The sequence below is a fragment of the Enterococcus thailandicus genome (assembly GCF_001886265.1).
Lineage (GTDB): Bacteria > Bacillota > Bacilli > Lactobacillales > Enterococcaceae > Enterococcus_B > Enterococcus_B thailandicus.
Window position 1 is genome coordinate 115,343 of sequence record NZ_JXLE01000002.1, and the last position, 57,671, is coordinate 173,013.

Annotated in this window: 50 protein-coding genes and 1 pseudogene (2 of these 51 running past the window's edge); 18 read left to right on the plus strand and 33 right to left on the minus strand. The window is 36.5% G+C overall.

The genetic code is table 11. From position 1 onward, the window contains the following. The 3 genes from RV17_RS02050 to RV17_RS02060 form a co-directional block, all read left to right on the plus strand. Positions 1–789, plus strand: partial view of a SpaH/EbpB family LPXTG-anchored major pilin gene (locus RV17_RS02050; RefSeq protein ID WP_071868376.1) — the end only. Its footprint begins 816 nt before the window's first position; only the last 789 of its 1,605 coding nucleotides appear in the window; its start codon lies off the left edge, out of view; it ends in the stop codon at positions 787–789. After that, on the plus strand, positions 782–2,641 hold the full coding sequence (locus RV17_RS02055) for a SpaH/EbpB family LPXTG-anchored major pilin (protein WP_067482031.1): 1,860 nt from the start codon (positions 782–784) through the stop codon (positions 2,639–2,641). The genes RV17_RS02050 and RV17_RS02055 overlap by 8 nt, the downstream gene beginning before the upstream one ends. 133 nt (positions 2,642–2,774) lie before the next feature. Next, entirely contained in the window at positions 2,775–3,632 is an 858-nt protein-coding gene (locus tag RV17_RS02060; protein ID WP_071868377.1) for a class C sortase, read from the plus strand. Between the two features lie 63 nt (positions 3,633–3,695). Here the strand turns inward: RV17_RS02060 and RV17_RS02065 are convergent, their stop codons facing one another. Next, the gene (locus RV17_RS02065; protein ID WP_071868378.1) at positions 3,696–4,124 is read right to left on the minus strand and encodes an Rrf2 family transcriptional regulator; all 429 of its coding nucleotides are present in this window, start codon (positions 4,122–4,124) and stop codon (positions 3,696–3,698) included. Positions 4,125–4,230: 106 nt separating this feature from the next. Between RV17_RS02065 and RV17_RS02070 the strand changes: the two genes are divergently transcribed. Next, entirely contained in the window at positions 4,231–5,175 is a 945-nt protein-coding gene (locus tag RV17_RS02070; protein WP_071868379.1) for an MBL fold metallo-hydrolase, read from the plus strand. A gap of 400 nt (positions 5,176–5,575) precedes the next feature. On the opposite strand, the gene RV17_RS02075 is transcribed toward RV17_RS02070, so the two are convergent. Then, the gene (locus RV17_RS02075; protein WP_067482039.1) at positions 5,576–6,625 is read right to left on the minus strand and encodes an AI-2E family transporter; all 1,050 of its coding nucleotides are present in this window, start codon (positions 6,623–6,625) and stop codon (positions 5,576–5,578) included. Positions 6,626–6,827: 202 nt separating this feature from the next. Here RV17_RS02075 and RV17_RS02080 point away from each other — a divergent pair, with 202 nt between their 5' ends. Together RV17_RS02080 and RV17_RS02085 are read left to right on the plus strand one after the other, a co-directional pair. Further along, positions 6,828–7,880, plus strand: coding sequence for a family 20 glycosylhydrolase (locus RV17_RS02080; RefSeq protein WP_071868380.1), 1,053 nt, complete (start codon positions 6,828–6,830; stop codon positions 7,878–7,880). A gap of 130 nt (positions 7,881–8,010) precedes the next feature. After that, on the plus strand, positions 8,011–8,955 hold the full coding sequence (locus RV17_RS02085) for an L-lactate dehydrogenase (protein ID WP_071868381.1): 945 nt from the start codon (positions 8,011–8,013) through the stop codon (positions 8,953–8,955). A gap of 39 nt (positions 8,956–8,994) precedes the next feature. Here RV17_RS02085 and RV17_RS02090 read toward each other — a convergent pair whose 3' ends face one another. After that, entirely contained in the window at positions 8,995–9,867 is an 873-nt protein-coding gene (locus RV17_RS02090; RefSeq protein ID WP_071868382.1) for a MurR/RpiR family transcriptional regulator, read from the minus strand. Between the two features lie 201 nt (positions 9,868–10,068). Between RV17_RS02090 and RV17_RS02095 the strand changes: the two genes are divergently transcribed. Further along, complete coding sequence (locus tag RV17_RS02095; protein WP_071868383.1) at positions 10,069–11,100, plus strand: Gfo/Idh/MocA family oxidoreductase; 1,032 nt, start codon at positions 10,069–10,071, stop codon at positions 11,098–11,100. Between the two features lie 105 nt (positions 11,101–11,205). Continuing rightward, positions 11,206–11,487 (plus strand): rRNA processing protein, encoded by a 282-nt coding sequence (locus RV17_RS02100; RefSeq protein ID WP_071868384.1) that lies wholly within the window; start codon positions 11,206–11,208, stop codon positions 11,485–11,487. 204 nt (positions 11,488–11,691) lie between these two features. Here RV17_RS02100 and RV17_RS02105 read toward each other — a convergent pair whose 3' ends face one another. From RV17_RS02105 to RV17_RS02125, 5 genes are all read right to left on the minus strand, one after another. Beyond that, on the minus strand, positions 11,692–13,119 hold the full coding sequence (locus RV17_RS02105; protein WP_071868385.1) for an amino acid permease: 1,428 nt from the start codon (positions 13,117–13,119) through the stop codon (positions 11,692–11,694). A 1,011-nt stretch (positions 13,120–14,130) separates the two neighbouring features. After that, positions 14,131–14,424 carry a hypothetical protein gene (locus tag RV17_RS02110; RefSeq protein ID WP_186807802.1) on the minus strand — a complete coding sequence of 98 codons (294 nt, stop codon included), beginning with the start codon at positions 14,422–14,424 and terminating at the stop codon, positions 14,131–14,133. 122 nt (positions 14,425–14,546) lie between these two features. Next, positions 14,547–16,742 (minus strand): type IA DNA topoisomerase, encoded by a 2,196-nt coding sequence (locus RV17_RS02115; protein WP_071868386.1) that lies wholly within the window; start codon positions 16,740–16,742, stop codon positions 14,547–14,549. A gap of 17 nt (positions 16,743–16,759) precedes the next feature. Continuing rightward, the gene (locus RV17_RS02120; protein WP_071868387.1) at positions 16,760–17,326 is read right to left on the minus strand and encodes an isochorismatase family protein; all 567 of its coding nucleotides are present in this window, start codon (positions 17,324–17,326) and stop codon (positions 16,760–16,762) included. 27 nt (positions 17,327–17,353) lie between these two features. Further along, positions 17,354–17,770 carry a hypothetical protein gene (locus RV17_RS02125; RefSeq protein WP_071868388.1) on the minus strand — a complete coding sequence of 139 codons (417 nt, stop codon included), beginning with the start codon at positions 17,768–17,770 and terminating at the stop codon, positions 17,354–17,356. 196 nt (positions 17,771–17,966) lie between these two features. On the opposite strand from RV17_RS02125, the gene RV17_RS02130 reads away from it, so the two are divergent. From RV17_RS02130 to RV17_RS02160, 7 genes and pseudogenes are all read left to right on the plus strand, one after another. After that, positions 17,967–18,641, plus strand: a complete 675-nt coding sequence (locus RV17_RS02130) for a response regulator transcription factor (RefSeq protein ID WP_067482061.1) — start codon at positions 17,967–17,969, stop codon at positions 18,639–18,641. Between the two features lie 13 nt (positions 18,642–18,654). Next, the gene (locus RV17_RS02135; RefSeq protein WP_373270177.1) at positions 18,655–19,965 is read left to right on the plus strand and encodes a sensor histidine kinase; all 1,311 of its coding nucleotides are present in this window, start codon (positions 18,655–18,657) and stop codon (positions 19,963–19,965) included. 210 nt (positions 19,966–20,175) lie between these two features. After that, positions 20,176–21,180, plus strand: coding sequence for a tyrosine-type recombinase/integrase (locus RV17_RS02140; RefSeq protein ID WP_067482065.1), 1,005 nt, complete (start codon positions 20,176–20,178; stop codon positions 21,178–21,180). A gap of 188 nt (positions 21,181–21,368) precedes the next feature. Beyond that, positions 21,369–22,892 carry an AMP-binding protein gene (locus RV17_RS02145; protein ID WP_067482067.1) on the plus strand — a complete coding sequence of 508 codons (1,524 nt, stop codon included), beginning with the start codon at positions 21,369–21,371 and terminating at the stop codon, positions 22,890–22,892. 166 nt (positions 22,893–23,058) lie between these two features. Next, positions 23,059–23,873, plus strand: a pseudogene (locus RV17_RS02150) (bifunctional hydroxymethylpyrimidine kinase/phosphomethylpyrimidine kinase). Continuing rightward, positions 23,863–24,348: an ECF transporter S component gene (locus tag RV17_RS02155; RefSeq protein ID WP_067482070.1), complete on the plus strand. Its 486-nt coding sequence runs from the start codon at positions 23,863–23,865 to the stop codon at positions 24,346–24,348. The pseudogene RV17_RS02150 and the gene RV17_RS02155 overlap by 11 nt, the downstream one beginning before the upstream one ends. A gap of 25 nt (positions 24,349–24,373) precedes the next feature. Then, complete coding sequence (locus RV17_RS02160; RefSeq protein ID WP_071868390.1) at positions 24,374–24,934, plus strand: TIGR01440 family protein; 561 nt, start codon at positions 24,374–24,376, stop codon at positions 24,932–24,934. A 185-nt stretch (positions 24,935–25,119) separates the two neighbouring features. Here the strand turns inward: RV17_RS02160 and RV17_RS02165 are convergent, their stop codons facing one another. The 16 genes from RV17_RS02165 to RV17_RS02240 form a co-directional block, all read right to left on the minus strand. Beyond that, positions 25,120–26,769 (minus strand): alpha-glucosidase, encoded by a 1,650-nt coding sequence (locus RV17_RS02165; RefSeq protein ID WP_071868391.1) that lies wholly within the window; start codon positions 26,767–26,769, stop codon positions 25,120–25,122. A gap of 161 nt (positions 26,770–26,930) precedes the next feature. Further along, positions 26,931–29,168 carry an AAA family ATPase gene (locus tag RV17_RS02170; protein WP_071868392.1) on the minus strand — a complete coding sequence of 746 codons (2,238 nt, stop codon included), beginning with the start codon at positions 29,166–29,168 and terminating at the stop codon, positions 26,931–26,933. Positions 29,169–29,198: 30 nt separating this feature from the next. After that, on the minus strand, positions 29,199–29,678 hold the full coding sequence (locus RV17_RS02175) for a DUF6530 family protein (protein ID WP_067482078.1): 480 nt from the start codon (positions 29,676–29,678) through the stop codon (positions 29,199–29,201). 145 nt (positions 29,679–29,823) lie between these two features. After that, the gene (locus RV17_RS02180) at positions 29,824–30,672 is read right to left on the minus strand and encodes a DegV family protein (protein WP_071868393.1); all 849 of its coding nucleotides are present in this window, start codon (positions 30,670–30,672) and stop codon (positions 29,824–29,826) included. Positions 30,673–30,830: 158 nt separating this feature from the next. Continuing rightward, a complete protein-coding gene (locus RV17_RS02185) occupies positions 30,831–32,426 on the minus strand; it encodes a putative polysaccharide biosynthesis protein (RefSeq protein WP_067482082.1) in 1,596 nt (531 codons plus the stop codon). Between the two features lie 714 nt (positions 32,427–33,140). Continuing rightward, positions 33,141–34,565, minus strand: coding sequence for a glycoside hydrolase family 1 protein (locus tag RV17_RS02190; RefSeq protein ID WP_071868394.1), 1,425 nt, complete (start codon positions 34,563–34,565; stop codon positions 33,141–33,143). A gap of 24 nt (positions 34,566–34,589) precedes the next feature. Further along, on the minus strand, positions 34,590–36,488 hold the full coding sequence (locus tag RV17_RS02195; RefSeq protein ID WP_067482085.1) for a beta-glucoside-specific PTS transporter subunit IIABC: 1,899 nt from the start codon (positions 36,486–36,488) through the stop codon (positions 34,590–34,592). Positions 36,489–36,616: 128 nt separating this feature from the next. Then, entirely contained in the window at positions 36,617–37,465 is an 849-nt protein-coding gene (gene licT, locus RV17_RS02200) for a BglG family transcription antiterminator LicT (RefSeq protein ID WP_071868395.1), read from the minus strand. 301 nt (positions 37,466–37,766) lie between these two features. Next, positions 37,767–38,084, minus strand: coding sequence for an AzlD domain-containing protein (locus tag RV17_RS02205; protein ID WP_067482089.1), 318 nt, complete (start codon positions 38,082–38,084; stop codon positions 37,767–37,769). After that, positions 38,077–38,856, minus strand: a complete 780-nt coding sequence (locus RV17_RS02210) for an AzlC family ABC transporter permease (protein ID WP_067482090.1) — start codon at positions 38,854–38,856, stop codon at positions 38,077–38,079. The genes RV17_RS02205 and RV17_RS02210 overlap by 8 nt, the downstream gene beginning before the upstream one ends. 140 nt (positions 38,857–38,996) lie before the next feature. Beyond that, positions 38,997–39,932 carry a cation diffusion facilitator family transporter gene (locus RV17_RS02215; RefSeq protein ID WP_067482092.1) on the minus strand — a complete coding sequence of 312 codons (936 nt, stop codon included), beginning with the start codon at positions 39,930–39,932 and terminating at the stop codon, positions 38,997–38,999. A 44-nt stretch (positions 39,933–39,976) separates the two neighbouring features. Beyond that, the gene (locus RV17_RS02220; RefSeq protein ID WP_067482094.1) at positions 39,977–40,369 is read right to left on the minus strand and encodes a DUF4430 domain-containing protein; all 393 of its coding nucleotides are present in this window, start codon (positions 40,367–40,369) and stop codon (positions 39,977–39,979) included. Continuing rightward, positions 40,350–40,868 (minus strand): hypothetical protein, encoded by a 519-nt coding sequence (locus RV17_RS02225; RefSeq protein WP_071868396.1) that lies wholly within the window; start codon positions 40,866–40,868, stop codon positions 40,350–40,352. The genes RV17_RS02220 and RV17_RS02225 overlap by 20 nt, the downstream gene beginning before the upstream one ends. A gap of 100 nt (positions 40,869–40,968) precedes the next feature. Further along, the gene (locus RV17_RS02230; RefSeq protein ID WP_067482098.1) at positions 40,969–42,075 is read right to left on the minus strand and encodes a hypothetical protein; all 1,107 of its coding nucleotides are present in this window, start codon (positions 42,073–42,075) and stop codon (positions 40,969–40,971) included. Further along, the gene (locus RV17_RS02235) at positions 42,072–42,974 is read right to left on the minus strand and encodes a viral A-type inclusion protein (RefSeq protein ID WP_067482099.1); all 903 of its coding nucleotides are present in this window, start codon (positions 42,972–42,974) and stop codon (positions 42,072–42,074) included. The genes RV17_RS02230 and RV17_RS02235 overlap by 4 nt, the downstream gene beginning before the upstream one ends. A gap of 232 nt (positions 42,975–43,206) precedes the next feature. Beyond that, positions 43,207–43,398 carry a hypothetical protein gene (locus RV17_RS02240; protein WP_067482101.1) on the minus strand — a complete coding sequence of 64 codons (192 nt, stop codon included), beginning with the start codon at positions 43,396–43,398 and terminating at the stop codon, positions 43,207–43,209. 228 nt (positions 43,399–43,626) lie between these two features. Here RV17_RS02240 and RV17_RS02245 point away from each other — a divergent pair, with 228 nt between their 5' ends. The 3 genes from RV17_RS02245 to RV17_RS02255 all read left to right on the plus strand — a co-directional run bounded on the left by RV17_RS02245 (position 43,627) and on the right by RV17_RS02255 (position 47,250). After that, positions 43,627–45,129, plus strand: a complete 1,503-nt coding sequence (locus RV17_RS02245; protein WP_067482103.1) for a DUF1846 domain-containing protein — start codon at positions 43,627–43,629, stop codon at positions 45,127–45,129. A 223-nt stretch (positions 45,130–45,352) separates the two neighbouring features. Further along, positions 45,353–46,534 carry a NupC/NupG family nucleoside CNT transporter gene (locus tag RV17_RS02250; protein WP_067482105.1) on the plus strand — a complete coding sequence of 394 codons (1,182 nt, stop codon included), beginning with the start codon at positions 45,353–45,355 and terminating at the stop codon, positions 46,532–46,534. Positions 46,535–46,689: 155 nt separating this feature from the next. After that, a complete protein-coding gene (locus tag RV17_RS02255; protein WP_067482107.1) occupies positions 46,690–47,250 on the plus strand; it encodes a guanylate kinase in 561 nt (186 codons plus the stop codon). 123 nt (positions 47,251–47,373) lie between these two features. On the opposite strand, the gene RV17_RS02260 is transcribed toward RV17_RS02255, so the two are convergent. The 9 genes from RV17_RS02260 to RV17_RS02300 form a co-directional block, all read right to left on the minus strand. Next, entirely contained in the window at positions 47,374–47,883 is a 510-nt protein-coding gene (locus RV17_RS02260) for a GNAT family N-acetyltransferase (RefSeq protein WP_071868397.1), read from the minus strand. 26 nt (positions 47,884–47,909) lie between these two features. After that, positions 47,910–48,866, minus strand: a complete 957-nt coding sequence (locus RV17_RS02265; protein ID WP_071868398.1) for a sce7725 family protein — start codon at positions 48,864–48,866, stop codon at positions 47,910–47,912. A 4-nt stretch (positions 48,867–48,870) separates the two neighbouring features. Then, a complete protein-coding gene (locus RV17_RS02270) occupies positions 48,871–49,560 on the minus strand; it encodes a hypothetical protein (protein ID WP_067482114.1) in 690 nt (229 codons plus the stop codon). A gap of 159 nt (positions 49,561–49,719) precedes the next feature. Then, positions 49,720–50,778: a C39 family peptidase gene (locus tag RV17_RS02275; RefSeq protein ID WP_231885381.1), complete on the minus strand. Its 1,059-nt coding sequence runs from the start codon at positions 50,776–50,778 to the stop codon at positions 49,720–49,722. A 232-nt stretch (positions 50,779–51,010) separates the two neighbouring features. After that, the gene (locus tag RV17_RS02280) at positions 51,011–51,673 is read right to left on the minus strand and encodes an amino acid ABC transporter permease (protein WP_067482116.1); all 663 of its coding nucleotides are present in this window, start codon (positions 51,671–51,673) and stop codon (positions 51,011–51,013) included. Further along, positions 51,673–52,512: a transporter substrate-binding domain-containing protein gene (locus RV17_RS02285; RefSeq protein WP_067482118.1), complete on the minus strand. Its 840-nt coding sequence runs from the start codon at positions 52,510–52,512 to the stop codon at positions 51,673–51,675. The genes RV17_RS02280 and RV17_RS02285 overlap by 1 nt, the downstream gene beginning before the upstream one ends. A 29-nt stretch (positions 52,513–52,541) precedes the next feature. Next, positions 52,542–53,975 (minus strand): amidase, encoded by a 1,434-nt coding sequence (locus RV17_RS02290; RefSeq protein ID WP_067482120.1) that lies wholly within the window; start codon positions 53,973–53,975, stop codon positions 52,542–52,544. Between the two features lie 159 nt (positions 53,976–54,134). Then, on the minus strand, positions 54,135–55,901 hold the full coding sequence (locus RV17_RS02295; RefSeq protein ID WP_071868399.1) for a glycoside hydrolase family 2 protein: 1,767 nt from the start codon (positions 55,899–55,901) through the stop codon (positions 54,135–54,137). Further along, positions 55,894–57,671 carry the 3' portion of a glycoside hydrolase family 2 protein gene (locus tag RV17_RS02300; protein ID WP_071868400.1) on the minus strand. 49 nt of this gene lie beyond the right edge of the window, so only the last 1,778 of its 1,827 coding nucleotides appear in the window; the start codon falls outside the window, past its right edge — the gene reads right to left on this strand; the stop codon is at positions 55,894–55,896. The genes RV17_RS02295 and RV17_RS02300 overlap by 8 nt, the downstream gene beginning before the upstream one ends.

Genomic DNA, 57,671 nt, shown 5'->3' on the forward strand with positions numbered 1-57,671 from the left:
CCTGAAACGCGTCCATTTTATACATTCACTTCGATTTCAGAGCGCGGATTCACTGTCGCATTTGATCCAAAGGTTTTAGCAGACCATGTTGGTGAAAAAATCACTTTTTCTTATCAAATGTTGATCCAAGAAAATAATTTAAATCAGTCTGATTTCTTGAATCGAATCTCACTAATAGTTGATGGTGAGAAAAAAATTGAAGTAACGACAACCGTCGAAACAGGAGGGAAATACTTTGTAAAAGTTGATGCAATAGATGAATCAAAAAAATTAACGGGTGCAGAGTTTGTCGTACTAAATGATAAAGGAGAATATTTAGCACGTGCAGATGGAAAAAACATCTGGATTGATGCAACGAAAGTACCAACTTCTTATGAAAATCTAGTGAAATTAGTCTCTGACACAAACGGTCTGTTTTGGATCAATGGATTACGTTATGGCAACTACCAACTATTAGAAATCAAAGCCCCAGAAGGTTACCTTCTAAATAAAGAAAAAGTGCCATTTGTTGTTGCAAAAGGAACGTTTACACAACAAGAAAATCAAACTTTAAAAATTGTAAATCAACAGGAAACAGTCAAAAAAGGTATACCAGCTACGCCCGTTGTTCCAACGGCTTCAATTGCTACACCAAGCAAATTTGGAAAAGATTTACCTAAAACGGCAGATCAATTCAATAATTATCTATTAGCAGCTGGTTTACTCATGATAGCAAGTGCAGGTTATTTGTTGGTCAAGCAACACAATCATGGAGTGAAAAAAAAGAATGGGAGTGAGGAAAATGAATAAGCAAAAGAAAGTATTTACCTGGGTTCTTTCACTTTTACTAATGTTACCGTTGTTTTTAGGGTTGGGAAGTGCTGTTTATGCCGTTGAAGAAGGCGACACTGAAACAGAGCAAACTGTTACACTACACAAACTTGCTTTTGATACGCTACCCGAGTCAATTCAAAATACTGGTGATGAGATGACTTGGCCAAATTCGACACCATTAAGTGGTGCAGGTTTTACAGCATATGATGTAACGAGCATTTACTGGGCTGCTTATGATGGCGCAAGTGGTACACATGAAGAACGAGTCACTGAAGCTACCGATGCTGCAATTGCAGCAGATACTACTGGGTTAGCATCTCATGAATTTGCACTAACTGACTCAAGCGGTATTTCTTCACTCGCCTTACCAACACAATCAGGTGGACGAAATGCTGTTTATCTATTTAAAGAAACGACTACTCCCGCTGGTGCGATTGCTGAGAAATCAGTGCCATTCGTGGTCGGATTACCCGTAACTGATGAAGGTGGAAACAATCGTCCGGTTGTTCATCTTTATCCAAAAAATGAATACAAAACCTCAGACCTAACATTCAAAAAATATGGTGTAGGACTAGATGCTGAGGGAAATCAAGCAAATCCAGTCGCATTAAAAGACGCTGGGTTCATTCTAAAAGATCAAGCATCAGGAATGTATTACCAAGCAAGCACAGGCAAATTTGATGGAACAGTTGATGCAGCAACAATTCTTTTCTCGGATGCATCTGGCCAAGTTACTGTTGAAGATTTGATTTTAGCTGATGGCGGTATTTATGAATTTTATGAAGTAGACACACCGGTTGCAACAAGTCAACTTCAAACAGGAGCAGAAATTTATCACTATTTGAATAATCCAGTTGTTACAGCCTTTGCAACTCGTAATGCAAGTGATGGTTCAATGGCGATCAAATACTCACATTACAACGAACTCCAAGTGCTATTAACTGATAAAGAAAATGCATCTGCATACAACTACAAAGTTCCTGAACCTAAAAAAGAAGCAGATGATGTAGATGTAGATGTGGATCAAATCGTCACCTTTACAATCACACAACAAATTCCTAAAGATGTAGCGCAATTTACGAAATTCGATTTAGTTGATACGTATCATTCATCACTGGAACTTGTTTCTACAGCAGATGAAATTCTTTCAAGTATCAAAATTGATGGCGCAGCCACTGGAGATGTGACCGCAACTATTGCTGACATTACAGCTAACCCATTTATTGTTAGCTTCACACCAGCTGAGTTAGCAAACCATGCAGGTAAAATATTAACTTTTGAAGTTCAAATGAAAATCAAACCAGGCGCTCCACTAGCAACAGCAATCGACAACCAAATCAAGTTTGACAATAATTTTATTCCAAAAACAGCTCAGGAAGAAGTAAAGACTTTTGGTAAGAAATTTGTCAAAAAAGATGCGGATACAAAACAAACACTTGCTGGAGCAGAATTTGTAGTTAAGCGCGGTGAGGCCTTCTTAAAAATGACAGACGGAAAAGTTAGTTGGGTTGCTACACAAGGAGATGCAACAGTTTTTCAATCAAATGACCAAGGCGTAATTGAAGTTTTCGGTATTGCTAAAACAGATGAACTTGGTGCTGATATCGTTTATCAATTGGTGGAAATAAAAGCTCCTGATGGTTATGTTTTACCAAATACACCAACAAACTTTGTCGCAGATAATGGAAAAGTTGAACTCGTGGTAGTGAATAAGACAAAAGGTAAGTTACCAATTACCGGTGGTATGGGGATTACTGTTTTCCTAGCTGCTGGACTAACAGCTGTCCTATCTGCTGGTTATTATTTTAAAAAACGAAAATCAGAATAATAAGATGTAGCTGTAAGAAATTTGGCGCGAGTGGTAGGTAAGGTGAGGCTGTAACAAAAGTCAAAATTGATTTTTGTTACAGCCTTTTTCTAGCAATTTTTCGATGATTTTACAAACAGGTGAGGTGAGTGAGATGAAAAAACAAAAAAAGGACAGAAAAAAAACAGATATCTTCATGATAATCGTTCTATTTCTTGGTATTGGTTTATTTTCCTATCCATTTGTTAGTGATGCCGTTAATAGTTATTTCGATCAACAATTAGTTCAGTATTATCAACAAAAGGCCAATAACGAAAATGAAGAAGTAGTTGCCAAACTAAAAGAGAAACAAGATAAACAGAATGCGGAGTTAGCAAAAGATGGAAATAATCCTGGAGTAGCAGCATTTAATGATGCGGTAAGTAATGAACAGCAAAAGAAAATCAAAAAAGAACAATCTTATTTAAAACAGCATACAATTGCAACTTTAACTATTCCAAAAATCAAAGTTAGTTTACCCATTTTTGATCAGACAAACGAATTGTTTTTACAAAACGGTGTTTCCTTGCTTGAAGGTACAAGTATTCCCTCTGGTGGTCCAACTACTCACAGCGTCTTGTCAACTCATCGAGGACTACCAGAAGCTAAACTATTTACGGACTTACCTAAACTAAAAAAGACAGATGTTTTCTATATTGACATCAACAATGAACGACTAGCTTATGAAGTTGACCAAATAAAAACGATTGAACCTACAGACACTCAAGACTTACTGATTCAAGATGGAGAAGACCTTATTACCTTGATGACATGTACCCCTTATATGGTCAATACACATCGTTTGCTCGTTCGGGGCCACAGAATCCCATATAAGCCAGAAGCGGAGAAAGAAATCAAAGAAACTATCAACCACAATCGAAACAAATTATTTATTTGGATAGGTGGAATAATTTTAGCCGTGTTACTTAGTCTTTTCATCTTTAGAAAGATCAAAAAGAAAAGAACACAATAATCAATAAAAAGCGTGAGTCAGACTACTCTTGGAAGGAGCCTGCTTACGCTTTTTTGATTGTAATTAACCATTCGTGCTTTCTTGAAGAATTCCTTCAATAATTTCTGATAAAAAAATAGTTTTCATTTCGTTTTCGACTGATTGTTGTAAAAAAATATATTTCTGATCCAATACTTTTTGAATATTTCCACCAACTAAGCAATTTGGGGCAGTATTTTTATCTGAATGAAAAATTGCTGGGTCTTTTTCGACCGCTTTATAGATAGTAGCTAATGAAATTTCTTCCGGTGGCATTACTAAAGAGGGGGCAGCCTTTCCTGATTCTGTTTTAATTAGGTTTGCTTTTCTCAAATCACCCATGATTTTTCTAACAGTTACCGGATTTGTTTGCACACTTTTGGCAATTGCTTCACTGGATAAATCAGTTCCTTGAAAAATTTGAATATAAGCTAAGATATGTATAGCATCACTAAGTCGCACTGAATACTTCATTCGATCACCTTTTCTTTTTGTTTGACATCTATACTTTTATTATATATTATTTACCTGTAATTTACAAATATACAGGCAGGAAGTATTATCTAGAAAGGGGTATCGTATGAAAAAAATTGGTTTATTTTTATTAGCAATTAGTATGGGCACGGTTTTGTTAGCTGCTTGTTCATCTCAAAATAAAGAGGAAAACACAAAAAATAATTCAAGTAACGCCACAACAACGACAAAGGAGGACACAAAGATGTATACAGAAACGAACGGGCACAATATCACATATTACACTATGAATCCAGATGAAGTGTTTGGGGCTACTGCAACAATTATTGAAAAAAACGGTAAAGGCTTATTAGTAGATACTCAGTTTTCAAAAACAGACGCAGAAAAGATTTTAAAAGTAGCTAAAGACAAGAACATTGATATTCAGACAATTTATATTTCTTATAGTGATCCAGATTATTATTTTGGAGCAAGCCAAATCAAAAAGAAATTTCCAAACGCTAAACTTTTAGCTACAGCTTCTAACATTGAAAGAATCAAAGAAACTTACAAGGCGAAGCTTTCTGTATGGTCGGATACGCTAAAAGAAAATACACCCGACGAAATCATTATTCCCGAAGAAGTGAAAGATTCAATTAGCTTAGAGGGAACAGAATTCTCAATTTTTGGCAGCGATAGAAAGGAACAAACACTTTACAATAAAGAAGATGACTTACTTTTAGGTGGGATTCTTGTTTCTACAGGTAGCCATTTATTTATGGCAGATACAAAAACGATTGAAGCCCAAGAACAATGGATTACAGACCTTGATGAACTAACTTCTTTGCAGCCTAAAGTAGTTATTCCAGGGCATTTTGAACAAGGAAATGATTTTTCAGCCAAAAATATTGAATTTACCAAAGACTATATTCAAAAATTTATTGAAGTAGAAAAAGATAGTCAAGCAAGCGCAGAGATTATCGAAAAAATGAAAAAAGCTTATCCAAATTTGCCAGATGGAAGTTTAGAAATGAGTGCTAAAGTTGTGACTGGAGAAATGGACTGGGAATAAACTTATCAAATAGCGAAGACGTCTACATCAGGAAGTTTCTTCACAATATTAAAGACAAAAAGATGATGACCTATATTTGGAGATAAAAAATTTAGAGATATAAACTCTTTTCGTTCGAATAAGTTGCTATCAACCGCTTATCAGAACAAAAAGAGTTTTTTTATATATTAGATACAAAAGCAACCACCATTTTCATTCCATATATCTATTAGAAAACGAGAATAAGATAACCCCTTATCTTACTAAGTATCTCCGTTACCAAAGTGCCAAATAAATGGTGGAACATGACTTTTGATTGTTCTGGATGAAATCAAAAAACGGCATAAAAAATAGAGCGGATGAATCCACTCTATAAAAAGTCTAACTTTTCGGGGTCACTACAGGACTTCGACGTTATTTTTTACTCTTTTTTAATTACTTCTTGTTGCTCTTTTTTTAGATGTAGAGGAATTTCTTTTACTTTTAAAATGTCTAAAAAGAAAGTGAAAATCGGAATACCCACGATTAGTCCCCAAACACCAAACAAACGCTCACTGACTAATAGTACGATAAAAGTATAAAAAATCGGTAATTCTGTTTTGCTAGACATCAATTTAGGATTCAATACATAAGACTCGATCAAGTGGACAATCAAAATCGTGATTAAAATATAAACAACATCTCTGATTCCTCCTTGCGAGTAAGCAATAAATGACAATGGAATGCAAGAGATAATAACACCCGCTACTGGAATCAGGCTCAAAATAAAAATCATGATCGCTAAACTAGGTAATTGAGTGAATCCAAATGCAGCTAAGGCAATTGTCGTAATCACGGTGTTCAAAACAGCAATCACAAATTGTGCCTCCAAAACTAAGCCAAACGTGTTAACAAATTTATCTGCGAAATAATAAATATCTTGAAAGAACCAAGCAAACTCACTTTTCAAAAAGAGTCGAGAAAAAAGCACTGTTTTTTTCTTCTCAATCATGAAAAAGAAACTCAAAATAAAGGACATGGCAAACGCTACAGCTAATTTTCCAAGATCTTGTAGATAGCCAATAGCAATAGATGCACTATTTTGCACTTGTTCAAAAAAATCATTGCGTTCAATATAATTATGAACATAGGTTAGTAGTGGATTATCATCTTTAGGTTGCTGTTCATAAAAGTGAATAACTGAACCAACCATATCAAAAGTCTGATGAATCAAGATAGGGATATACTTCGTTAGTGCCAGATAAATCATGTAAACTACTATCGAATAAATAACTACTGTCAGCGCTGCAGTTGGTATCTTAACAAAACGCTGAATAATCTGAACAAGATGAATCATTAAATAGGTAAAGATAAAGGTGAGCAAGACCGTAGTAATCATTGCTTTAGATAAGAAAAGTAGTAAGATAACTGAAAGTAGAACAGTCAACCTACGAATTTTTTCATTTGCCAAAAATCGTTGGTAAAAAGACAATCATACAACCTCCCAGAAAATTATAGTACGTAACAAACTCATTATAGAATGAACAAACTTAAAAAGAAAACCGTTAAAAGTAACATTAGGTACTTTCTTATCAATTCCTTACTAACATCTAAAAAAGAAAGGGTTTACATACGAAAGAGTTATGTCATACTACTAAAGAGATCTAAATATATAAAGTAGAGGTGCAGACAAAATGACAAAACTAACAGATTCTTTACCAATTTCCACAGAACGAGGTTTATCAATTGATATTGGTCGCAAATTTTATTCACCCAATTTTTTAAAAAATCTACTTGATTACATGGCATCACTAAAAATGAATGCATTACAGCTTCATTTTTCGGACAACGAAGGTTTCCGAATTGAATGCGAAACTGTTCCAGCGTTAACTTCGTCGCACTACTTATCAAAAATAGAAATCAAAGAATTAATCGCTTATGCTAAGCAACTGGGAATCGAAATCATTCCAGAATTTGATAGTCCTGGTCACTTGAAACGACTACTTAGTATTTATCCAGAATGGCAGATGGAACGTTTAGGAGAAGACTCAGATGTTTTCCCTTCAAACCGTGCAATAGATATCACAAATCAACTGGCAGTGAATAAAATCAAAGAAATTATCAAAGAATATTTAGAACTATTCCATGATTCACATTATTTTCATTTAGGAGCAGACGAATATATTAGTTTTGATGAATTAGATCGCTATCCTCAATTAGCGAGAAAAGCAGAGGAAATTTATCAGAATCCTGATAGAACCTATGATCTATTTATTGATTATATCAATGACCTAGCAACTCTAGTTGAATCAACTGGTAAAACTGCACGTATCTGGAATGATGGAGTTTACAAAAAGAATCAGAAAGCGGAAAGCGGCCTGAAGAAATCAATTCAAATCACTTATTGGACAAATTACAATGCACAAATGGCAGATGTTCAAACCTTTTTTGAAGAAGGGCATCAAGTGTTAAATTTCAATGATAACTATTTTTATTTTGTACTTGGTGAAGGAGCGGGCTATCGTTATCCTACTGGAGATAAAATAAAAAATGAGTGGAAGCCAACGATTTTTTCTGGTAATCAACAGATTACAGAGGAGCAACTAACTAAAGTACCTGGAACATATTTTGCCATCTGGTGCGACTTCCCAGATGCATTAACGGAAGAGGAAGTATTACAAATGATTAAAGAACCACTAAAAGAGCAACAAACAATGCTCTGGAATGATCAGCTAACAACAAAATAAAGTCATTCATTCTCATTGCTTTTCTATAAGATTTCATAATAAAAACTATTATAAATATCATCTTTATAAATGGAAAATAATCATTTATACTTTTCATGAAAAGAAAAATACTAGAAAGAGATGATTATATATGATGAAAACAAGTAGAAAAGTCGCAATTGTAGGTACAGGATTCGTTGGAACAAGTATTGCCTATGCGATGATTAATCAAGGGATTACAAATGAATTAGTTTTAATTGATGTTAATCACGAAAAAGCAGAAGGAGAAGCACTTGACTTGCTGGATGGTATGGCTTGGGGCGAAGAAAATATTGCTGTTAAATCTGGTGACTATGCTGAATGCGCAGATGCTAATCTAGTAGTCATCACAGCAGGGATCAATCAAAAACCTGGCCAAACTCGCCTAGACCTTGTTAAAACAAACGCGACTATCATGCGCGAAATAGTTGTACAAATTATGAATGCTGGATTTGATGGTATCCTTGTGATTGCTTCAAATCCCGTAGATATTCTCACTTATATTGCTTGGCAGACATCTGGTTTACCAAATAATCGTGTGATTGGTACAGGAACAACTTTAGATACTACTAGACTAAGAAAAGAAATCGCATTGAAATTACAAGTCGACCCAAGAAGTGTTCACGGTTATGTTATGGGTGAACATGGTGACTCTGAAGTTGCTGTCTGGTCTCACACAACAGTGGGTGGCAAACCGATTCTCGAACTAGTAGAAAGTGATTCTCGCCTAACAAAAGGTGAGCTAACAATAATTGCTGAAAAGGTTAAAAATGCAGCCTACGAAATCATTGACCGAAAAAAAGCAACATACTATGGTATCGGAATGAGTACTACTCGGATTGTAAAAGCCGTCTTGAATAATGAGCAAGCCGTGCTACCAGTTTCAGCTTATTTATCAAATCAATATAGTCAAAAGGACATCTTTACTGGGGTACCTTCTGTAGTAGATGAAAATGGTGTCCGTGAAATAATCGAATTAGCTATCACAGACGAAGAACAAGAGTCATTTAATCGCTCTGTATCCGAATTACAAGCTGTTCTAGATACTGTAAAATAATAATGTGGTGAAAGGGAAGAGGTGGAGCTCTTCCCTTTTTTAGTTATGATATTCTTTCAAAAGCCCTTTTTGCAAAAGTTCTTGCTTGTCTTTAAGATTAAGTAGATTTTCTTGAAAGTTCTGTGCATACATGACTGAATAAAGGGTATTTAGCACATAATCAAAAGCAATCTGAGAAGAGAAAGTAGCGACTTTTGCAAAGTCATATTCATCTTGAGAAATAACTAAACTCATTGTCGCTTTCTTTGCCATTTCAGAATGTTCGTTTCCTGTAATTAGCAAAGAAGGGGTACCCACATAGTTCAAGTAAGCCAATATCCGTTCATAATGGTGAATACGACCACTATAGCTAATAAAGATCGCACAATCATTTTTCATCAGATTAGCAGCATTCCATGAAGAATCACTATACTCTTCAGCAAGAATCAAAAATTTATTAAGCTTAACTAACTTATTTTGAAACTTCCTTGCAGTAATCTGGGAATCTCCTTTTGCGAATAAAAACATTCGGTTTGCTTGATTTAACGTGGTTGCTATCGTATCTAATTCTTGTCCTTCAATTTGTAGTTGCGCTTTTTTTATTGTCTGAACAGTAAGGTCTGCCATTTTATTAGCAATCGTTTGAGCATTATCTTCATGTGAAAATGGAAAATTTGGATCAATCACATGATTAAACTGGGCTACTAGTTGATGAACTTCACGTCCTAATTCAAAGCGAAATTCTTTAAAGCCCGCATAACCCATTTTTTTACATAAACGAATAATAGCTGAGTGAGAAGTATATGTAGCTTTTGCCAGTTCCTCAATCGTTAAATAGACGGCTTCTTCAAAATGTAATCGGATATAATCTGCAATCCGCTTCTCTGTAGTAGTAAATGTTTCTTGTTCGGCTAATTTATCTTCAATCAACACGCTTTCAACCTCCTAACGTCTTTATCATCTTACTAACAAATGACAAGGTTGGCTACTAATTCCTAAAAATTGGTACTTTTTTTCAAAAAACGGTTAATTTCCAGTGAAATTCAGAACATTTTTACCAAAATACGTGTACGTTAAGACTTTGAACACAGGATTCAGTATACTTGGCGTATCAACTATATAGGAGGTTTATTTATGTTAACAATTGCTTATCTGGGAAATGGAAAGAGTACAAATCGTTATCATTTACCTTTTTCTAGAAAATTATCAGACAAAATAAGAATCAAAAAAATTTACTCACCAAGTGAACCAGCCTGGGAAACTTTTGATGATATCGAGTACACTACAAAACTAGCTGATTTATGGAACGACCCTGAGATTCAATTAGTCGTTATCACGACACCAAGTCAATTTCATTATGAATATGCCAAACTTGCACTAAGACACGGCAAAAATGTTTTAGTTGAAAAACCTTTTGCAGAAACTTCTAAAGAGGCAAAAGAACTCTTTTCTCTAGCTAAAGAACAAGGATTGTTTATCCAATGCTATCAAAATAGACGTTTTGATTCAGATTTTTTAACTGTACAAAAGGTAATTGAAAGTGGCAAACTAGGAGATATTTTAGAAATCGAGATGCATTACGATTATTTTCGACCAGAAATCCCTGAAAGCACCACTACGTTTTCTATAGCAAACAGCTATCTTTACGGACATGCGTGTCACACAGTAGACCAAGTTCTTTCTTACTTTGGTGAACCAGACGACATTCATTATGATGTTCGCCAATTATTAGGAAAAGGTCGGATGAATGATTATTTTGATTTAGATTTTTTCTATGGAACAATGAAAATCTCAATAAAATCAAGTTACTTTAGAATCAAAGAACGTCCTAGCTTTGTTGTTTATGGAAAAAAAGGCATGTTTGTCAAACAAACGAAAGATCGTCAAGAAGAACATTTGAAAATGTTTTATATGCCAGATAACGCTGATTTTGGAATAGATTTACCGGAACATTTTGGTGTTTTAACTTACATGGATGATAAAAACATCTATCGTGAAGAAAAGGTGACTTCAGAGATAGGTGATTATAGCCGTGTATATGACGGTATTTATGAAACATTAATCAATGGTGCAGAAAAACTCATTAAAGATGAAGAAACCATTTTACAAATGCAGATTTTAGAAAATGGCATTCGTTCTATTCAAGAAAACGAAGAGAAAGAATAACATTTATATTCAAAAATTTAAATTAAAGAGATCCTTTTTGACAGTCTATTTATTCTTAGGTAAGATAAATAAGAGAACATGATAATTTTCTGGAGGGACAAAACTATGACTAATTACGATGGTGAAAAAGGAAAACGACTAAGAGGATCAATGGCACCAAAAACAGATGATGAAGTAGCTTTGGCTGGCACTAATTCTGGCGAAACACAAAACAAACAAGAAGCATTATCTGGAACTAACTCTGGGGAAGAAAAAACAGTCGCATTATCTGGATCAAATGCGGTTGAAGATGACACAAAAGAAGAACCAAACAAACTTGAAGAAGTCATAGAAGATGTCAAAGAAAAATTGGAAGAATTGACACCAAAAAACAAACATTCTAAATAAACAAAAATAGGTTGAGACAAACGTAGCCTCACTTAAATAGAAAAAAAGCCTAAAATTCGTTTCTCAGAACGTTGATTTTAGGCTTTTTTTAATTGGAAAATGTGTTGATAACGACTGGATTTCTAGTTTTCTCCCCGTCTCTTTATTCTAAAGACAAGGCACTAAACGCTAGTGCCTTGTCTTTTTTTATTTATGTTTACACTATTAAATTTGATTCCTTTCGCGTTTTGCTAGATAGGGCATAACGAACCCTAAACCAATCAAAACAACAATTCCAACAATATTGATGATTAATTCATGCCAAAAAAGTGATGAACCAAAAGCGGCATCCTGTGGTAAGACACCAAAAAGCGTTGCAATTATTGTTACAGCAAAACACCAGACACCAACAGCAACAGCAAATCGGTCGTTTTTGATAAACACGTACTCTGATTGGTATTTTTGACTATTTAAACGGATTTTGATAAACGCAAAGAAAATCCAACAAGTCACACCTGGAGAAATAATCCCATTCAAGTTCAATAACCAGTTAAAAATATCATTCATTTCTGGCAAGAAAACACCCAACAATAGAATAAAAGCACTTAACGCAGTTGTTAGAATATATCCATTAATTGGTAGACCATCTTCATTTAATTTTGTTAATTTTTTAGGCATGAATTCTTTACCTGTATCTGAGATAAGCATTCTTGTCATAGCATCAAGTAAAACTGCAAGCAGCGCACACATATAAATAATTTGTGTCACCGCAAAGATATACATCAAGCTATTCCCCATATGAAAAAACTCACCTAGACGTTGAAAAGCATAATAAGAACCATTCATCTTTAGATTATTCGGTAAATGGTGCGCATCGAAGAATACACCTAAAGAAAAAGAACCAAAAACAGTTAAGAAAATAGTCATAACAGTTAACATAATCATTGCTTTAGGAAATTCTCTCTTCGGTTTACGCATTCGAGTAACGAAAGGCGCAACTAATTCTGCTCCATTAATTGCATAAATCAGTAACCCAATCGTTGTTAAGTAATGCAGATCAAATTTTGGCAAAATTGTTTTGAAATTCATTGGTTGTGTTTCAATGTGTCCATTTGGCATAAATAGAGAAGTAAAGGTCATAATAACGAATAAGATTGTCATCACAAACATTGCACCACCGCCAATTGTGCTTAGAACTTCTAAAGACTTCTTGAAATGACGTTGCAAGAAAATAAATGCCAAGAAAATAACAAATGTCAGTAAAGCAAATAACGAATTAGACATTGTGTCTTCCATCGAATCATTTCCATTAATCAACCAACCAAAACCAACTACCACTGCATTCGCCGTGTCAACAACATAGGGGATAGAAGCAGCCCAATAAGTCCATGCCGTAAAGTAGCCAAGTTTATCACCACTTGTCCCACGAACCCACGAACTCAAACCACCACCTTCATGATTAAAGACAGACCCCAGCTGACCAACCATCAATGAATAGGGAACAACGTATAGTATTAACAAAATAACCCATGAAGTAATAACACCCATGCCTTGATTAGCAAAATTATAAATAATATCATCAAACCCAATAACCGTAACAAAAGACATTAATGCCAACACGGGCCACGAAATAAAATTTTTCTTTTCTTCCATATACATAACCTCCAGCAAGTATTATAATCTTATTTTTCTGAAAATAATATGAAAGACAATCTGTGTTTCACTTAAAATATAGCGAAAGAACACAAAGAGAACTAAAAAATAAAAATCATCTATAAGTTAAGAAATAAAGCGATTAAAACAATCAATCTGCAAATTTCACTAAATAATCAATAGTTAAGGTTGAAATCCCACAAGCGTTTAAACATAATCAGTAGTTTTTCGATTAAAAAAGTTACAATAATTGTATTGATCACAATACATAAAGATAAATCATTTTTTATAGTATTTATGTTGAGTAAAGATAAAAGCAACATACAAAATTCATGCAAAATAATTTTTAAATGTTGTATTCAGTAATAATTAGCTAAAATTAATATAAAACAGCAATTATTTGATTAAAAGAGTGAATCTCATTCTTATAATCTACTTTGTATAATATATATTATGTAAACTAAAATAAATTTAAAATTTAAATCGCTGTACCAACCCTCCCTTTGTTCCTAAATTAAGCATTATTTGACGAAAATCATTCGTTTTTGTTTTATATACGTAAAACACAGTAAAATTTGTGTTTAAAATTCTGACGTACACTTGTCTTGGTAAAAATGTTTTAGATTTAGCTTGAAACTACTTAATTTCTGAAAAAATGTACCCAAATTCCGAAAATTCGTAGTCAATATTGTCATTTGTTCGTAGGATAAACATAAGATTTGCGAATTCACAGGTTTTTGGCGTGCTTGGTGGATTAATGAAATCATTTATACATCTACAAAATTACCAATTAGAATATAGAAAATAATCAAAAACACTGGTTTTAGACATATAAAGTGAACTTATTTTATTATCTCTGTCTTGATTGATTCAGACTAATTAAGCACAAAAAAGAGGAATCTTGGGATACAATTCCTCTTTTGATGGCTTTTTAGGCTACTGACAATAATATATAATTAAGCATTGTAATGTTAAAACTTCTTAATCTAAAAAGAGAGTTTCAAACATTGTTTAGAAAGCTGCTGTCACCTGGTGAAAAACCTCTTTGATTACAGGCAAGAAATAGATCACTCCGGCAGCTCCTAGAACTAAGAATAGTTGTTTTCTTTGTTTTTTTCGTTTCAGCATGCTTGTTGTTTTATGAAAAAAGTACAAAGCACTTTTTGCTAACGCTGTTACTGTCGATAAAATCAATGTTGGTGAATAAGCTGTTTGCTTTTCCGAAGTAACAGCTAGTAATTTCGTCCCATAAGTTGGATACTTGATAAATGCTTGATATAGCGCAATTAAAACAATTACCCCCATTGAATAATTTAGTAATGAATGAATTTTTCGCAAAAACGGTACCTCTTATCTTTATTATTTTATAAATATTTTTATTTTTGTTTTCTAAGTGTTAAAGTTCTCACTTTTCGGAATAAATGTCTTTACTCTGATTGTGACTCTTTTTCTGAATTTGCTTTGTCCATCCATGGGAATTCGAAGCCAATTGTTAGATCCGCTTTTAATACTAAAACTGCATCGAACTTTCCTTTTTTACCAGTAAATCCTTTGATTACCTTGCTGGTCTTTCTTTTCGATAAAAGCTCACGTAAGTTCGTCTTAGTCAGTTTCTTTTTAGCGACTATTGGCCATAATTTGAAGTCACATTCTGCGTTGAGACAACTTGCAACCTTAGGATACAACATCACAACCCCTTTTTGACACTTTGGACAGCGACCCAATTGATCGTTCTTCTTCTCCATCGCCTTAATTTGACGTGTACCGCTAACTTCCTTTGATAAATCAACTTGTTGGATTTGTTGCGGAACTGAATCTAGCAAATGTAAAATAAATTTTTTGATATTTTCCAAAAATACTTCAGGAGTTCCTTGGTTCTCTCCAATTTTTCGTAAATACCCTTCCCAACGCGCAGTCATTTCGGCACTGGTCAATAGTGGTTCACTTGCGACAGCTTTACATAAAGTGATACCTTTTGAAGTAACAAATAGTTCATTTTTATTTACTTCGATATAGTGACGCTGCTTCAAATTTTCGATAATATTTGCACGTGTTGCTTCAGTTCCAATCCCTTCCACTTCTTTCAATATTTCTTGTGCTTCGTTATCATCTAATGTTTTCCCCGCTGTTTTCATAGCTGTAATCAGCGTCCCTTCATTGTAAGGTTTGGGAGGTTGTGTTTCTTTTTCGAGACGCTTCAATTCGACTTCAACAAGATCACCTTCTTGAATTATCGGCAATTTTTGCAGGTCTTTTTTCTTTTTCTTTCCAGTATTTAAGATCGCTTGCCAACCTTGTTGGATAGGTATTTTGCCAATACTTTTTAGTCTCAACTGATTTACAGCTGTCAAAACAGTTGTTTCTTCATAAATGTAGTTACTTGCAAACATTGCGAGCGTCGTTTGTAGCACCTGCAAATAGACCGCTTGTTGGAGACGCGAAAGTTTAGCAAAACGTTCTTTGGTCGGGATCGTTTTGGTAGGAATAATTGCATGATGTTCCTGTACTTTACTAGCATCAACGTAACGTTTTTTTGGAAAGAGTTCTGGTGTTTCAATCGTATCAATACCAAGAAATCCTTTATATTTTTCTAATCGCTGAACTAGATAGCGATGTTCATTATCAGTGATATATGGCGAATCCGTTCTGGGATAGCTTAAAAATTTACTTTCATATAACCCTTGAACCGCTTCTAAAGTTGATTTTGCACTAGCTTTCATCAACTGATTCATTTTCGATTGCAAACTAGATAGCGAAAATAATCGTGGACTACGTATTTGCTTTTCTTTTTTTTCTACCTTGTTGATTCGCCCTTCTTGAACACCCAAATGCGCACCTAACTTTTGTAATTCTTCTGTTAATGCTTCTGGTGTCTTGAAAGTTTTTTTGGGTTCCATTTTTCCGATGAATCGCCCATTTTGATGTCGAATTTCTCCCTCACCTTCGAAATAAGGTTCATTTTTGAAACGATTGATTTCTTCTTGTAGTTTAAAAATCATATATAAAGTAGGTGTCTGAACTCTTCCTAGTGAAAAGCTACCATCAATTCCTTTATTTTGAAGCAACAAACTGTATAAAGGGCTGCCATTCATTCCGATTAGCCAATCAGCATTTTGTCTTGCTTTTGCCTCTTTATACTTCGGGTAATAGTATTCACCTGGTCTTAAATCTTTAAAGCCATCATAGATTGCTTCTTTTTCTAAGGAATTAATCCATAAACGAAGATATTTTTTTTCTTTGGAAAATGCTTTTGCTTGACGAATAATCGACCAGGCAATCGCTTCTCCTTCTCGATCCCCATCAGTAGCAACAATAATGGTATTTGCAGACTGCAGCTCTCTTTTGACAATTGCAAACTGCGCTCTCTTATCCGTAGGAACTTCATATTGAAAAGTCTCAGGGAAAATAGGTAAATTTTCTAAGGACCATCTCGCCCAACGTTGATCATATGCTCCCGGTGGAACCATATCTACTAAATGGCCAAATCCATAAGTAATTGTTACTTCACCTGTAAATAACGGATCTTTGATTTCATAATAACCATCCCGTTTTTTTCGTTGTTGAAAGGCTTCAGCATACGCTTTTGCTTGTGATGGCTTTTCAGCTAAAATGACTGTTTTCATAGCTTCCCCTCCGTTATTCAAGCTATTTTCGACTTACCTATTATGAAACAAATTCTTGAATCTGACAACCAAAAAAAGCCTTGCCTCATCAAGAGTCTGATAAGGAAAGGCGAAAATACATTCGTAGTTTCATAAAAATGAAGATTTATCCATGCGTTGTCGTAAGTCGTTGTTAAAGAATGCAGCTTCCTTACTTGATAGCCTAGGTGGTGCGCAACTTTGATTGACGTATCAACGCAATATTCTGTTTGTGTCCCACAAATTTCCAGCGTCTGAATATTTAACTCCATCAGCATATTTTGTAGCGCTGTTTCGAGAAAAGCATCCGCATGCGTTTTTTCTATATAACGCGCTTCATTTGGTTGAATGATTTCGGGAATGATTTTCCAAGCCGTTGTCCCTGAAATTAGTTCTTTATCGGCATGTTGAATAAAGATGATTTGCTTTTGTTGTTCTTTATATAAAAGTATACGTTCATTTACTTGTTTTGTTAGCAATTCTAATCCAAAAATTTCAGTTTTATCGTGACAAACACCATTTTGTAAATCAATTACGACTAGTGCATCATATAGTTGTGCTTTCATACAAACGTTCCCTCATTGTTTTCTACATTACAGCCGATTTTGTCCGATATCTGCCGCTGGCAACACGTATTCAAGCAAAGAGAAATCTTGATTATTATGCACGCGAATTTCCAAAGGGTTTAACTGTAGCAAAGGCTCAAGTTGCCGTTCGAGCATGATTGGCGAATGCGTACTAGTACTTCCAATATTCAATAACTCAATGCACACATCTGGTGATAAGTTAGAAGCAATCTTGGGTACATCTCGATTCAAAAAATAATCGACTAAAACGATGTCTCCTTGAAGTGCATGAATCATGTCTTGATTTTTGGCTAGTTCTACATAAACAAATTTCAACTTATTTTTCAAATCACTTGTCCGAACGTTCCGATAAAGCTGTTTGGTAATATGTTTTCCAAGTGATTGCGTACAAGTCACCAAAAAGACTGTTTTTTTCTTTAACATAGCTATCCCCTCTCTTTTTCGACACTATAAAACTATTTTCAGAAACATTACATTTATTTTTACTGAAAGAACGCTTTTTTTACTTATTATTAATAATTGCAGTCGGTAATTCCTCAATTAGACACACAAAATTGCTTTAAGCTAACTTTAGGTTAACTATGTTAAAATTAATTAGAATGAAAAATGAGGTGAATCAATGATAAAGTTACTCATTGTTGAGGATGAAAAAGTTTTATCTGACAACATCAAAGAGATTATTAACGATCTTGGAGAAGTCGTCCAAGTTTACAATGGTAGTGAAGGGCTCTTTGAATTAGAAAGTGGTATTTATGACTTAGTTATTCTTGATCTGATGATGCCCGAAATGAACGGATACGAAGTTTTAGCCCAAGCAAGAAAAGCAAATATCCAGACGCCTGTCTTGATTTTAACAGCAAAAGATGGTTTAGAAGATAAAATCGAAGGGTTTGAAAAAGGCGCTGATGACTATTTAACTAAGCCATTTTATCGTGAAGAGTTGATTATGCGTGTCAAAGCGTTATTGAAACGTTCTTTGGGACTTTTTTATGAGCATTCACTTGAATACAAAGGTGTTACTTGTGATTTAAATCGTAATGAGGTCTCTTTTAAAGGCGAAATTTTACCAATTCAAGGAAAAGAATTTGAACTCTTAACTTACTTTTTGCAAAACAAAGGTATTATTTTAACAAAGGAACAGATTTTCGATCGGATTTGGGGATTTGATTCCGATACGACATTAACAGTCGTTGAAGTTTATATGAGTAATTTACGAAAACACCTGCGTGAAACGACTCTTGCGAAAGACATCAAAACACTTCGAAACGTTGGCTACATTTTACAGGAAGTGTAACAAAATGAGAAAAATAAAAGACAGATTTCCTAACAAGCAAAAAATCCGTTTCTTTTTAACTAATGTTACTGCTTTTGCTAGTATTTTTATTTTATTAGGCTTTATCACGCTTCAACTGCTGAACCAATCTGCCTACAGAGAAACTGATTTAAGTCTAACTCAAATTGATGCAAATTCGCGAGCCGTTCAGTTAGAAATTTCTCGTTATGAACAAGGAAACCCCTTTTTAGAAAATTTTCCTGGTGGACAACCCTTAAGTGATCCGGATAACAATCGTTTTAATACCCAAGTGATTTTGTGGTCTGCTTCTGGCGAGATTTTAAATAAAGCTGCTATTGGTGGCCGTTTAAATCAAATTCAAGGATTGAAATTGAATACCAAAAATCTAGATGTTATTCAAAGTATTGATTTATCTGACTCAGAGAACGATCATTCGTTGGCTTTTCGTTCAATTACACGTAAAGCTGAGTCCAATCAGAGCGAAATTGCTTATATTCAAGTATTAGCAAATACAAATCAGATTAAAGATTCTCTAGCTACCTTTCAAACTGTTATGATTATTTGTATGATCGTCTTCTGGCTGATTTCAATTGGTATTAGTTATTATCTATCTAACTTAAGTATGCGCCCTATTCTAGCTTCGTGGAAACAGCAAAAGGAATTTGTCGAAAATGCTTCTCATGAATTCCGAACACCTTTGTCTATTATCCAAAATAGCTTAGAACATTTATTTACAAAACCAAATCACACTGTTATCGAAGAATCAGAAAGTATTGCTCAAGCTTTAGCAGAAACCCGGCGACTTACTGGACTGACGACAGATTTATTAACGATTGCGCGAAATGATTCGAATCAACGGCTGTTATCAAAAACAGCTGTAAATATCCAGCCGTTCATCGCTCAATTAGTTAAGCCATTTCAAGAAATGGCCGAAATGGATGGAAAACATTTCTTGATTGCGAATAAGACCACAGCTACTGTCTTCATTGATGAAAAGAAAATCCATCAAGTATTAGTTATCCTACTTGATAATGCTTTGAAATACACTAGCCAAAGTGATTCTATCTTGATTGAATCACAAATAACTAACAAAGAATGGAAAATTGAAGTTAAGAATACTGGACCAAATATTTCCCCTGAAGAAAAAGCGCGAATCTTTGAACGTTTTTATCGTGAAGATCGTTCTCGTTCAAAAGAAACTGGTGGCTATGGGCTGGGTTTGGCAATTGCCAAACAAATTGTCGAGCAGCATAAAGGGAAAATTTCTGTAAGGGATTATGAACCACAAGGTGTCATCTTCACTGTTGAATTACCCCTAAAATAAAAGAGTTCCGATAGAATCAATTGATTTGATCTCTATCGGAATTTTTTATTTAGATAGTTTAGTCAGAATTGTTTTTCCTGTACTAATACTTTCCTATTCCTGACTTTTGTTTTAGGATAAGAGAAAGAATCAGCTATCGTTTTGCCTGATCTCGTTAATAACTCATCTGCGTTTAGGATTGCTTTATCCAAAGCTGAAAGGAGAACAATTATGGATAGTAAAACTAGAAAACAAGTACAAGAAAAATTGAAACAAAGATTACAATTGTTACCGCCAATTTTTGAACAGTTCTTGCTTGAAAACCGGGGACACTTATCTTTAAGTAGCCGTTATGAATATGCGAAAGATTTCCATTTATTTACCGATTTTCTAAAAGAAGCTTATCCAAAGCAAGAAATGGATGATGAATTTATCTTACAATTAGAAAAACAAGATTACCTGAACTTTCTAGCTAGTATATATCGTCATACACGCTCTTTTCAGACAGCCGCTGAACAGACTGTCGAACAGACATTTAAAAATAATTATCATGGTGTTTCTCGGAAACAATACGCGCTCAACCATTTTTTGAAGTTTTTGTTTCAAAATGGCAAACTAAAAGAAGAAATTTCGTTGTTAGGGACCAGCACCCCAGAGACCACTTCAGCCGCACCACGTTATCTCTCTGCGGATTTATTACTTGATTTTGAAACACTATTCATACCATCTGCAGGATTTGACACAAGCCGAGAAGCTAGTTTTGAGAAGAAAAACCGACCACGCAATCTCGCAATCCTTGCACTATTGCTTTATTGTGGACTCAAAATTCATGAAATTGTTGAATTAAAGAGGAAAGATCTCCTGCTAGAAAAACAGCTGATCCAATTACATCGAAAAGAAAACCGGTTGAATCAAGTACCACTTCCCAATGAAGCATTCAGTTTGCTGACAGCGTATCTCACACTAAATGAATTAGCTGCGGAAGAATTTGTCTTTCAATCATCACATGACCAGCAGATTTCTCCTCGAACGATTCGGCAAATTTTAAGTAAAGTAACTGTTTATCAAAATCTTTCACCAGAGTTGTGTCGAAAAACTTTTCGTTATTATACTGAACAATATTTGGATGATCTCGACGCAGTTAACTATTTATGTGGTAATCGCTACCTCAATCAACATAATTTTCAAGAAGTCTATCAAAAAATGCTGGTATTTTCCTACCGCCAATTTAGCTAACATACCGATTTTAGCTAAATTGTCTAGAAATCAACCAGCAATAAAGCTTTTTTCACTTTGATTATCTTTTAGAAAGGAAACGTTTTGCTCTTTTATTCACAAAATAATCTGTTATTTTCAAAGCGTTTGTGCTACGATTATAGCGGAATTTGTAACCCTTTTAACAAAAATTTGATGGAGTGTGACCTATGGAAACAATCGAATATTCCCCACTTAATTTATTTACTAATTACAAAGAGGCAGCAAAAAGAACACCAGATATTCCAATTATTATTGACGAACCTCTAGTTGCTTTTCCTGAGCTTGGATTTAAAAGCACTTACAAAGAAAGCTATGAAACCGTCTTAACACGTGCCTATCAGTTGGCAGCAATGGGTGTTGGGCTTGGCGACAAAATCATGCTATATAAAAGTTCAGCATTCGATACTTATTTAATGGCAGTTGCTGCTTCTTATCTTGGTGCTGTACCTGTGATGACTTCTTATCACTTACCTACAGCGACAATGGAAGTTTTCGTTGAGCGATTAGAAGATCCCTTTATCTTATTTGACGAAGTTACTGCTGAACGCGTAGCAGGGATTTCAAATGGTTCAAAAGAAAAGCAATTATCAGTGAAAGAATTATTGAACCAATCGACAACGCCAGTTTCTCAACAAGAACTACCAAAAGATCAAATTGCCTATATGACACATACTTCGGGAACAACAGGCATTCCAAAATTGATTTGTCATTCAGCAAACTCTATGGGCTGGCGAACAAAATGGCAAAAAACGATTTTTACAAAAATTGCAGCAAAAGAACTAGTTGCTTTCCACATTTCTCCCGTCCACTCTCGTTTCAATATCGGAATTTCTTCTTTAATGGCTATGGGTTTCCCAATGATGCCGTTAGCTAATGCACAGGGGGATCATGTAGTTAAAATGCTAACTGAAAATCCACCAATTGCACTAGAAACGCATCCAAATAACTTTGTTCAATGGAGTTTCGTTGCAAAAGAGGCACCAGAAGCTTTTGCTGGAATTCGTTACTACCACTCGACTTTTGATGCAATTAATAATCAAACGATGGCAACTTTTCTTGACACATCTAACACCAAGGATGCTATCTTTTTACAAGTTTATGGTCAAAGCGAATGTGGTCCAATGATTCTCAAAGCACATACATTGGAGTCACTAAAAACAAACGATGCTCGTGATATGGGCGTTGGTCTTGGTGACTTGACTAAAGCTCGAATCGCAGACGACCAGGGGAATCTCTTACCTATTGGCACAGATGGTCATATCCAATTCTTATCAAAAGGCCGCGCATTGACTTACTACAAAGAAGATGCACGTTTCCAAGAAAATGTTTATGGCGACTGGTGGGACAGTGGTGATTACGGTGTAATGAATGCAGATGGGCACCTTTTCTTAAAAGATCGTCAAGTTGACTTGATCGAAACAATCAATAGTACATTAGCAATCGAGGATTACTTACTTGACTCTCTTGATTTCCTTGCTGAAGTCGTAATCGTACGTGATAAAAATGATTCACCACAGCCAATCATTGCTTTAGCACCTGGAAAAGAAATGGATTGGGACACTTATTGGACACAAGTTCATGAACTACCACGCTTGAATACGCCAATTATTCGCGCATTTGAAGATATTCCACGGACTGCAACAATGAAAGTCCAACGTCTGCAAATCGAACAAGAATTAAAAAATCAATAAAAATTTTTTAAACAAACTGATACTTTTGATAACGATGTTCTCTTCGTTGTCAAAAGTATTTTTTATTCCCCCGTTTTTACAAAATTGGCTGAGTTTCAAATCTGCCAATTGGCTGTTTTCATTTTATTTTACTTTCGCTATACTTGCTTTCATGGAGGAAAACAAGATGAAAAGAGTATTAACAATTGGCGGATCTGACCCTTTCGCAGGTGGCGGAATTCAATCCGATTTAAAAACTTTTGAAAACTACCAGCTTTTTGGCCTAAGTGCCTTAACCTGTGTAGGCTTTTTGGATGAGCAAGGCGCATTCCAATTAGAAAATCTATCACCGAGACTACTGAAACAACAATTAGCTTCACTAACAAAAATGACGAGCCTTGATGGAATCAAGCTTGGCTTACTTCACTCAGAAGAAGCCATCACGATTGTACGTGATTTTTTGATACAAAATTCAGAACTTCCAGTTGTCCTAGATCCTGTCCTTGCGTTTAAAGAAACCAAAACGACTGAAAATAAACGTTATATGGATAAAATGATTTCTGAACTTTTTCCTTTAGCAACTGTGATTACCCCAAATTTAAAAGAAGCGGCTTTGCTAGCAAACCAAGATAAGTTGCGCTCACTAGATGATCTTCGCCACGCAGCTCAAACCATCCACGCTCTCGGAGCAAAACAACTTGTGATTAAAGGTGGTCAAGGCATTCATGGTGACTTTGCTATCGATTTATTTTTTGACGGCGAAAAAGAACAACTATTTACTCGTAAAAAATTAACAAAGTCAACTGTGAATGGTGCGGGTTGTACGTTTTCTTCTGCTATTTTAGCAAATTTATGCCAAGGAAACTCCTTACCTGACGCAATTGCGACTAGTAAAGATTATGTTTATCATTGTATTGAACACGGCATCTTGATGAATGATGGCTCCGGAAGTGTTTGGTCCGGAGGAAAATTAAAGGAGGAATAACGAGGAATGAACATTAGACAAATAACCACTTATGCTATGTTGATTGCGCTAACTGTTGCGCTTTCTCTGACGATTCTTATCCCCGTTCCAGCCACAAATGGTTTTATTACCTTGTGTGAAGTTGGCATCTATACAGCAGCTTCGTTATTTGGGCCGATTGGTGGCTTAGTAGTTGGTGGTTCCAGTGGTTTATTGATTGATTTGATTTCAGGTTATCCACAATGGGCGATTTTTTCTCTGCTCATTCATGGGTTACAAGGATTGACAGTGGGTTTGATTGGTCGACAAACAACGCTTCGCTGGTTTCTTGGATTATTAACTGGTAGTGTAGTCATGATTATTGGCTATTTGTTAGCCGGTTGGTTCTTATATGGCTGGCCAGCGGGAGTCGCGTCAATTCCCGGAAATATGATTCAGAATCTATTCGGAATTGCTCTCACCTACCCATTAGTTTCTGGCTTGAAACGATTTCAATTAGGAAAACAACGCTAATCATAGCGAAAGAAGGATGAATAAAATGGAATTAACAAAAGAAATGTTGGCAAAAGAATTAACGGAAATGGTTACTGATATCTTGAATGAAGCAAACCTAAGGGCAGGTGATTTATTTGTATTAGGATGTAGTACCAGTGAAGTTGTCGGTGGACATATCGGAAAAAACTCTAGTGCTGAAGTTGGTCAATGGATTGTCCAAACATTAAAAGAAATCCTTGATCCTAAGGAAATCTCGCTAGCTGTCCAAGGCTGTGAACACTTAAATCGGGCACTTGTCGTGGAACGTAACGTGGCAGAAAAGAAAAATTTTGAAATTGTAACAGTTGTTCCAGCTTTACATGCGGGTGGTGCTTGTTCTGTTGCCGCCTTCGAGCAATTTGCTGATCCAGTCGAGGTCGAACACATTGTTGCACAAGCGGGAATTGATATCGGTGATACGTCTATTGGCATGCACGTCAAACATGTTCAAGTTCCTGTCCGTCCCCGTTCAAATACTTTAGGTGGAGCTCATGTCACTGCGCTACGTTCTCGTCCTAAATACATTGGCGGGCCACGTACGCAATACAATACTAATGAACGTTAAGTAGTGATTAGCTTCAAGTAATAAGAAACCTTTTCTAACAATCACTTTCCATATGTTTATAAAAAGAGGACTTATTACCGAAGAAGCTGCTTTGGGAACACCATTTATTCAGAAAAAGGAAGCTGGTTTTTTCCCCAGCTTCCTTTTTTTGGCTCCTTTTCTTCTTACACTTTTTCAGATGTGTACTAGAGAACCTTTCGTTGATACATTCTGGCCTCATAAGGTGCAAATTCACCAACAAGACCAAATTGGGGCTCATCTAAATAATTGGTTAATACCAGTGACCAGTCTTCCGCTAATTTTTCAGTTGTTAGATCAAAAGTTGCCTTTTCCATCGTTAAGTTTACCATAATCAGGAATTGTTCACTAGATTCTATACGTTCGTAAATAAATAACTGCTTGTGTTCAGGTAAATATTCTTTGAATTCACCTGTAATCAATGCAGTATGCTGCTTTCGTAATTGAATCATTTGTTTATAAAAAGATAAAAGTGAATTTGGTTCTTTTTCTTGCGCTTCGACGTTGATAACTTCCTTATTTGGATTAACAACTAACCAAGGCTCATGTGAAGAGAAACCAGCAAATTTTTCATCCGTCCATTGCATTGGTGTCCGGCTATTATCTCTTGTCGTGCTACGAATGATTGCCAATGATTCTTCCGGTGTGCGCCCTTCTTGAAGCAATCGTTGATAAAGTTTTCTTGAATCAAGTGCATCTACTTGTTCGATTGATTCGAAAGCCATGTTGGTCATTCCAATTTCTTGTCCTTGATAGATAAATGGTGTCCCTTGTAAGAAAAAATACATCATTCCTAACGCTTTTGCAGACTCCAACCAATAATTCTGGTCATTGCCAAACGCAGAAACGCTTCGAGGTACGTCATGGTTTTCCATATAAAGTGCATTCCATCCTTTTCCTGCTAAAGAGTTCTGCCACTGACTTAATGCTTGTTTCAGTTTGACAACATCCAGCGCACCTTGTTCTTCATGGTTCCACAAAGAAATATGATCGAACTCAAAAATCATATCAAAATACCCAGATTCACCAACCCATTGTGGGCCTTCCGTTGCAGATACACCACTTGCTTCACCAACAGTCATGATGTCATACTCGTTAAAAATTGTTTTTAGTTCGGTCAAATACTCCCCGATTCCGGTTACATTTTGAAATGGTGAAAATGGATTAGCTGTTGCTGGAACAGCATAGTCTGCTTTTTTGATATGTGAAATGGCATCTAATCGAAAGCCATCAATTCCTTTTTCTAGCCACCAGCGAATCATGGTAAATAGTTCTTCTCTCACTTTCGGATTTTCCCAATTCAAATCAGGTTGTTCCTTGGCAAAAACGTGTAAATAAGATTGTCCGCTCTCCTCATCATGTGTCCAGGCTGAACCACCAAAAATGGACTGCCATTCATTTGGAGCTAACTCTGATGTGCTATCTGCCCATAAATAATAATCACGGAAAGGATTATCTACCGATTTTTTTGATTCAATAAACCATTTATGTTGATCGGATGTATGATTGATGACCAAGTCCATAATGACTCTGATTCCCATTTGATGTGCTTCAGCCAACAGCAAATCAAATTCTGCCATTGTTCCAAATTTTGCTAAGATTTCTTGATAGTCACTGATGTCATAACCATTATCAACAAATGGAGAAGAATAAATAGGATTGATCCAAATGAAGCCAATCCCTAACTCTTTTAAATAACTTAATTTTTCACGAATTCCATTAATATCACCAATCCCATCTTGATTGCTGTCTTTAAAACTCGCGGGATAGATTTGATAGCCTACTTCTTGTTGCCACCATTGCACATTTTTTGTCATGCGGATGTCCTCCTTTACCTTTTCATCAATTATAAACGAAATTGCTTCCTATAAGTCTTTGTTACCGTTAACAAAAAAGAATTAAAAACACTCAAAGAAACACTCAAAGAAAAAAACATACGTTCATTGCTTTGAGTGTTTTAGTAACTATTGATAACTTCCTATAGATAACGAGCAATCAACTGGATCATTTGTTTAGGAAATTCTTGGAGATCTGTAATATCAAGGAAACGACTTTCACCGTAAATTTCTTTAATTTCTTCTTTATCTTGGCCAATCGCCGCAGCAATGAAAATAATTCCTTGTCGATCATATTCTTTGATGACTTCTTGAATGTCTTCCTTTGCTTTTTTTCCAGTATAATCTGGAAGAGCTTTTGGCTGTCCATCACTAATATTCAACAATAACTTGGTAGTTGCCGTTTGTTGGTTCAACTTATCAGCAACCACTCTTAAAACAGCTCCGTCGCGGTTATTTTGGCGTGGTTTCATTGTCACCAATTTCTCATCCAACCATTGAAAAGTATCAGCAAATTCTTTATAAGAAAAAATCGATGTCTTTTCACGCACGGAAACATCTGCTGTATCACCATTGATCATCAGTGGGATATTGACACGTTTAGCAAATTCCGCAATCGCAATCGCGGCTTTTTTTGCTGCTTCTATTCGATCTTCGCGAATCATCGAACCTGATTCATCTAATCGAATAGCAACGGCTAGAGACGGTTGTTCATGTGGCGGATTTTTTTTGTCAAAATTACGCAAATCACCATATGCAATGCGACTAGCATTAAAGCGTTGCCCTTCGTACTTACCTTTTTGATAACTTGTGCTTTCTTCGTTATCTAAAAGTTCTAATACTTGTCGACTTAATGAATCGACGACTGGAAAGACTTGGGCTCTGATTGCTCGTGCTTCATCGCTGTTTATTTGATACTTCGGTCGGTGAACGATCAATCCTTCTTTTTCATGCATCGTGCCTTTCATGATTTGGCGCGCTTCTTTGTTCAACTCTTTTTTCATTTCTTTGTCATGGGCGTCCATGTCAGCGGCAGACATTTCAGCAGACTCATCTTCCGCACTTTTTTCTGTCTGATGTTTTCCTTCGACGTCACTGCTTCGTTCTTCTTGAATGTTATCTAGATTCTCAGATTCGTCTGTCTCTTCTGGAGTTTCTTTATCAGCCATTTCTTCTACTTTTTCGAGTGTAGATAGTTCTTGTTCTGCTAAAGTCAATTCTTCTGGAGCAAGCTCTTCAATCTGGCGCTCTTCTGCTTCTAATCCGCTGATTTTTCGTCCACGGACTGTTGGTGCATCAGTAGCTTCGCCCCACTTTTTTGCTCGAAGCAACTCTCTCAATTCAATTAATAACCCCGTATCCTCTAAAGCTTGAAGCAAAATCTTTAGTTCATCTGGATCCGTTGTCAGTTTATATAAGACTTTTGGGTAGATAGATTGTAATAAATCTTGTCCTTGCTTCATCGTATTCACCCAATAAAAATAAGAACGCATTCCTGCGACACCTTTGATCGCGTTTGCTTTGGCTGTTTCGTCTAATAATCGAATAATTTCTGCCATTTTGAATAAAATAGATGAGTCTTGAATTCCTGTTTTCCCAACAGCACGTTCGACCATTACTTCGAGACTAGGTAAATCCATTTTTTCTGCATGCTGCATTCGGTCACGCAACGATTCATTCAGTGGTCGATTTCCTTGATAGTTTCGGTTCGTCGTAATCACAACTACGCAGTCAGGATGGCGACGGACGATACCAGTGGGTAAGTTCAACATACCATTTGGTTCCAAGGCTGAGTTTAGCGCGACTAAGACAGACGCATCTCGAATCACTGTTGGCTCTTGGATTTCAAGTAAATAGCCTTTTTCCATCGCACGGACGATTTCTGAAGGGTAATATTTATAATGAATAGGTGTTGTTTCAGATTTTGCTTCAATTTGTTGTACAAATTCAGCTAGTTTTTCTCGTGCTGAAAGTACATCTAATTGGTAATGTGATTGGACTAAACGTAAAACAGCATCAAAACTCTCGGTTTGAGAGATGGCTTCCAACAATTCTTGACTATCCGCATCGACAGCTTCCACTACTGGTAATAACGCACCAAACACATCTGATTTATCCATATCTGCAAAACACGTCACCTTTGTATAAGGTAATTGCAAATCAGCAGATAACGCCTTAGCTAATTGTGTTTTCCCAGATCCGGCATCCCCTTCCAATAAGATATTCATGATTTTCATCTCAGGATCGAGCCAGTTTTCATTGATTTCTGTTGCAATTCGAATTTCTTCCACACTTGTTCGGTGACTTTTTGGTTTTTGCCAAATCATCTGTTTTTCTAGGCGTGAAAATACTCGGTCTTGCGTAAGCGAGAACTCTCCCATTATGCAACCTCCTTTAACGATTCGACGAGTTTAATAACCTAATTCTTCTAGCAAACGTTTTAAGATGCGGAATCGTTCACCAATGAGTTCACCATCTTTTTGTAATGTATCATAGTAAAGAATAATATCCTCATCAATCTTAGGATTTTTTGTATCGACTTCAACAGTCATTCGGTTTCCCTGCAAACCAATGATATCGACCACTGGGTTTTCAGGATCATAGAATTTTTTATAACGATACGCATCTTGGAAATACAAACTTCCTTGAGCTGCTAAAATTGCTAAATCTAAAATGCGAGTAATTGGTAATTCTTCTGATTGACGTGACCATTTTTCCCCTGTATGACGCCAAACTTTTCCAGAAATATCGACTTTTCCACGATCATTCCATTGTGCTAAACCAAGAGACAAGCCTTTTGCATCTGTATCTAGTGCATTACGGCCATCAACTTTATCATAATCTTCAACGACAAGAACAGGTTTGTGTTTTAAATTTGTTGGGATTTCCATAAGAAACACTCCTTTATTATTTATGTTAGTAATTTACTAAATTACTAGCGTAGTAAATTACTAACGATCAATACGATTATAAGCCTATAGACAAAAAAAAGCCAGCAAACAAATTTGTTTGCTGGCAAAATAAATAAAATAAGAATTATTGCGCTGAAATAGCAAGTCCTACTGCTTTTTCTCCAAGATGCGTTCCAATTACCGGGCCAAAGTGACCAATCTCAATTTCTGCATCGGGGTATTTCTTTTGTAATTTTTCTTTTTCACTGATTGCAACATCTAAGTTATTCGCATGGATCACATACAACTTAACTGGTCCTGCAATTTCAGTTTTTCGTTGGCCAATAATATCTTCTGCACGGGCGAATGCTTTTTTGCTTGAACGAATCTTTTCAAACAAAACGATTTTCCCATCCGTAAAAGTTAAGATCGGTTTAATTTTTAACAACCCACCAATCAACGCTGCACCATTTGTTAAACGACCTCCGCGCACTAGATTGTTCAAGTCATCAACTATCAAATAAGCGTAAGTATTATCGCGAATACGATCAATATGTGAAAGGATCTCTTCAAGTGATGTTCCTTGATCATTTAAATCCAAGGCAGACTCGACCATGTGTCCCATGGGCATGCTTGTAATTTTCGAATCGTAGGGAATCACCGTTAACCCCTTCACATCTTCTTTCATTGCAAACAATGTATTAACAAAACCCGAAATGCCAGAAGAAAGGTGGATACTGATTATCGTGTCATACCCTTTCGCCTTTAATTCGTCATATAATGCCAAAACTTCTCCCACAACCGGCTGAGATGTCGTAGGGAAATCTTTACTGTTTTTTAGAAGACCATAATATTCATCAGCTTCAATATCGATACCTTCATTATAAATCTTCCCATCTAAAATAACTGGGATCGGAATTACATATAAGTCGGGATGGTTCTTGATACGTTCCGGCAAATAAGCCGTACTATCAGTAACAACTGCAAGTTTCATTTATCTATTTCCTCGTTTCAAAGAATTTTTCCAGACCTTATAACTATAGCATAATTTTGCTTGTAGATAAATCTAAAATCCGTTTCTATCAAAAAAGACTGTCACAAAAATCGCTTTTTGTGACAGCGTATAGTTAAGAATAATAAGCAACTCTTTCCTCAGGCGTTCCGGCGATGCAATAGTGAGTGGATACCACTTTTACCAAACTGAGCGAAAAGAAAAGTCACACCTCCGACTCCTGTAATCAACACACAATAGATCACAGCGTTCGTCTTGCTTTCTAATGAGAGTTGCGTATGCAATAAAAAGAACACTATCATACATACAAGTAACATTAGTGCTGTCGAACGAACTGTTTTAAGGAAGAAGTCTTTGATTCTGTATAATGGTGCTATTTGATACTCGTGACACATGTACCAATAACCACGGATAAACACATACCCAAATGCCAATCCATTTGACAAACTCATCCCATAGCCACCAAATAAAGCTAAGAAAATGACTTGGAAAAGAACTTTTAAGACAATTGCTTGTACCGTTAGCCGGATAGCAAACAAATGGTGATTCAATGACTGTAACATCGTTGATAAAATTGTAAATAATGAAAAGAATAGCGAAGCTAGTAACGCTAATTGGAAATACCCCACACTCTCAGGATCATAACCAAAGAACAGTGTGTACAATGGTCCTGCTAATAAAGACATCCCTGCAAGTGATGGCAATAAAATCAAAATCGCGATTGAAAAACTATCTCCAACCGTTTTTTCAATTTGTTTTCGGTTTTCTTTTTTCAAAGTGCTTAATAATGGCAAACTACTGATTGCTACGGTACCAACCATTGAAATCAAAATCAAGGTCAACTTGTTCGGATTCACTGACGCTCGACTAAATAAAAACTCTAACTGTTGATCTGCGAGATCTGGACGGAAAAAATGTAATAACGGCTTCATCGTTACTTGGTCGATCATTTGTACAATCGTAATAACTGAACCAACAAAGATAAACGGAAGTGTTTCACGTATAATAGCGCTTGAAGCACGACGATTGTCTTTTTTGAAATAACGGGTAGATATCAAGAAATCTTTCAATCTAAAGTAATCTTTCTGTCGTCCCACTACATACATATGGAAAATCGCAGCTAAACCACCGAAAAACGACGCGACGGTACTGACTAAAACTGCTTCTAAAATCGTTCCATTCGTTAGGACACGCAAATAATATGTCCCAGCTAAAATAACCAGAACTCGAATTGCTTGTTCGATAATCAATGAAGTTCCATAAGGGCGCAAGTCATTCTTCCCTTGAAAATATCCACGCATTGCACTTAATACCGGAATAGCAACCAATGAAGGACATAAACTACGAATCGCTAAAATCCCATTATTCACATTGGCAATTGGACTGATTCCTGCCAGCGCTGGCGCAAATAAATACATCAAAACAGCCGAGGCAATCCCAATGACAAACATGATATTAATCGTACTGCGAAAAATCACTCGACTTTCTTGTGCATCTCCTTCTTTCGTTGCAATGGCAACTTTTTTCGCGATTGCGTTAGGAAAGCCAACTGTTCCAAGCATCAAGAATAATCCATAAGGCAAATAACCGACATTGTAGAGAGTTGTAGCCAACATCCCATCTTGATTATCACCCATCATCATTAACCAAGGAATTAAGTACACAACACCTAAAACCTTACACAACAAATTGGCAAACGTTAACCAAAATGTTCCTTGCATCAATTTTTTATTCATCAAATCTTCCTCAACTATATATTAGGTTCTAAACATCTTTTACATTATAGCAAAAAAACAAGAACAAGTAATCCCAGCATTGCTTTTTCATTTCATCAGCCTGATTATCTCAGCACACAGATTCCACAAATGCCAATCAACCTTTCAATAAGTGATTTTCTAGCTAGACTGTTTCAACTATTATGCTATACTTTTCTCATAACGAATTTCATTCGTTATTTAGACAAGTCAGTTGGCGGAAAACAGACTGCTTGTCTAGTTCAATATTCTTTGGGGACAACCAGTGGTCGGTTGTCTCTTTTTTATAACATTTTAATCATTCAGGTTGAATCTATCGAAATCAGCTTTCTTTCATTCGCTTGCTGAGTTAAATACTATCATTCATCCAGCTACAATCAAGTTTGTTAAAGGAACCTTAACACTTTCTCCACTTGTCAAAATTCCGGCTGAGAACCGTTGTTCAAAATGAATTTATCTAACACTCTTTGTACCAATCATTTGTTTCGTTTATTTCAAAAAAAGTCTGGAACATTAATCGAAATGATTATGCTCCAGACTTTTTTAAAATACACAGCGTTTTCAAAAGTTATTTTCTTGGAAGCACGCTAACCCCTTCCAAAAACAAAAATAGGTGAGTTATTTCCGGATACTCTTGCTTATTTCTCAGAGCTGATTGTTTTTGACCCAACCTCTTTTAAGAAAGTTATTTTTATTTTAAGATAAGTTTTCACCATTCGTTTCAATCACTTTTTGATACCAATAAAATGATTTCTTACGACTGCGGTTTAACGTACCATGCCCTTCGTCATCACGATCAACGTAAATAAAACCGTAACGTTTACTCATCTCACCTGTTCCTGCACTGATTAAATCAATGCAGCCCCAAGGTGTATAGCCAATCAAATCTACTCCGTCGTCAATTGCTTTGTCCATTTCAACGATATGTTGTCTAAAGTAGTCGATGCGATAGTCATCTTTGATTGTGCCATCCTCTTCTACTTGATCGAATGCACCCAAGCCATTTTCTACTACCATCAAAGGAACTTCGTAACGAGAATAAATTTGATTTAAGGTATACCGCAAACCAACTGGATCAACTTGCCAACCCCAATCGCTGGCTTTCAAGTATTCATTCGCCACACCACCAAATAAGTTTCCACCCGTAGTATCTTCACGGTCCTCAAGGTTAGCGGCAATACAAGTACTCATATAATAACTAAATGTATAGTAATCAACAGTGCCTTCTTTTAACAATGCTTGATCTTCTTCCGTTATTTCCAATTGAATATCATTTTTTTCAAAATAGCGTTTCATATAATACGGATACGTACCTTTAACTTGGACATCACCACAGAAATAATTCAAACGATCATTCAACTGTTGTGTTCTCAGCACGTCTTCTGGGCGACAGGTCTTAGGATACATCGTAATGTAGGCCAACATGCAACCAATTTTAAACTCTGGATTGATTTTATGCCCCGCAATCACTGCTCTGGCAGATGCTAGAAAGACATTATGCAATGCTTGATATTGTTCCGTTTCTGTATACTCACGGTTAAACAAACCATTGATTTGCTTGCCATGCTCTAATGTTCCAAAATTGATTTCATTAAATGTCAGCCAATACTTCACCTTATCTTGATAGCGTTCAAATAAAGTCGTTGCGTAACGTTCATAAAATGCAATTGTTCGCTGATCTAAAAAACCATCGTAGCGTTTGCCTAATTGAAACGGTAATTCAAAATGAGAGATCGTCACTAAAGGTTCAATCCCATACTTGTGTAATTCATCAAATAAATCATCATAAAATTGTAATCCTGCTTCATTAGGTGTTTCTTCATCACCATTTGGAAAAATCCGTGACCAGGCAATCGACAAACGATATACTTTAAAACCCATTTCTGCAAACAGGGCGATATCTTCTTGATAGCGGTGATAGTGATCAATCCCTGTATGGCTTGGATAATAGTACTTCTCTTCATCGATTACTAAGTCGAATGTTCGCCGTGTCCCTGCTGTTCGACTACCTGCTCGATTATGATCACTGATTGAATCTCCTTTACCAGCAACATTCCAAGCACCTTCACATTGATTGGCAGCTGTCGCGCCACCCCATAAAAAATTCTTTGGAAAACTCATTGATCTTTCTCCTTCATTTTTGATTTAATTAGCAAGAATAGCGGTAGAAACCAAGGTTCCTTGCTGCACTTCATTTTCATCAGTCACAATAATATCCGCGTAATCAGGCGTATTCGTCACAATGATTGGGACTTGTGTGCTATAGCCTTCTTCTTCAATCGCCTGAATATCAAAACGAACCAACTTATCTCCTTTTTTTACTGTGTCGCCTTGCTTTACAAAAACTTCAAAGTGTTTTCCTTCTAATTGAATCGTATCAATGCCAATGTGAATCAATAATTCCATGCCATCATCAGAAATGATGCCAATTGCATGATTTGTTGGGAATAAAGTCATGATTGTTCCATCAAAAGGTGCGACAACTTCACCAACAGTCGGCTCAATCACCACGCCTTTGCCCATAATTCCTTCCGCAAAAGCAGCATCTTTTGCTTGACTCAACGGCAAAATATTCCCAGTAATTGGTGAAAAGATTTCTTGTTTCGCTACTTTTTTCTTTTGTACTGTAAATGACCCTTTTGCTTCTTCTTTACTCATCGCGATGGTTGGCTCATCATCTTTAAAACCAATCACCCAAGCTAAACCAAAGCCAGCAACTAATGCCACTGCATCTAAGATCATGCTATAAATCGCAAATTTAATATCGCCATCAGGAGAAATAGCACCTGTGTAACGGAAAATTCCTAATCCACCCATTTGATACGCTTGTAAGCCTAAAGCCATAGCTGTTCCACCTGTAAATGCACCAACGACACAAGAGGCCCAGAATGGTTTCTTTTTAGGTAAAGTAATCCCATAGATTGCCGGCTCTGTTACACCAAATATTCCCGAAATAAATGCTGGAACAGACAATTCTTTTAATTTGGCATTTTGTGTTTTTAACATGACAGCTAAAACTGCTCCTGTTTGAGCGAAAGAAACACTACCACTTGGCGTCAATAACGCTGTTGGTTGTCCTTGAGATAAAGCAATGATGGCAAATGGGATTAGTGCCCAATGAAGACCAAACATTACTAAAACTTGCCAAGTAAAACCTAAAATCGCACCAAAAATAATTGGGTTAAATGTTTGAATCGCAATCAAGCCACTTCCCAACGCTTCCGAAGCCGCATTCATGATTGGACCAATAACGATAAACATCAATGGAACAGTAATCAATGCAGTGAAAAATGGAACTAAAAATAGCTTAACAACATCAGGAATGACTTTTCGTAGTTGTTTTTCAAGAAATGCTGCAAAAGCGGTTGATGCAATAATCGGCATCACACTTGAACCATAACCAGCTGCTGGAAGTGAAAATGGGATACCAAAGAAATTCAAGCCACCACTTTCAGCAAATTGACTTGTCAATGAACCATCAATAAATCCGGTGTACACCATACTTGCTGCAATCATCATTCCTAAAAACGGGGATCCCCCAAAACGTTTCATGGCTGTAAAGCCAATAAAAATCGGTAATAGTAAGAACAGGCCGTCACCCATCGCATTAACTACAGCATAAGTTGGCGTCGCAGCGAACTCTGGTCCTAAAGCAAATGACAAGATTGCAGCAACCCCTTTTAACATACCGGCTGCAGATAATGGCGCTAGAATTGGTTGGAAAATACTTGAAATAATGTCTACAAATTGATCGAATAAGTTTCCTTTTGGTCCTGAATCTGTTTTCTCCTCCAATAAACCTAACACTGCATCCACATCTTTACGTACATCAGGTACATGATTGCCAATCACTACTTGGTATTGGCCACCTGATTGCATAACCGTTACAACGCCATCCATGTTTTTCAACACATCTGTATTTGCTTTACTTTCGTCCTTTAACTTAAAGCGTAAACGCGTAATACAGTTCGTTAACGAATTGACGTTTTCTTTTCCACCAACTTCTTTGACAATGTCTTGTGCTAGTTGTTCATATTTTCCCATGATTTTTTCCTCCAAAATTAAGTATATTTTTTAATCCAGAGGTCTCGCCAACTAAATGTAACGATCCAATTCCTTTTGCTGGGTAAGCTAGTTTTACTCCTTTCATTTTGATTTTAAGAGAAACTCTCTTATTTCGTTTTTTCGATGATTCTTGCAATGTGAATCGTAATATACACCTGCTCATCTCTAGAAACTTGATAGCTCCAACGAGTGGCTAATAATTCAACCACTTTCTTAGTCGCCTCAAAGGCTTCAGGATACTTTTTACTGACAAGGATAAACAGTTCGTTTTCAACTAGTTCGTCTGCTGCTTCTTTTCTTTGCGCATTCAAAACTCTCTCCGCAAAAAATCGTAGATGGGTAATGAAGCGCTGAAAGTAAATGTCGTTTTCAGCAAAGTTGATCTTCAATGTATATTTGATAACCGTTAGAATTTCTTCAATCATTTGTGTAAGGCTGACGGCTGACTCATTCGTGATATCCAACTCGGCATTTACGATGTGTAACGTTAAGAAACCAGATTCGTCATCGGATAGCTCGATCCCCATTTTTTCATTGATAAACTGGATACCTCTTCGCGCAATTGCTAATTCTTCCGGGAAGAAGTGCTTGATGTCCCACAATAGAAAATTCTTCATTTGGATTCCTTTGCTCTCGCGTTGGATCGCCGTGTATAAATGATCCGCAAAAGAAATAAAGCTTGTTTCATTAAATTCTTTGTCCAACTTTTTCTTTGCATAATTCAAGATATCAAAAGCAACCATGATGACCTCTTCGGGAATTTCCGAAAGCATTTGTTCTACTCGTAATGACTCACTTTGATTTTTTATTTCAAACACCTTTTCAATACTATCTGAATCAACCTTAAAGCCCGGCTTTTTTTGAAATCCCAATCCATTACCCATCAAAACGATTTCTTTTCCTTCATCATTCAAGGCAACCACGACGTTGTTATTCAAAATCCTCAGAATTTTCAATTGTCTCCCCCCATCTCTTTCAGCCTCACCAACGCATAAAAAAAGACCCAAACGACACCACAAATAAATGTCGTTCAGGTTTAGCTTAACTGAATAATAACTATCCTAAAACAAAGTTACCATTTTCGGTAAGCGCTGTCAATCTGATTTTTACAGTTTTTTTCTGCGCATTGGCACGAAAAAATAGCACATAATTTTAGATGTTACGATTGATGAAACAATTGCTAGGCATACACTCCTCTCCTTTGGGCAACAAAAAAGGGCTTCGACACATTGATGTCCCACCCCTTACCTTCGTTATTTAAATCATTGATAATAAAAAGACAGCTGCTAAACCAGTCACTACAGATAACGCCATAGAACGTGTTTTATATGCTACACCCGCAACTAAGACCATAGCCAAAATTTTGATATTCCAAGCAAAATCTAAATGTTCGTGTGTGATAAAAACATCTTTGAATGCTAATGCAGAAAATAATGCTACTGGAACGTACTTCATCCAATCACTAAACCACGCAGGAACTTTTCTTTGTGTAAAGTAAAGCATTGGTACTACTCTGGGAATGTAAGCTGCTAGAAATAAACAAGCAACTAGTAAAATCAAATAACTTTTACTCATGGTTTTGGACCTCCTGATCTGGGAAGTTAAACAACGGCTCGTTCACTTGCTCCGCACGATGTCGTAACTTTTTCTCTTTTTCTTTTTGGAAAGCTTTTTCTAAAAGCAATCCAGCAAAAGAAGCAATGACAGTCGCTAAGATTAAGCCAAATGTATTTTGGAACAAAACCATAAATGCAACCCCTAAGACACCCGAAAAAATACCAGTCAGAATCAGCAAACCATTCTTCATCTGCATAATAAACATAAAAATAAACATTGCCGTTAACGCGAAATGAACTAAGTCAGCATCTACTCGAATCACTGAACCAAAAACATTTCCAATCACGTTGCTTCCTGCCCAAGCAGCCATAGAAAACCAATTGACGTACAGGGCTTTTTGTTTGTTCCAAGTTGGATCTGTAGAATATTTCAAGTAATTAACTGCATAGTTTTCATCATTTAGTGATTGCGAAAAGACAGCTAAAAATGGACGGCTTTCTTTCTTCATAAATACTGAAAGACTTGAGCCCAATAATGTATAACGTAATTCTAAGAAAAATACCATCAAGATGGTTGTTGCAAATGATGCGTGTGTTGCTAACATTGAGGCAACTAAGAATTGCGCACCGCCGGAAAAAACCAAAATTGATAATAGACCGGTCAATAATGGATCAAATCCAACCTTCTGTAACAGAACACCACAGGCTAATCCAACCGGGATATAGCTAAAACAAAGCGGCATCACTGCATGAAAAGACTGAAGCCATGGCGCAGTTTTCTTTCTACTCATTAAAATGTCTCCTTTGATTACAACAAATAAACAGCGGACTCATTGTAACATAATTTCAATAAATTGTAGCCGTTTTATCTAAAAACAATATTAAATTTTTCTCATTTCAGCTTCAATTTATGATTTTTTCTCATCCTTGCTTATTCGCGATGGTAATTCGGGTCATACTTATCCGTTTCAATATAAATGTAAATCTTTTTATCTGGTAAACTTTTCCGAATCATTCGTTCAATATCATTGACAATTGCATAAGCAAATTCTTCCTTGATATCCAGAATATCCACTTTCGCAGCAACCATAATTTCGGTTGGCCCCATGTGAACTGTTTTAATATCAATCAATCGTTCTATTTCTGGTCGATCAAATGCTTTTTTAATCAACACTAAGTCATGCGCAGTCACACTCTCACCAATAATCAGGCTGTAAAATTCTTTCGCAAGGAAAATAGCGGCACCCATCAATAAGAAACCAATTAATAGACCACTAATTGCATCAAAAGCAGCGATCCCAGTCACCATGGTTAAAATTGTTCCAGCCATAGCCAACACCAAACCAATTACTGCACAAAAGTCTTCTGTGAAAATAATCAAAATCTCACTATGGCGACTTTCACGTAAAAAGGCTAACAATGATAAATTTTCTGTATTCAGTTCTTTGATTTCTTTAAATGCAATCCGCAAAGAACTTCCTTCAATAATAATCCCAAATAACAAAATAGCTAAAATAATCATTGGATTTTCTACTTCATGCGCAGGATGAAACAATTTTTCAAAGGCTTCCATGACTCCTAACGCGCCCCCACCAAAAAAGAGCATCATGGCAACGATCGTACTAAAAAAATATTTTGCTCGACCTTCGCCAAACTGGTGAAGGTCACTTTGACCAGCTGCCGCACGTTTATTCCCAAATAATAGTAGCACTTGGTTACTACAATCCACGATACTATGGATACTTTCATTCAACATAGCAGCACTTCCACTAATCGCATAACCAATAAATTTGCTAACTGCAACTAAAATATTGGCACCTAATGCTGCTAAGACAGAAAACATGCCACTTTTCTTTAAATTTTCCACTGTTGTTCCTCTTTTCTATGGATTCAATTTTTTTGGATCCAGTCTTAAATTTTGGCTAAATTAAAGACAATCTTTTGTCCCGATTTTAGTTCGATTTCAGCAGCACCTTTAGTGGCAGATTCACCATCAATCGTAAACAACCAATACTTTTGTTTTTCCTGATTCTGTTTACGCCCTTCGATTTCAGTAATAAACCCTTTTTCTTCCTCGACTTTAAAAGTTTTTTGCAAAACTTCTAAAAGATTTTCTCCTGTTTCAAAAGTAACCTTCTGATTAGCAAAATCTTTTCCATCTTCTTGAAGAACGATTGTTGCTTCTTGCTGTTGCACACTGGAGCTTAATTGACTATCAGCTGTTTTTTCTACGTTACTGCTACACCCACTTAAAATTCCTAACCCTATGATAACTACAAACAAACTATAAATAATCTTTTTCATTTTTCCCTCCAAATTGTTTTACTAATCGCTGGATAATAGGAAAGAAAATCAAATAAAAAAGTAAATTTCCTATAGCATGCGACAAATCAAACGAAATACCTTGTATATAATAAACCAACGGCTGTGGCAACTGATACAACACCGTATCATAAATCGCCATTAGGCCTCCATAAATAAAACCCGCTAAAAAAAAGAAAATACCTTTCAACCAATAACTTGTTCTGAAATAACTCGACTGTCTACATAAAGTAAACAACAAGAAGATTCCTCCATAGCTAAGCCATTGGCCAATCACCCACGGGCCCATACCAAAATAAAAACTGCTAATTACTAACGACAGACTCATAACAATCAGCCCATCAATCATTCCCAAGTAAAAAACGACAAATAACAAAATTGCCGTCATAGGTTGAAAATTGGGAATAAATTGAAAAGCAACTCTACCTGCTACACAAGCAGCGCTGAGCATACTCAGCTGTGCAAGTTTTCTGGTACTCATTTTTTCTCCTCTTCACTCTTAAAAATCAACACTTGAAACTGGCACAAGCCGCGCATTTGCGGTTTGTGCCAGTTCGATTATTAACCTACAGTTCAAGTGTTCAAACTTTTCGTACCATCAACGGGATTAAAAATTCATAGTTGATAAAGAAATCAATAACTGAACGATGGTATTCACCAGAAGAAACAAACAACGCTGTCTGCTCCCCTTCTTTAGATACCGTCAGTGATTGTCCTTTATCAAGCAAGACTTCATAAGCATCTTCACCCAGTTTTTCCATATCATATTGCGGATGATCCATCGCAACGATAAAGATATCATCTAAAACTTGTTCCGTTAATTCGAATTCACTTTGCAAATTCAAACGTAAGACTTTTGTATTATCTAAAAGCGTCTCGTTGACAGTAAAGCCAAGTTGTCGAGCATGCTCCAATAACTGATTCAATTTGTGATTAAAAATCGTCATTTGTCCAACTGAAAAAACACGTTCAACTGACCAATAACGAATAAGCGCTAAAACTTGGTCATCCTTCACGTCGATTGTCATTGTTTCTGGAGAAATTTTTAAAAGGTTGATTGCATCCACCTGATAGCGTTCATCAATCGTTGGCAACGCAAAAGAGAAAATCAAGTTTGCAGAATCATCCAACGCGTAATTAATTGAAAAATGACGTGTTTCCCAAGTATCATAGGTCGTTCCTGACAATTCTAGCCCAATATCATTTAAAGGTTTTAACAATTCATAGGCAAAGTACTCAACCAAGCTCGTCTTAGCAATCGGCGAAATTGGTTCACCGGCTAAAATATATTGCTGATACGCATCCAGCAACTCAGAAAAGCCAGATTCAATAAAAGCTTTACGCATTCTTAAATCAGCAAGCTGTGTTTCAGCCTCATGAATCATTTGAACGATTTCTTGGTGGTCTTGTTCTTTTCCACTCAGGTAAGACTGGTTATCAGCTAACTCTTGTTCTTTTTTTGCAAGCGTTGTATCTGCTGTCATTTGAGGAACGATTTTTTCTTTTTCATGAATCTTTGTTCCTTCAGTTGCACTTTCTAATTCCACATCATCATCTGATTCTGTCAAAAGTTCAGCGGTTGTTTCATCTGTTACTACTTCTTCCATAGGAACAACTGTTGTTTCTTCGTTCTCGATTTCTGAAGGTTCAACTACCTTTTCTGCTTCCTCTTTTTCGTACTCGCTCATTCTTCCAAACCTCCTTCATCAAGGATTGCCGCTTCCGGGTTTTCACTACCAAGATAGCTCATTAAAAACTGATGGATAGCTGGTCCAAAGTTTTCCCTTCCACCAAAGTAACGCGCAATTTGGCGTTGTTCTTTTTGAACGATTGCAGCTTTTAGTTGATCTGCTTTTGCTTGTTGCATCATGGCTTCTTTTTGTTTTTGAATTTTAGCTGGTTCATCAATATAAGGTAACCAACCTAGCTTTTCATTTTCATAAACTTGTTTTTCTTTTGCCAATGCTTCAATTTCTTCATCAACTTTTTTTCGGTTTAAGAAACCCTTTGACTCTTCTAAAGCAGCAATTTTTTTGTTATATGTTCCGATTTCTTCATCAAGACGTTCAATTTCCGTTTGCGCAGTAATTACTTTTGCATCTAACTCATTTAATTCATGGCTGTAATCTACCACTTCCCCTTGTGAGTATTGCTCCCACTCGGCATCAATTTGTGGTAAAACAAAAATTTCCGGCAAACTGGCATCAATCGCAATCGTTGGGCGCTCATGATAGTACGTCCCAATTTTGTAATAACTTAAAGTAGGTGACATTTCATCTACCAGTTCCATAAAAGGAAATTGTTGTAAGAATCGATCTTGGATTTTTCGCATAAGTAATTGGTCAATTTCATGGTTCTCATTTGAGCTTCGTTTTAGCTCATCATTTAAATGACTATTATATAATCGATAAATTTCAGGAATGTTTTCTTCACGTACTGCTTGTTCAAATGCTTGTAAATCTCCCAGCAATTGAGATAAGTTTGTACTTGCTTTTTGTTTAATATCATCAAAAGATGACTCATCAGTATGTTTATCCATATCTACCGTTTCAGGTTCATGGTGTTCTTCTGTAATAGAATCTTTCATATTTTTACCTCCTTGCATTCATTTGATAACTTAATAGTACCATTTTCTTCAAAAAATTGTTACAAAATGGGGCACGACAGAAACGAATCACTCATTCATTTAGCAAAAACGTAAAAAAACAAAAAAACTGTGACAAAAGTCAAGAGACCCATGTCACAGCTCTAAACAGAGTAAGAGAAATGCACACTTGCAACAACTCTTCCTATTCTGCTTTCATCAATCAAGGATTGTTTTATTTGTTAGGCAGTTCGCGGGTCGTGAAATGAATGCGTTGTTGTTCATCGCGAGTTAGTAAGGTTTCTTCATTTAAGTATGAAAGTCTAAGCTCACCTAATTCAGGATTTTCCAGCATTTTTTCATAACCAGTAAAAATCGAACGGATATAATTCTTATAAGCGTTTTTCTTCTTTTGTCTTTTTTTCATAGGACACCTTCCTTATCAAAAATATCATACCAATGAATAGCTGCATAGACAAGATAGAATCGAAAAATTGAGTGAAACATTTATTATTTTTTGTAATAACCGATTGCTTTTAGTGGAAATCACTACATAATCAAAACAAACAACATTCTTTTCTTCGAATTTTCTCACGAAGGTTGACGAATCCGTCAAAAAATGAAAAAATGCTTTAGTACTTAAGGAGGGAATCTAGTGAAAAAAATCGGTTTTGACTCAGAAAAATATATCGAAGAACAATCTACTTATATTTTGGAACGAGTAAATCACTATGACAAATTATATTTAGAATTTGGTGGGAAATTAGTTGACGACAAGCATGCAAAACGTGTATTACCTGGTTTTGAAGAGGATGCTAAAATCAAATTGCTACAAAAATTGAAAGATCAAGCAGAAATTTTGATTTGTGTCTATGCTGGCGACATTGAACGTAATAAAATCCGTGGCGATTACGGAATCACTTATGATATGGATATCTTACGTTTGATTGACGAGCTACGTGGCTATGGTCTAATGATCAACAGTGTCGTTATCACTCGCTACAATGGTCAACCAGCAACGAAAGTTTTCATCAATAAACTTGAACGTCGTGACATTAAAGTCTACACGCATTCAGAAATTGAAGATTACCCTGTTAACGTGGATAAGATTGTTTCTGAAGATGGATTTGGCAAGAATGCTTATATTGAAACGACAAAACCAATCGTTGTTGTAACAGCACCTGGTCCCGGTAGCGGAAAATTAGCGACTTGTTTGAACCAACTTTATCATGAAAGTCAACAAGGACATGCCGCTGGTTATTCAAAATTTGAAACTTTCCCGGTTTGGAATGTACCGCTAAAACATCCGTTGAACATTGCTTATGAAGCTGCGACTGTTGATTTAAAAGATGTCAATATGATCGATTCCTTCCATTTCGATGCTTACAATAAAGTAGCCGTAAACTATAATCGTGATGTTGAAACCTTCCCTGTCATCAAACGTATTATTGAAAAAATCACAGGTAAAGAATCTGTTTACTTGTCACCTACTGATATGGGTGTGAATCGTGTTGGTTTTGGTATCACGGATGATGAAGTTGTTCAAGAAGCATCTAAACAAGAAATCATTCGTCGCTATTTCCAAACAAAATGTGACTTTAAAAAAGGGCAAATTGACGAAGAAGCAGTCAACCGCATCAAATTAATCATGGAAGAAGTTGGCTTGCGACCTGAAGACCGTAAAGTAGTTACTCCAGCTCATGATTATGCTAAGACAATTCAAAACCCTTCAAAAGATCCAACTGCTGTCATTGCAATTGAACTTCCAGATAATGTCATTATTACTGGACGTACGGGTCAATTGATGGATGCTTCCTCAGCTGTCATTTTGAATGCCGTGAAGCATCTTGCTCATATCGCTGATGATATTCCTTTACTTTCACCATTGATTTTAGAAACAATCCAAGGAATGAAATCACAAGCTTTGCATTCTTCAATTGATAAATTAACGATCAACGAAGTCTTGATTGCTTTATCCATTAGCGCAGTAACGAATCCAATTGCCCAAGTTGCTTATGAAAAACTCGGTGAATTAGATGGCGCCCAAGCGCATTCAACTGTTATGATGAATAAAAATGATGAACAAACATTGAAGCAACTAGGAATCGATTTAACCTGTGCACCAGTTTATCCATCTGAAAACCTGTATTATCAATAATCAAGTTTTGAACGAAACTTGTCAAAACCATATTGAACTTTCTTGTTCGATATGGTTTTTTTATGCTCGAAAACACTCATCATTTTAAAACTTTTTTTAGAATCAAATGGTTTTCATGTTGTATCCGCTTCACTCTAAAAAAACAATGAAAGTTTAATTGAAAGGTTAGTATTTTGTTATGAAAACAGGTAAAATTAGACGGAATTTTGTTAGGAGTGATTTTTTGAGTTATTTGTTAGGAATTATCGGTTTAATACTAGTTTTAGCAGTTGCTTTTTTCATTAGCAGTAATAAAAAAGCAATCAAATGGAAGCCACTACTTGTTATGTTTGTGCTTCAATTAGTTTTTGGTTTTGTGCTTTTGCGAACCTCTGCAGGTCATGCAGTTGTTTCTGTTTCAGCTAAATTGTTCGACCATTTACTAGCCTTTGCAGGCGAAGGCGTCAACTTTGTTTTTGCTGGTGTCGCAAATAAAGGAAGCTTCCCTTTCTTCTTAAATGTTTTGATGCCAATCGTCTTTATTTCAGCAATTATTGGGATTTTACGTTATATCAAAATCTTGCCTTTATTTATGAAAGCAGTTGGTCTTGGTTTAAGCAAAATCAATGGTATGGGGAAATTGGAATCATATAACGGGGTTGCCTCTGCTATTTTAGGACAATCAGAAGTGTTTATTTCCATAAAAAAAGAACTACCTTTTCTGTCTGAAAAACGTTTGTTCACAATGAGCGTTTCCGCGATGTCAACAGTTTCAATGTCAATCGTCGGTTCTTATATGGCGTTGATTGATTCTAAATATGTGATTACTGCACTTGTTTTAAATTTACTTGGTGGTTTCATTATGGCTTCGATCGTCAATCCTTATGAACTCGATCAAAAAGAAGACGAGTTGATTATTGAAGAAGACAAAAATCAAACATTTTTCCAAATGCTTGGTGAATATATTTTAGATGGATTTCATGTTGCAGTGACTGTTGCAGCGATGCTGATTGGTTTTGTTGCATTGATTGCAATGATCAATGCCATTTTCAACGGATTATTTGGCATTACATTCCAAGAAATCCTTGGATACATCTTTGCCCCACTTGCTTTTATCAGTGGTATTCCTTGGAATGAAGCAGTTGATGCTGGGAGTATCATGGCAACCAAATTAGTTACCAATGAGTTTGTCGCGATGACTGAACTTTCAACTGGAAACTTCCATTTCACAGAAAGAACGACAGCCATCTTATCTGTTTTCTTAGTTTCATTTGCAAACTTCTCTTCTATCGGAATTATTTCTGGTGCAATGAAAGGATTGAATGAAGAAAAAGGAAATTTGGTCGCAAAACATGGCTTGAAAATCTTGCTGACTGCAACCTTAGTCAGCTTCCTTAGCGCTATCGTTACAGGTTTATTAGTTTAAATTAGCCAAACACAAGAGGTTAAAACCATTCTGTTTAGCTCATCATGCAATTAGATTAACTAAAAAGAAAGAGACTGAGAGAAAACTTTCCCCAGTCTCTTCTTTTCATTTTAAGCGTCATTGGGTTATATTATTAACTAATAAGGAGGTACACTATGACCCATTGTTATGTAATTATTGGTCCATCAGGTTCAGGGAAAACTTCGTTAGCTGCTTCCGTTTTTCGTCCAGATCAAAAAATCATCACACACACTAGTCGCTCAAAGCGTCCTAGTGAACAGAACGAAAAAGATTACTACTTTATCTCTAAAAAAAGATTTCAAGAAATGATTTCAGATGGTGCATTTGCTGAATGGGACGAATACGCAGGAAATTACTATGGCTCTAGTAAACTAGAGATCGAAAATCGACTAAAAAAAGCTGATTGTTACGCTGTACTAACAGCCTCTGGTTTTTGGCGACTTCATGAAATTTTTGGAGAGCGCATTCGCCCCATCTTCATCTCGATTTCAAAAGAAACTTTACAAAAACGTTTAGAAGATCGAGGGGATTCTCAAGCTGAGCGTTCAAAACGACTAGCGCTTTTTGAACGTGACCAAGAAGAACTACAGCGCCTAACCAGTATTCCCACCCTTGCAATTATTTCAAATGACACAACTTTCGAGTCAGCCCAGCAGCAACTCGTAAAAGTTTTACAGGAAAACACTTCAAGATAATTGTTTCCAATTATACTTTGGTTATTTGCTAAACAAAAAGAAATCAGACACACAATCTGATTTCTTTTTGCTTGTATTCAAAGGAGAAAATACGATTTACTTTTATTCACCAATGATTTCCTACTAAATCACCAACTGATAAGCCAGTCTTTCCCCATGTTCAAATGGAAATTCAATCATTCCTCGATAATTGAAGCCTGCTGCTAAAATTGTTTTTTTCATTGGTTCATTGGTCGGATACGTGTCAATTCGGATATCTTTGACTCCTTGGATTGCCGCAATTGTTACTAAATGTTTCAGTAAATTTTTTCCCAAGCCTTTTCCTCGAACTGTTGGATCAATTGCAACTCGATGAATCGATAAATAACTTGATGTGACTTCTTCCCACGAACCATCAATAGCTGTATAAACAGGATCAACACCTGAAACTAAAGCTGCTGTGCCAACGATCTGTTCCTCATCAATCAAAACAAAGCTTTCCTCTTTTTCACTATCCATTAAAATGATTTCTTTGGTTGGGCCTTGCCCATTTTGCCATTGTGGCAATCCTTGTGTTGCTAAAAATTGCGTTGCCGCCTGAATGATTTCCATCACTTTTTCGATGTCTTCAAGTCTTGTTTTTCTAAGGTACATCTTCATTGCCTCCTGTAGGTTCCCTTTTATTGGTCTAGTTCTTGTAAGCGATTGGTCTGTGTCACTTCTTTCAGCCAGTTTGTTGGATGCTCCACCAACTGACTCATTAGCTCTAAGTGATGCAGTAAGGACCATTTTTTTAATACACCTAAGCCCGGAAATTTTTGCTTTTTTTCTAATAACAAAAGCTCGATCATTCCTGAAGTAATCAACAGTTGGTCTTGATTGCGCCAAACCCAATTTTTCATTTTTGCCGCTGCTTCGAAGAATTTAACTGCTTGATCTTTTGCAGACTCATTACTATCAGAAATGAAATGTTTCACCCGGATATTCCCGTAAGCATCAACGTAGGTTAAATGAATGCCTAACGCACGACTAGGATACCCTTTATCAAAATAACGACTACCTTCAATCGTAAAATCAGCAAAACCAACATAGCCGTCTTCTCGATGAAATAAGTAATCGTCACTAAAAAAATCATCTGGCTTTTCAGCATAGTTTTCGACATATTTTTTTGTTTGAAACGAATCCCGTAAAATGATTTTATTTTCTGGTAGCCAAATTCGCAAGCGACTCTTATCAGGAATAACGAATTTTGTTTCATTATTTGCCAATTTTTTCCAGCTTGCTGATTCTCTTAAATAGTACTGTCCATCAAAAATCAGCCATTCAGGAGGATTGTTCACAATCTCTTGGAAATTTTGTGGTGTCAAAATCAGCCCATGCCGAATGGAACTCTTCTGCGTTTCAGTCCACGGGTGTAGATGTTCTTGAAATAATTTAAATTGACCTACCTGTGGATTATCAATCACGATTAACGGTTGTTTTTTCTTCTGGAAAAGTTCAACAACATTTTTTAGTGTCGCAGAATCTCGTACTGGTTCAATGATTGGCTGAACTTTAGTTGATAAAACATTACGATTAATCGCTTCTTTTAAGGCTAACAAATCAAATTGTTTTCCACGTAAATAAGGATAATACATAAGATCACTCCAATGGCTCAGTTGGTAAACGTCGAATTTGTTGTTGGTGACGTAGGTATTCATAATCTTGTTGCAAGGCAAGAACCTCTTCTTGTAATTCTTCTACCGCTTGATTATTTAAATCTTCCATGAAACGTTCATAATAACGTTCAGTCGAAAATGGACTTTGTTCATCTGAACGTCTTTTTAATTCTTTATATAATTGTTCAGTCGGAAAATATCTAACCCCTCGTTCCATTTGTTTCGCTTTTCGAACTTCTCTAAATAGTGAAGCCATAAAACGGTTGGTCAATGCTGTTTCCGGTACTGACAGTTCTTTTTTTGTTGCTTTTTTGGCAATTGTAAACGTTCCTGGTGCAGGCATTTCTTCTGCCGAGACATAGGGTCGGTAAACAAAAACACCAATTTCAGCCGGAATCTCTGACTGAACAATTTCGTAGAGTTCCTGAGGCAACACAAAATAATTATAGTGTCCAACAAATGAGAGCTTCGCCGCTGAACGAAAGTCTGCTTTTGTTACTTTTAATTCATAACAACGCCATTCACGCGTTCCATCTGCTTTTGTTAGACAACATAACGTATCCACAATTCCTTGTTCTTCTGGCATCGTCACCTCTTCTACCACAATCCCACCTTGTTCAAGACAATAGTAGTAAAGTGACTCCTCCATATCAATTGTTAAGGATGTTTTCATCTTCTCGCCTCCGACACGAACGTATTTTCGCCTAATCATCTTGTTTATTTTACACAACGATAATCAAAAATGCTAGTTATTTCTCTACTTAACAGTAAATCAAAAAAGGAGTGCAACAGCTAGTGCCACACTCCAACGAACTTTTCTCAACATATTTGATTAACGAACTGCTACTGCCATACCAGTTACATTAAACGCATTCTCATAAGTACTCGCATTGATCCATTTTGCACCAAAGACAGGATCGACAACATGATATGCACCATTTTTGAACCCATCGACTAATACCACATGTCCATTCCAAACGGCGCGTCCCCAAGGCATTTGTTTGAATTGCGGCGAAGCATAATTATACGTGATCCAAGTAACAACTGGATTTCCTTTACGAATCTCATTCTTAATTCCAGCCGTTCCTTTTCCGGAAATATTTGCTGTATTTCCACCTACTTTTTTCGCCCATTGGACGACCGGATCAGCCATCATTCCTTGATAAGTACCAGAAACATTATGACGCCATTCACCAGAATATCCATGATATGGATTATTATCATTTGCACGTGGCATCGAGTTAACGAAAGTCAATAAGTCTTGATTCGTAACTCCTTTATAACGTAACCCTTGTAGTAATGACGCACCTTCACACAACATCGTATTTCCTTGCCAAACAACAGGCACATTCAATAGTTTTTCTTCGCTTGGGGTTGGGGCGCTATTCGGCATTGCATACCAGCCAACACCTTCGATTTTCCACCCTTGTTTGCTGATGATATTTTTTTCATTGTTGTCTAGCGTATAATGATGCCAATTCACTTTTTTACTATATAAACGTGTAACTGGTACACCATTAGCACCACTGTAAGAATAAAAAGCGATCCCTTCATAGGTCCAGCCAGTATGGGAAATCTTATCTCTTTCTCCTGCATCGATCGTATAAAAATGTTCACCATTATAGCGATTGTATAAACGATATACGGGCGATCCACTGGTTGGGGCTTGCCATGCCACACCTTCGTAATTCCAACCAACACGTTTCAAATTATCTCTTTCCCCCGTACTACGTGTGTATAAATGCTCACCACTATATTTATTGAAAAGGCGATACATTGGAATGCTACCTGTACTAGTTGTTGCTACTTCTTCTGCCTGCGCATGTCCTGTCTGTATACCAATTGCGAAAAGCAAGCCAAGCCCTAACAAAGTAAATCCTCTTTTCTTCACGTTTATCCCCCAGTTCATTCAATTATTTGCACAAAAATTGTAGCACGAAACACATCATGACAAAAACTTATTCGAAAAAGACTCTTTTTTTCTCATTCTTGCAGGAAGATTGTGCGAAAAATAACTTATTCTCAAGAAAATTATCTAACAGGAAGAATGAAATAGCAATTTTTTATAAAAAAAGAAGCTAGGATCATTTTCTATCCCAACTTCAGTTATTATTTATTCATGTTCATTGGATCAAACGATTGGCATAATGCTTTTCTAATAGTTGTTGGACTTTCTCAATTCCAATACAAATCAGCCAATAAACCAAAGCGACTAAAATATACAACGAAAAATAGTCAAATGTCCGCCCACCAATGATTTTTGCTTTTTGAAAAATTTCTGGAACGGTAATCGTTGCTGCCAAAGAAGTCCCTTTCACCAAATCCATCGCTACGTTACTTAGTGCAGGAATCGAGATGCGAAAAGCTTGCGGCAACACAATATAACGCAAAACACCCAAAAAAGAAAAACCACCAGCCAAGCCAGCATCCCATTGTCCTTGAGGCACACCAGCTAACGATCCACGATAAATCTCACCGATAAAAGCACTACTTGTAATCGTAAAACAAATAATCGATGCTGTCACGGCACTCAGTTGATACGGTAAGCCGAAATACAGTAAAAAAAGTAATACTAATGCAGGAACTCCCCGAAAAAAAGAGAGATAAAACCGGACGAACCAACGAATAGGTCGCCAGCGAACTAACCCGAGTATTGTTAATAAAATCCCAATAACATTGCCTAATAAGAAAGAAAGGACCCCGATTCCTAACGTATAAGTCAGCCCTTGTAAAACAAAGGGGATGGACTGCCACATTAGAAGAAAATCAATTGCGGGAAAATACATTATTCACTCACCGTTTCAGCAATTTCTTCTTTTGGTTTCACTGAAACATCGGTTTGGAAATAACCTTCAGAAATTGTTTTCAATGTCCCGTCTTCTTTCATTTGCTTAAGTGTTTCGTTCACTTTTCCTTCTAAAGCATCATGCCCTTTTTTAAACAAAAAGCCACTACTATTTGCATTGAAATAAACGTTTTCCAAAATTTTAACTGGAATATCTGGTAACGCAGCTACAGACATCTTTTGTAAGTAATAATCATTTAAGATCACATCTGTTCGTCCATTAGCAACATCTGTTAGATATTGATCATTCGTCGCGTTATCATAAGTAACTAATTCTGCACCATATTTTTCTGCTAATTTCATATAACTTGTGTTAGGTTCACCGGCAGCTTTCTTTCCTTTCAAATCTTCTAAAGAAGCAATCCCAGAATTATCTTTTTGACGCACGATCATACTATCAAAAGAATATTTAATTGGATCAGATAAAGAGAATTTTTTCTCCCGTTCTTTTGTAATCCCAAAATCATTTGCTGCAAAGTCAACTGCTTGCTTAGATACAGCAGTAATTTGGCCATCAACATTGTACTCTTTAAACGAGATATCAACACCCAAACGCTTCGCTACTTCTTTTGCTACGTCAACATCATAACCAACTAATTGATTATCATCGTTATAATAAGATGCTGGGAACAGTGTTCCTGAAGTCGCAACAACCATTTCTTTCTTATCTTCCACTTGCTTTAAACTATTATCTTCTGACGTTTTAGAACTTCCTTGGCCGCAAGCTGCTAAGGCGAATAAACCACTGACTAAAATAATTGCAAAAACTGACTTTTTCATTTTTTCCTCCTACGAATCACAATCACACACTATTGAACATTTTTCGGTAAATAAAATTTTTGATTTTCTTCAAATAACTTTCCTATAGTAAATAAAAGATCTTCGCGACCTCTAGCTGCCATAAACTGAATTCCTAATGGCAACCCTTCAGCAGTTAGATGTGTTGGCAAACTGATACCTGGTTGTCCAGTTAGATTGGCTAACTGAGTATAAGGAGTAATCTGCAAACTTTCCTCAAACATTTCCGTAACAACATCAAATGCTTGTTTTTCCGACAGTTCAGAAACTTGACTCATCTTCTCGCGAATCAGATCACTTTGTAAATCTTTTGCTATTTCTGGAGCTGAGAACGCAGTCGTTGGTGAAAGAAACAGATCATACTCTTGGAATAATTCTTCCATTGTTACCGCTGCACGATCCCAAACATGCAAGGATTCAATATAAGTAGCAGCAGCGATTTTTTTCCCATATTCTAGTAACGTCCATGAAACCGGTTCTAATTCTTCTTGTCTGACCGACCGTTTAAGACTTCCTTCAATCGAAGTAATCATCGCTGCCGTTTCAGCAGCATTCATTTGATAATAAGAATTAATCAAGTGACGACCATCCAATGGATAAGTAACTTCTACTACGTCATGTCCTTGCTCAACTAAAAAATCTGCTGCATGTTTTATCGCTTGTTTTGCTTCTTCACTAATTGTTGAACCAATCGGTGAGGCAGAACAAACCGCTACACGCAACGTTTTTTTCTCTGGATGTGTTTGCCATTCTGCTGGTGATGCTTGATAAGGCGCACCTGAAGCAGTCCCACGTAAACCATAAAATAATGCTTCCGTATCCCGCATAGAAATCGTTAACCCAAAATCAATTGCTGCTCCTTGCCAACCACGCCATGCATAAGGTCCCACAGGCATCGTTCCTCTTGAAGGTTTTAGCCCAATCAGACCACAAAAGGAAGCCGGAATTCGAACAGAACCACCACCGTCACTTGCTCCCGCCATAGGCACAATGCCGGCTGCTACAGCCGCTGCTGCGCCACCACTTGAACCACCGGGTGAATGAGCAACATTCCATGGATTTCTTGCTGGACCATAAAGTACAGGATCTGTGATGTTTTTAAAGCCGAATTCGGGTGAATTCGTTTGTCCAAACGGCAACAAGCCAAGCGATTCAATTTGTCGAACATAGTTTGAATTCATCGAAGCATGATGATCTTGGAACAAAACAGAACTAGATGTCGCCAACCAACCTTTTTTCTCTTGCCCTAGCATCTTCAACGGAAAAGGAACTCCCGCTAATAATGAATCAGTCTTTTTTTGAGGCAAATCAGTAGTAGCAAATGTCACAAAAGCATTTAATTCGGGATTCAGTTTTTTTGCTTTTTTCGTTGTTTCTTCAAGAAACTCTTGTTGGCTGAATTGCTTCTCTTTCAATGCTTGAGATAGATAGATCGCATCTTTCATTTTAGACCCTCCTTTTTTCCCAAGTTATTCTCCCATAAGTTTCTATACAAAACAATGAATACGCTTGCACATTTGTGCACAAACTTTTAAACAATAAAAAAGTTGGGCATCACTTTCATCCGTGACTAAACCCAACTTTAATTCGCAATTATTTTTGACTTACTTCACTCTTCTTGTATTGATTTCTTTCACTTTAGCTAAATCAACTTTTGGTTTTCGATCCGTAGTTAACAGTCCGTTTACTTCTTGCTCAACATCTGTCAATTGTGTATAACAGTACCCCGTAATAAATGGTAACTCCTGAATCGCTTGATGGATGGCATCAAAACGTGTCATAAATTGTTCCTCATTCCTCACTTGATTCCCATAACCCCAGTCTTCTGCCTTTTCGGTTGTGAAAGCAATCCCACCAAATTCAGAAATAATGATTGGTTGATTTTGGTACTGATACCCATCAGCGAAAGCATAAAAATCTTGATTAAACTGATGTTCATTAGTTACAAAATCTTTCTTATTTTCATACCGTGCTGTGAAACGTTCACCATATTCTTCATAATCATGTAATGTCAAAATATCAGAAATGGTATGGACCCAACCATCATTTGTAATTACTGGTCGTTGTTTATCAAAAGATTTCGTTAAATAGTAGATACTTTCAGTGAAGTGTTGTTGTCGTTGATCGTGTTCAATTCCTTTGATTCCCCAAGATTCATTAAATGGTACCCAAGTAATGATTGATGGATGATTGTAATTTTGGCGGATAATTGCTTGCCACTCATCAACAAAACGTTCCATTGCTTGATCGTTAAACAAATAAGTTGATGCCATCTCAGACCATACCAACAAACCTTTTTCATCACATAGATATAAAAACCGTTCATCTTCGATCTTTTGATGTTTTCTTAACCCGTTGTAACCCATTTCTATAATCCGATCAAGATCTACTTCCAGCGCTTCAAGCGAAGGCGGTGTGATTCCTGATTCTTTCCAATAACCCTGATCCAAAATCAATCGCTGATAGAGTTGATGATGGTTCAATAAAACTTGTCCCTTCTTGATAGAAATATCACGCATGCCGAAATAACTGGATACTTCATCTAATAAGTCACCTTCTTCAGTGAAAAGACGGAAAGTGACATCATATAAATGCGGCGTTTCTGGCGACCAGACTTTCGTTCCCCAGCAACCGTCCTCTTTGACTTTTGTTTGCAATGAAATTGGGGTGAGTGAATGAGTTAGTAATCCTCGATGTGAACTAATTAATTGTTCAGCAAATGAGACTTCCGCTTCAAATAAATAACTTCTTTTTGGATAAGTCGCCCCTTCTTTAACAAGTGGCTCAAAAACAATCTGATCGTTGGCTAAATCTGGCGTCATTTTAACTGACGCCAATCGGATTTCTGACTGCTGTTCTTCCAACCAAACCGATTTCCAAATCCCCGTTGTTTGAACATACCAGCAACCAAAATTATCCGTTAACCATCGCTGCTTTCCTCGTGGTTGGTCCTCCGCAAGCGAATCTTCTACACGAATCACCAAATGATTTTTACCGGGTAGCGCTTCCGTTAAATCAAATTCGAAACGTTCGTAAGCTCCCTGATGTGAGCCAATTTGTTTGCCATTCAACCAGATTTGGCTAAAATAATCAACGCCTTCAAATAATAAGGTGTACTTTTTTTGCTCCTCTAAATCAATTGTCTTCTCATACCATACAACAGAATGATGGGCAGGATCATTGATACCACTCAATTCTGTTTCATAAGTGAAAGGTACAGTAATCGGAACGGTATTGGGAATTCCTTTGTACCATTGGTGTTGGATTCCTTGATTGTCATCATCAAATTGAAATGCCCAAGTTCCGTCAAGCAAAGTCCAATTTTTTCGAATGAATTGTGGGCGTGGGTGTTCTCGTCGAAGGTTATTCATATTCTGCCTCGTTTCTCCATTGATTTTTAATAGAAATGCGTTCTGGATGATATTGATCGTTAATTTCCTTAATTTTCTTTAAAGAAACTTTTGCTTGTCGATCATAAGTAAGCAAGCCATTAATTTCTTGTTCTACATCTGTTAACTGCGTATAACAATAACCCCATAATGCTTTAGATTCATAAACTGCTCGCATAATCCGACTATAATCCGCAAGAAATTGTGTGCCGTCATTTACGGAAGTATAACCCCATCCTTTTTGACCTTGCACCTGATAGCCGATACCCCCAAATTCAGTCAACAAAATCGGTTGATTCTGATAGGTAAATCCTTGAGCAAAAATTGCCCATTTCCCTGGTGGATGGTTGATCAATCCATCAACGCTTGCTAAACTTCGTTTAAAATGATTGTATTTTTCAGTTTCAGTTTCCTCACCATGATTATAATTGTGAATCGCGCAAATATCTGTTTCAGTCATTTCCCAACCATCGTTAGAAATAACCAAACGAGTTGTATCTAACGCATGCAAAAAGTTGTAGATGCTTTTAGAAAAACTTTGTTGTTGCGTATTCAAATGGATTTCCGGAATCCCCCAGCTTTCATTTAGCGGAACCCACGTTACGATGGACGGATGATTATAATCACGTTCAATAATCTCGACCCATTCTTTGGTCAGCCTAGAAGCCGCGTCTGACGTATAAATAGGCGCGGATGCACATTCTCCCCAAACGAGAAAACCTAGCTGGTCTGCCCAATATAAAAATCGTGGGTCTTCCACTTTCTGATGTTTTCGACAACCGTTAAATCCCATTTCCTTCGCTAACTCAATATCCTTGATCAATGCTTTATCATCGGGAGCTGTCAGTAATCCCGTAGGCCAATAGCCTTGGTCTAATACTAACTTTTGATAATAGGGTTGATTATTTAAGAAAATCATTCCGTTTTCAACATGAATTTTACGCATCCCAAAATAACTAGTTACTTGATCCAACACTTCTTTCCCATCAACTAATTCAAAACGAATATCAAACAGATTTGGGTTTTCAGGCGACCAAGTCCACCCATGGTCATGAAAGTTGGTACGGAAAATTTTTTGATTATAAATATCAATCCAACGTTTGGTGAAAGTTGAAAAAATGGTTAGCTGATCTTCACAAATTACGATATCTTTAAACGAAATTTGATAGCGCAACGTTCGGCCAACAGCCGCAGCTGGTACGGTGAGCGCAAGACAGACATTTCCTTGGTCAATGTCTGGTGTTAATTCGATCTTTTCGAGATGTTCTTCTGACACCTCTTCCAACCAAACGGTTTGCCAGATCCCTGTGCTATTCGTATACCAAATGCCTCTTGACTCTGCTTCCCAAAATTGTTTTCCTCTTGGAATCGTTTCATCGTCGTGCGGGTCCCAAGCACGGACAACTAAACTTTGTTCTCCTGTTATTAAAAAGTCAGTAATATCAAATGAAAATGACGTTTGCCCACCAAGATGATTTCCAACATAACAACCATTAACATAAATATCCGCTCGATAATCCACTGCACCAAAATGTAAGAAACATCTTTTTTGTTCCCGTTTTTCCCAAGAAAATGTTCGCTGGTACCAGACAACATCATGAATTTGACGTTGGTTGATCCCACTTAACTCTGATTGATAAACAAATGGTACTTCAATTATTTGATCAAGTTTTTCAGGTGTACAATACCACCTTTCTTTTATTCCAATGTTTTTATCATCAAAAGCAAATGACCAGACTCCGTTCAAATTGA

Bases quoted from the DNA above. Each gene is read 5' to 3' on its own strand.
- RV17_RS02055 (WP_067482031.1), top strand. From the start codon at position 782: ATGAATAAGCAAAAGAAAGTATTTACCTGGGTTCTTTCACTTTTACTA.
- RV17_RS02060 (WP_071868377.1), top strand. From the start codon at position 2,775: ATGAAAAAACAAAAAAAGGACAGAAAAAAAACAGATATCTTCATGATA.
- RV17_RS02065 (WP_071868378.1), bottom strand. From the start codon at position 4,124: ATGAAGTATTCAGTGCGACTTAGTGATGCTATACATATCTTAGCTTAT.
- RV17_RS02070 (WP_071868379.1), top strand. From the start codon at position 4,231: ATGAAAAAAATTGGTTTATTTTTATTAGCAATTAGTATGGGCACGGTT.
- RV17_RS02080 (WP_071868380.1), top strand. From the start codon at position 6,828: ATGACAAAACTAACAGATTCTTTACCAATTTCCACAGAACGAGGTTTA.
- RV17_RS02085 (WP_071868381.1), top strand. From the start codon at position 8,011: ATGATGAAAACAAGTAGAAAAGTCGCAATTGTAGGTACAGGATTCGTT.
- RV17_RS02095 (WP_071868383.1), top strand. From the start codon at position 10,069: ATGTTAACAATTGCTTATCTGGGAAATGGAAAGAGTACAAATCGTTAT.
- RV17_RS02100 (WP_071868384.1), top strand. From the start codon at position 11,206: ATGACTAATTACGATGGTGAAAAAGGAAAACGACTAAGAGGATCAATG.
- RV17_RS02105 (WP_071868385.1), bottom strand. From the start codon at position 13,119: ATGGAAGAAAAGAAAAATTTTATTTCGTGGCCCGTGTTGGCATTAATG.
- RV17_RS02110 (WP_186807802.1), bottom strand. From the start codon at position 14,424: ATGGGGGTAATTGTTTTAATTGCGCTATATCAAGCATTTATCAAGTAT.
- RV17_RS02115 (WP_071868386.1), bottom strand. From the start codon at position 16,742: ATGAAAACAGTCATTTTAGCTGAAAAGCCATCACAAGCAAAAGCGTAT.
- RV17_RS02120 (WP_071868387.1), bottom strand. From the start codon at position 17,326: ATGAAAGCACAACTATATGATGCACTAGTCGTAATTGATTTACAAAAT.
- RV17_RS02125 (WP_071868388.1), bottom strand. From the start codon at position 17,770: ATGTTAAAGAAAAAAACAGTCTTTTTGGTGACTTGTACGCAATCACTT.
- RV17_RS02130 (WP_067482061.1), top strand. From the start codon at position 17,967: ATGATAAAGTTACTCATTGTTGAGGATGAAAAAGTTTTATCTGACAAC.
- RV17_RS02140 (WP_067482065.1), top strand. From the start codon at position 20,176: ATGGATAGTAAAACTAGAAAACAAGTACAAGAAAAATTGAAACAAAGA.
- RV17_RS02145 (WP_067482067.1), top strand. From the start codon at position 21,369: ATGGAAACAATCGAATATTCCCCACTTAATTTATTTACTAATTACAAA.
- RV17_RS02155 (WP_067482070.1), top strand. From the start codon at position 23,863: ATGAACATTAGACAAATAACCACTTATGCTATGTTGATTGCGCTAACT.
- RV17_RS02160 (WP_071868390.1), top strand. From the start codon at position 24,374: ATGGAATTAACAAAAGAAATGTTGGCAAAAGAATTAACGGAAATGGTT.
- RV17_RS02165 (WP_071868391.1), bottom strand. From the start codon at position 26,769: ATGACAAAAAATGTGCAATGGTGGCAACAAGAAGTAGGCTATCAAATC.
- RV17_RS02170 (WP_071868392.1), bottom strand. From the start codon at position 29,168: ATGGGAGAGTTCTCGCTTACGCAAGACCGAGTATTTTCACGCCTAGAA.
- RV17_RS02175 (WP_067482078.1), bottom strand. From the start codon at position 29,678: ATGGAAATCCCAACAAATTTAAAACACAAACCTGTTCTTGTCGTTGAA.
- RV17_RS02180 (WP_071868393.1), bottom strand. From the start codon at position 30,672: ATGAAACTTGCAGTTGTTACTGATAGTACGGCTTATTTGCCGGAACGT.
- RV17_RS02185 (WP_067482082.1), bottom strand. From the start codon at position 32,426: ATGAATAAAAAATTGATGCAAGGAACATTTTGGTTAACGTTTGCCAAT.
- RV17_RS02190 (WP_071868394.1), bottom strand. From the start codon at position 34,565: ATGAGTTTTCCAAAGAATTTTTTATGGGGTGGCGCGACAGCTGCCAAT.
- RV17_RS02195 (WP_067482085.1), bottom strand. From the start codon at position 36,488: ATGGGAAAATATGAACAACTAGCACAAGACATTGTCAAAGAAGTTGGT.
- RV17_RS02205 (WP_067482089.1), bottom strand. From the start codon at position 38,084: ATGAGTAAAAGTTATTTGATTTTACTAGTTGCTTGTTTATTTCTAGCA.
- RV17_RS02210 (WP_067482090.1), bottom strand. From the start codon at position 38,856: ATGAGTAGAAAGAAAACTGCGCCATGGCTTCAGTCTTTTCATGCAGTG.
- RV17_RS02220 (WP_067482094.1), bottom strand. From the start codon at position 40,369: ATGAAAAAGATTATTTATAGTTTGTTTGTAGTTATCATAGGGTTAGGA.
- RV17_RS02225 (WP_071868396.1), bottom strand. From the start codon at position 40,868: ATGAGTACCAGAAAACTTGCACAGCTGAGTATGCTCAGCGCTGCTTGT.
- RV17_RS02230 (WP_067482098.1), bottom strand. From the start codon at position 42,075: ATGAGCGAGTACGAAAAAGAGGAAGCAGAAAAGGTAGTTGAACCTTCA.
- RV17_RS02235 (WP_067482099.1), bottom strand. From the start codon at position 42,974: ATGAAAGATTCTATTACAGAAGAACACCATGAACCTGAAACGGTAGAT.
- RV17_RS02240 (WP_067482101.1), bottom strand. From the start codon at position 43,398: ATGAAAAAAAGACAAAAGAAGAAAAACGCTTATAAGAATTATATCCGT.
- RV17_RS02255 (WP_067482107.1), top strand. From the start codon at position 46,690: ATGACCCATTGTTATGTAATTATTGGTCCATCAGGTTCAGGGAAAACT.
- RV17_RS02260 (WP_071868397.1), bottom strand. From the start codon at position 47,883: ATGTACCTTAGAAAAACAAGACTTGAAGACATCGAAAAAGTGATGGAA.
- RV17_RS02265 (WP_071868398.1), bottom strand. From the start codon at position 48,866: ATGTATTATCCTTATTTACGTGGAAAACAATTTGATTTGTTAGCCTTA.
- RV17_RS02270 (WP_067482114.1), bottom strand. From the start codon at position 49,560: ATGAAAACATCCTTAACAATTGATATGGAGGAGTCACTTTACTACTAT.
- RV17_RS02280 (WP_067482116.1), bottom strand. From the start codon at position 51,673: ATGTATTTTCCCGCAATTGATTTTCTTCTAATGTGGCAGTCCATCCCC.
- RV17_RS02285 (WP_067482118.1), bottom strand. From the start codon at position 52,512: ATGAAAAAGTCAGTTTTTGCAATTATTTTAGTCAGTGGTTTATTCGCC.
- RV17_RS02290 (WP_067482120.1), bottom strand. From the start codon at position 53,975: ATGAAAGATGCGATCTATCTATCTCAAGCATTGAAAGAGAAGCAATTC.
- RV17_RS02295 (WP_071868399.1), bottom strand. From the start codon at position 55,901: ATGAATAACCTTCGACGAGAACACCCACGCCCACAATTCATTCGAAAA.